This window comes from Pseudomonas sp. QL9 (genome assembly GCF_041409665.1).
Classification (GTDB): Bacteria; Pseudomonadota; Gammaproteobacteria; order Pseudomonadales; family Pseudomonadaceae; genus Pseudomonas; species Pseudomonas knackmussii.
The window spans coordinates 4,312,790-4,368,200 of the sequence record NZ_CP166971.1; the positions used below are offsets into that span (position 1 = coordinate 4,312,790).

56 protein-coding genes (2 of these 56 cut by a window edge) are annotated in these 55,411 nt (G+C 66.7%); 36 read left to right on the forward strand and 20 right to left on the reverse strand.

Features of this window, described 5'->3' with window-relative positions; all coding sequences use genetic code 11:
* Together ACA097_RS20105 and ACA097_RS20110 are read right to left on the reverse strand one after the other, a co-directional pair.
* Positions 1-991 carry the 5' portion of a type II toxin-antitoxin system HipA family toxin gene (locus ACA097_RS20105; RefSeq protein ID WP_371365531.1) on the reverse strand. It extends 281 nt beyond the left edge of the window, so only the first 991 of its 1,272 coding nucleotides appear in the window; it begins with the start codon at positions 989-991; the stop codon falls past the left edge of the window.
* Complete coding sequence (locus ACA097_RS20110; RefSeq protein ID WP_371365533.1) at positions 988-1,452, reverse strand: helix-turn-helix domain-containing protein; 465 nt, start codon at positions 1,450-1,452, stop codon at positions 988-990. Before ACA097_RS20110 ends, ACA097_RS20105 begins: the two co-directional genes overlap by 4 nt.
* A 251-nt stretch (positions 1,453-1,703) precedes the next feature.
* On the opposite strand from ACA097_RS20110, the gene ACA097_RS20115 reads away from it, so the two are divergent.
* On the forward strand, positions 1,704-2,447 hold the full coding sequence (locus ACA097_RS20115; protein WP_371365535.1) for an SDR family NAD(P)-dependent oxidoreductase: 744 nt from the start codon (positions 1,704-1,706) through the stop codon (positions 2,445-2,447).
* 63 nt (positions 2,448-2,510) lie between these two features.
* The gene (locus ACA097_RS20120) at positions 2,511-4,088 is read left to right on the forward strand and encodes a FadD3 family acyl-CoA ligase (protein WP_371365537.1); all 1,578 of its coding nucleotides are present in this window, start codon (positions 2,511-2,513) and stop codon (positions 4,086-4,088) included.
* Between the two features lie 105 nt (positions 4,089-4,193).
* Here ACA097_RS20120 and ACA097_RS20125 read toward each other — a convergent pair whose 3' ends face one another.
* On the reverse strand, positions 4,194-5,339 hold the full coding sequence (locus ACA097_RS20125; RefSeq protein WP_371365539.1) for a helix-turn-helix transcriptional regulator: 1,146 nt from the start codon (positions 5,337-5,339) through the stop codon (positions 4,194-4,196).
* 214 nt (positions 5,340-5,553) lie between these two features.
* Between ACA097_RS20125 and ACA097_RS20130 the strand changes: the two genes are divergently transcribed.
* The 8 genes from ACA097_RS20130 to ACA097_RS20165 all read left to right on the forward strand — a co-directional run bounded on the left by ACA097_RS20130 (position 5,554) and on the right by ACA097_RS20165 (position 13,546).
* The gene (locus ACA097_RS20130) at positions 5,554-6,636 is read left to right on the forward strand and encodes a Rieske 2Fe-2S domain-containing protein (protein WP_043254270.1); all 1,083 of its coding nucleotides are present in this window, start codon (positions 5,554-5,556) and stop codon (positions 6,634-6,636) included.
* A gap of 16 nt (positions 6,637-6,652) precedes the next feature.
* A complete protein-coding gene (locus ACA097_RS20135; RefSeq protein WP_371365542.1) occupies positions 6,653-7,480 on the forward strand; it encodes an SDR family NAD(P)-dependent oxidoreductase in 828 nt (275 codons plus the stop codon).
* Between the two features lie 14 nt (positions 7,481-7,494).
* On the forward strand, positions 7,495-8,316 hold the full coding sequence (locus ACA097_RS20140) for an SDR family NAD(P)-dependent oxidoreductase (RefSeq protein WP_043254266.1): 822 nt from the start codon (positions 7,495-7,497) through the stop codon (positions 8,314-8,316).
* Positions 8,317-8,320: 4 nt separating this feature from the next.
* On the forward strand, positions 8,321-9,085 hold the full coding sequence (locus ACA097_RS20145; RefSeq protein WP_043254264.1) for an SDR family NAD(P)-dependent oxidoreductase: 765 nt from the start codon (positions 8,321-8,323) through the stop codon (positions 9,083-9,085).
* A 20-nt stretch (positions 9,086-9,105) separates the two neighbouring features.
* A complete protein-coding gene (locus ACA097_RS20150; RefSeq protein WP_371365544.1) occupies positions 9,106-9,732 on the forward strand; it encodes a nuclear transport factor 2 family protein in 627 nt (208 codons plus the stop codon).
* Between the two features lie 11 nt (positions 9,733-9,743).
* Positions 9,744-10,829, forward strand: coding sequence for an alkene reductase (locus tag ACA097_RS20155; RefSeq protein WP_371370548.1), 1,086 nt, complete (start codon positions 9,744-9,746; stop codon positions 10,827-10,829).
* Positions 10,826-12,409, forward strand: a complete 1,584-nt coding sequence (locus tag ACA097_RS20160; protein WP_043254257.1) for a FadD3 family acyl-CoA ligase — start codon at positions 10,826-10,828, stop codon at positions 12,407-12,409. Before ACA097_RS20155 ends, ACA097_RS20160 begins: the two co-directional genes overlap by 4 nt.
* Positions 12,410-12,637: 228 nt before the next feature.
* Entirely contained in the window at positions 12,638-13,546 is a 909-nt protein-coding gene (locus ACA097_RS20165; protein WP_043257608.1) for a LysR substrate-binding domain-containing protein, read from the forward strand.
* A 3-nt stretch (positions 13,547-13,549) separates the two neighbouring features.
* On the opposite strand, the gene ACA097_RS20170 is transcribed toward ACA097_RS20165, so the two are convergent.
* From ACA097_RS20170 to ACA097_RS20180, 3 genes are read right to left on the reverse strand one after another with little or no spacing between them, the layout of a single operon-like run.
* Positions 13,550-14,821, reverse strand: coding sequence for an OprD family porin (locus ACA097_RS20170; protein WP_371365547.1), 1,272 nt, complete (start codon positions 14,819-14,821; stop codon positions 13,550-13,552).
* Positions 14,818-15,249 carry a DoxX family protein gene (locus ACA097_RS20175; RefSeq protein ID WP_371365549.1) on the reverse strand — a complete coding sequence of 144 codons (432 nt, stop codon included), beginning with the start codon at positions 15,247-15,249 and terminating at the stop codon, positions 14,818-14,820. The genes ACA097_RS20170 and ACA097_RS20175 overlap by 4 nt, the downstream gene beginning before the upstream one ends.
* Positions 15,250-15,307: 58 nt before the next feature.
* Entirely contained in the window at positions 15,308-15,964 is a 657-nt protein-coding gene (locus ACA097_RS20180; RefSeq protein ID WP_043254251.1) for a hydrolase, read from the reverse strand.
* Positions 15,965-16,265: 301 nt separating this feature from the next.
* Here ACA097_RS20180 and ACA097_RS20185 point away from each other — a divergent pair, with 301 nt between their 5' ends.
* The 6 genes from ACA097_RS20185 to ACA097_RS20210 all read left to right on the forward strand — a co-directional run bounded on the left by ACA097_RS20185 (position 16,266) and on the right by ACA097_RS20210 (position 23,779).
* Positions 16,266-17,222: a GlxA family transcriptional regulator gene (locus ACA097_RS20185; RefSeq protein WP_371365551.1), complete on the forward strand. Its 957-nt coding sequence runs from the start codon at positions 16,266-16,268 to the stop codon at positions 17,220-17,222.
* Positions 17,223-17,392: 170 nt separating this feature from the next.
* On the forward strand, positions 17,393-18,772 hold the full coding sequence (locus ACA097_RS20190; RefSeq protein WP_371365553.1) for a winged helix-turn-helix domain-containing protein: 1,380 nt from the start codon (positions 17,393-17,395) through the stop codon (positions 18,770-18,772).
* A gap of 106 nt (positions 18,773-18,878) precedes the next feature.
* Complete coding sequence (locus ACA097_RS20195; protein ID WP_043254247.1) at positions 18,879-19,448, forward strand: antibiotic biosynthesis monooxygenase; 570 nt, start codon at positions 18,879-18,881, stop codon at positions 19,446-19,448.
* Between the two features lie 49 nt (positions 19,449-19,497).
* Positions 19,498-20,316, forward strand: coding sequence for an alpha/beta fold hydrolase (locus tag ACA097_RS20200; RefSeq protein WP_371365555.1), 819 nt, complete (start codon positions 19,498-19,500; stop codon positions 20,314-20,316).
* A gap of 14 nt (positions 20,317-20,330) precedes the next feature.
* Positions 20,331-22,172 carry an amidohydrolase gene (locus tag ACA097_RS20205; protein ID WP_043254243.1) on the forward strand — a complete coding sequence of 614 codons (1,842 nt, stop codon included), beginning with the start codon at positions 20,331-20,333 and terminating at the stop codon, positions 22,170-22,172.
* A gap of 11 nt (positions 22,173-22,183) precedes the next feature.
* Positions 22,184-23,779 carry an MFS transporter gene (locus ACA097_RS20210; protein WP_371365558.1) on the forward strand — a complete coding sequence of 532 codons (1,596 nt, stop codon included), beginning with the start codon at positions 22,184-22,186 and terminating at the stop codon, positions 23,777-23,779.
* 18 nt (positions 23,780-23,797) lie between these two features.
* Here ACA097_RS20210 and ACA097_RS20215 read toward each other — a convergent pair whose 3' ends face one another.
* Complete coding sequence (locus tag ACA097_RS20215; RefSeq protein WP_043254241.1) at positions 23,798-24,160, reverse strand: helix-turn-helix domain-containing protein; 363 nt, start codon at positions 24,158-24,160, stop codon at positions 23,798-23,800.
* Between the two features lie 405 nt (positions 24,161-24,565).
* Between ACA097_RS20215 and ACA097_RS20220 the strand changes: the two genes are divergently transcribed.
* A complete protein-coding gene (locus tag ACA097_RS20220; protein WP_371365560.1) occupies positions 24,566-27,337 on the forward strand; it encodes a winged helix-turn-helix domain-containing protein in 2,772 nt (923 codons plus the stop codon).
* Positions 27,338-27,361: 24 nt separating this feature from the next.
* Here the strand turns inward: ACA097_RS20220 and ACA097_RS20225 are convergent, their stop codons facing one another.
* The 9 genes from ACA097_RS20225 to cynS form a co-directional block, all read right to left on the reverse strand.
* Positions 27,362-27,553 carry an alpha/beta fold hydrolase gene (locus ACA097_RS20225; protein ID WP_371365562.1) on the reverse strand — a complete coding sequence of 64 codons (192 nt, stop codon included), beginning with the start codon at positions 27,551-27,553 and terminating at the stop codon, positions 27,362-27,364.
* A gap of 37 nt (positions 27,554-27,590) precedes the next feature.
* A complete protein-coding gene (gfa, locus tag ACA097_RS20230; protein WP_371365564.1) occupies positions 27,591-28,169 on the reverse strand; it encodes an S-(hydroxymethyl)glutathione synthase in 579 nt (192 codons plus the stop codon).
* Between the two features lie 199 nt (positions 28,170-28,368).
* Entirely contained in the window at positions 28,369-29,031 is a 663-nt protein-coding gene (locus ACA097_RS20235; RefSeq protein WP_160288017.1) for a hypothetical protein, read from the reverse strand.
* Positions 29,032-29,174: 143 nt separating this feature from the next.
* A complete protein-coding gene (locus ACA097_RS20240) occupies positions 29,175-29,849 on the reverse strand; it encodes a MarC family NAAT transporter (RefSeq protein ID WP_371365566.1) in 675 nt (224 codons plus the stop codon).
* A gap of 56 nt (positions 29,850-29,905) precedes the next feature.
* Complete coding sequence (locus tag ACA097_RS20245) at positions 29,906-30,583, reverse strand: DUF3313 domain-containing protein (RefSeq protein ID WP_043254232.1); 678 nt, start codon at positions 30,581-30,583, stop codon at positions 29,906-29,908.
* 331 nt (positions 30,584-30,914) lie between these two features.
* A complete protein-coding gene (locus tag ACA097_RS20250; RefSeq protein WP_371365568.1) occupies positions 30,915-31,304 on the reverse strand; it encodes a hypothetical protein in 390 nt (129 codons plus the stop codon).
* A gap of 433 nt (positions 31,305-31,737) precedes the next feature.
* A complete protein-coding gene (locus ACA097_RS20255; RefSeq protein WP_160288013.1) occupies positions 31,738-32,397 on the reverse strand; it encodes a carbonic anhydrase in 660 nt (219 codons plus the stop codon).
* Positions 32,398-32,429: 32 nt separating this feature from the next.
* A complete protein-coding gene (locus ACA097_RS20260; RefSeq protein ID WP_043254225.1) occupies positions 32,430-32,666 on the reverse strand; it encodes a DUF2790 domain-containing protein in 237 nt (78 codons plus the stop codon).
* An 85-nt stretch (positions 32,667-32,751) separates the two neighbouring features.
* Positions 32,752-33,219, reverse strand: a complete 468-nt coding sequence (cynS, locus tag ACA097_RS20265; RefSeq protein ID WP_160288011.1) for a cyanase — start codon at positions 33,217-33,219, stop codon at positions 32,752-32,754.
* Positions 33,220-33,343: 124 nt separating this feature from the next.
* On the opposite strand from cynS, the gene cynR reads away from it, so the two are divergent.
* Positions 33,344-34,240: a transcriptional regulator CynR gene (gene cynR, locus ACA097_RS20270; protein WP_160288010.1), complete on the forward strand. Its 897-nt coding sequence runs from the start codon at positions 33,344-33,346 to the stop codon at positions 34,238-34,240.
* Between the two features lie 107 nt (positions 34,241-34,347).
* Here cynR and ACA097_RS20275 read toward each other — a convergent pair whose 3' ends face one another.
* Complete coding sequence (locus ACA097_RS20275) at positions 34,348-35,304, reverse strand: DMT family transporter (RefSeq protein WP_371365571.1); 957 nt, start codon at positions 35,302-35,304, stop codon at positions 34,348-34,350.
* Between the two features lie 105 nt (positions 35,305-35,409).
* On the opposite strand from ACA097_RS20275, the gene ACA097_RS20280 reads away from it, so the two are divergent.
* Positions 35,410-35,841, forward strand: a complete 432-nt coding sequence (locus ACA097_RS20280) for a LysR family transcriptional regulator (protein ID WP_371365573.1) — start codon at positions 35,410-35,412, stop codon at positions 35,839-35,841.
* 97 nt (positions 35,842-35,938) lie between these two features.
* On the opposite strand, the gene ACA097_RS20285 is transcribed toward ACA097_RS20280, so the two are convergent.
* The gene (locus ACA097_RS20285; protein WP_371365575.1) at positions 35,939-36,895 is read right to left on the reverse strand and encodes an AraC family transcriptional regulator; all 957 of its coding nucleotides are present in this window, start codon (positions 36,893-36,895) and stop codon (positions 35,939-35,941) included.
* A 199-nt stretch (positions 36,896-37,094) separates the two neighbouring features.
* Between ACA097_RS20285 and ACA097_RS20290 the strand changes: the two genes are divergently transcribed.
* Positions 37,095-38,048, forward strand: coding sequence for a diiron oxygenase (locus ACA097_RS20290; protein WP_371365577.1), 954 nt, complete (start codon positions 37,095-37,097; stop codon positions 38,046-38,048).
* Between the two features lie 253 nt (positions 38,049-38,301).
* Here the strand turns inward: ACA097_RS20290 and ACA097_RS20295 are convergent, their stop codons facing one another.
* The gene (locus ACA097_RS20295; protein ID WP_043254215.1) at positions 38,302-39,198 is read right to left on the reverse strand and encodes a LysR family transcriptional regulator; all 897 of its coding nucleotides are present in this window, start codon (positions 39,196-39,198) and stop codon (positions 38,302-38,304) included.
* A 143-nt stretch (positions 39,199-39,341) separates the two neighbouring features.
* On the opposite strand from ACA097_RS20295, the gene ACA097_RS20300 reads away from it, so the two are divergent.
* The 4 genes from ACA097_RS20300 to ACA097_RS20315 all read left to right on the forward strand — a co-directional run bounded on the left by ACA097_RS20300 (position 39,342) and on the right by ACA097_RS20315 (position 44,016).
* Positions 39,342-39,905 carry a hypothetical protein gene (locus ACA097_RS20300; protein ID WP_371365579.1) on the forward strand — a complete coding sequence of 188 codons (564 nt, stop codon included), beginning with the start codon at positions 39,342-39,344 and terminating at the stop codon, positions 39,903-39,905.
* On the forward strand, positions 39,902-41,320 hold the full coding sequence (locus ACA097_RS20305; protein WP_371365581.1) for an MFS transporter: 1,419 nt from the start codon (positions 39,902-39,904) through the stop codon (positions 41,318-41,320). The genes ACA097_RS20300 and ACA097_RS20305 overlap by 4 nt, the downstream gene beginning before the upstream one ends.
* Before the next feature lie 97 nt (positions 41,321-41,417).
* Positions 41,418-43,115, forward strand: a complete 1,698-nt coding sequence (locus ACA097_RS20310; protein ID WP_371365583.1) for an AMP-binding protein — start codon at positions 41,418-41,420, stop codon at positions 43,113-43,115.
* 421 nt (positions 43,116-43,536) lie between these two features.
* On the forward strand, positions 43,537-44,016 hold the full coding sequence (locus ACA097_RS20315) for a Bro-N domain-containing protein (RefSeq protein ID WP_371365585.1): 480 nt from the start codon (positions 43,537-43,539) through the stop codon (positions 44,014-44,016).
* Positions 44,017-44,095: 79 nt separating this feature from the next.
* On the opposite strand, the gene ACA097_RS20320 is transcribed toward ACA097_RS20315, so the two are convergent.
* Complete coding sequence (locus tag ACA097_RS20320) at positions 44,096-44,983, reverse strand: NAD(P)/FAD-dependent oxidoreductase (RefSeq protein WP_090265898.1); 888 nt, start codon at positions 44,981-44,983, stop codon at positions 44,096-44,098.
* 141 nt (positions 44,984-45,124) lie between these two features.
* On the opposite strand from ACA097_RS20320, the gene ACA097_RS20325 reads away from it, so the two are divergent.
* The 12 genes from ACA097_RS20325 to ACA097_RS20380 all read left to right on the forward strand — a co-directional run.
* A complete protein-coding gene (locus ACA097_RS20325) occupies positions 45,125-45,553 on the forward strand; it encodes an Rrf2 family transcriptional regulator (protein ID WP_043254360.1) in 429 nt (142 codons plus the stop codon).
* 192 nt (positions 45,554-45,745) lie between these two features.
* Positions 45,746-46,225 carry a hypothetical protein gene (locus tag ACA097_RS20330; protein WP_160287998.1) on the forward strand — a complete coding sequence of 160 codons (480 nt, stop codon included), beginning with the start codon at positions 45,746-45,748 and terminating at the stop codon, positions 46,223-46,225.
* A gap of 250 nt (positions 46,226-46,475) precedes the next feature.
* Positions 46,476-47,372 carry a VOC family protein gene (locus ACA097_RS20335; protein WP_371365588.1) on the forward strand — a complete coding sequence of 299 codons (897 nt, stop codon included), beginning with the start codon at positions 46,476-46,478 and terminating at the stop codon, positions 47,370-47,372.
* Between the two features lie 10 nt (positions 47,373-47,382).
* Positions 47,383-48,264, forward strand: a complete 882-nt coding sequence (locus ACA097_RS20340; RefSeq protein ID WP_371365590.1) for a CoA transferase subunit A — start codon at positions 47,383-47,385, stop codon at positions 48,262-48,264.
* Positions 48,265-48,276: 12 nt separating this feature from the next.
* Positions 48,277-49,086 carry a CoA-transferase subunit beta gene (locus ACA097_RS20345; RefSeq protein WP_371365592.1) on the forward strand — a complete coding sequence of 270 codons (810 nt, stop codon included), beginning with the start codon at positions 48,277-48,279 and terminating at the stop codon, positions 49,084-49,086.
* Positions 49,083-49,940: an enoyl-CoA hydratase gene (locus ACA097_RS20350; RefSeq protein ID WP_371365595.1), complete on the forward strand. Its 858-nt coding sequence runs from the start codon at positions 49,083-49,085 to the stop codon at positions 49,938-49,940. The genes ACA097_RS20345 and ACA097_RS20350 overlap by 4 nt, the downstream gene beginning before the upstream one ends.
* A complete protein-coding gene (locus tag ACA097_RS20355) occupies positions 49,937-51,049 on the forward strand; it encodes an NAD(P)H-dependent flavin oxidoreductase (protein ID WP_371365597.1) in 1,113 nt (370 codons plus the stop codon). The genes ACA097_RS20350 and ACA097_RS20355 overlap by 4 nt, the downstream gene beginning before the upstream one ends.
* On the forward strand, positions 51,030-51,782 hold the full coding sequence (locus tag ACA097_RS20360; protein ID WP_371365599.1) for an enoyl-CoA hydratase family protein: 753 nt from the start codon (positions 51,030-51,032) through the stop codon (positions 51,780-51,782). Before ACA097_RS20355 ends, ACA097_RS20360 begins: the two co-directional genes overlap by 20 nt.
* A gap of 16 nt (positions 51,783-51,798) precedes the next feature.
* Complete coding sequence (locus ACA097_RS20365) at positions 51,799-52,965, forward strand: acyl-CoA dehydrogenase (RefSeq protein ID WP_371365601.1); 1,167 nt, start codon at positions 51,799-51,801, stop codon at positions 52,963-52,965.
* 11 nt (positions 52,966-52,976) lie between these two features.
* On the forward strand, positions 52,977-54,038 hold the full coding sequence (locus ACA097_RS20370) for an acyl-CoA dehydrogenase family protein (protein ID WP_043254186.1): 1,062 nt from the start codon (positions 52,977-52,979) through the stop codon (positions 54,036-54,038).
* A gap of 10 nt (positions 54,039-54,048) precedes the next feature.
* Positions 54,049-55,197, forward strand: coding sequence for an acetyl-CoA C-acetyltransferase (locus ACA097_RS20375; protein ID WP_371365603.1), 1,149 nt, complete (start codon positions 54,049-54,051; stop codon positions 55,195-55,197).
* Positions 55,198-55,364: 167 nt separating this feature from the next.
* Positions 55,365-55,411 carry the 5' portion of an SDR family oxidoreductase gene (locus tag ACA097_RS20380; RefSeq protein ID WP_043254180.1) on the forward strand. It continues 829 nt past the right edge of the window, so the window shows 47 of its 876 coding nt (coding positions 1-47); it begins with the start codon at positions 55,365-55,367; its stop codon lies beyond the right edge, outside the window.

Sequence of the window (55,411 nt, forward strand, 5' to 3'; positions counted from 1 at the left end):
GCAACAGGAAACCGTGATTGCGCAGGTGATCGTCGCAGTTGCTCACGAGCATGTTGAACAGGATGCGTGACCACAGCTCGCGCAGGTCGGCATTGGGTTCGGCCCCCTGTTCGATCAGTACCCGCGCCAACTCCAGGTAGCTGGCACCGCTTTGCGCGTCGTCGCCGTCGATGTGCCCGGTCAGTGTCATGGCCGAGGCGAAATGCAATCGCCCTCCGCCCGCTGTGCGGTCGAAGCGCTTGACCATGAAGCAGTGGCGCGGGCTGGCATAGCGAGCGGCACGCCCCTCGGCCACGCGCAGGTCGCAATTGAGCGCCAGGGTGTTCACCAGCAGCTCCCAGGCACCGACGTCGAAGTCGTCGTACAGGCTGGGGAACTTGGCGATCCACAGGTGGCCTTCGGCATCCACGACGCTCGCCTTGGGCCGCGCACCGCCCAGCGAGCCGCCGGGGGCGATGAGCAGGCGCAGCCAGGCATCCGCGTCCGGGGCGTCGTTCTCGACGTCGCGCTCCAGGGCCAGGCTGGCCGCTTCCAGTTCGCGCAGGCGCACCATGGGCGGCGCGGCCCGGTCGTGTCGGTCGTCGAGGAACGGACCGCGGTCGCCTGCCCGAAACCGCAGTGCGCCGACGCGGTACTGGTCGTGTACGCCGAGCAGGTAATCCGATTCATACAGGCGGGTGTTGGCCGGCACCTTGCCGGCCCGCTTGTCCCGTTCGAGACGGCGTTGCATGAGCATGCGGCCCCAGCGGTCGGGGCTGGCGTCGGCGAACACGCCGAACCCCTGGCCGGCGAGCGGATACTGCGGGCCCGCGAAGAGTCCCAGGCGCGGGTCCAACGACAGGGCGCTGAGCTGCGGGTCGAGCAGTGCTTCGCCGTCGTATTCGAAGGCCAGCAGTTCACCGCCGGCGCTGCGGCGGGCGTGGAGATGACCCAGGCGCCTGGGCGCGCCCAGGCCCTGCCAATCGGCATAGACAGCAATAGGCGCGTTCATCGGGAGGGCTTCGCGGGTTTGCGCAGCAGGGCCGAGAGCTCGCTGGCGCTGATGGTCCGGGGCGCTTCAGCCTCGGCTGGGGTGGTCGGCGCAGTGGGCGGGGCCGGAGCGCGGGCTTTTTTCGCGGCCGGCGGCGCGACTGCATAGCGCGCCCTTGTCTGTCGGACGGCGGGCGTACCCAGCGCAGCATCCTGCAGTTGGCGCCCGACTTCGTCCTGCTGGGCCAGCAGCTCCAGGTCGCGCTCCAGGCCGAGTACCTGCATCACCGCCAGGTAAGCGCCGATGGTCACACCGGAGCTGCCGCGTTCCAGGGCGCGCAGGGTCATCTGCGACATGCCGGCGCGTTCGGCCACCTGCTTGGCCTGCAGCTTGCGGCGCAGGCGCGCCAGGCGCAGGCGTTCGCCCAGGCGCTCCAGCAACTGGCTCGTGGCAGGGAGCAGGGGCGCGGTCTTTCTAGCCATGATGCAAGTATTCCGTTCTTAACGACCTGATGAGGAAAGAATAATTTCATTCACTGGGTTTGCAAGGTAAGTCGTAATGTAATTATTACAGCATTAGTAGATTTATAGTGCAGGAATAATTGCATCGTTCTGTGGGACCTTTCCGCGGACTGCCTGCTCTTCAGCTAGTCCCAACGGACGATCTCCCCCCGCCAGGCCCTCGCTAGACTCCGGCGCAGAGCAAACCGACAACAACAAACAGAGGTGGGCGAATGAATCGACTGCAGGGCAAGGTCGCGGCGATCACGGGCGCGGCATCGGGTATCGGGCTGGCCTGCGCCCGCTTGTTCGCGGCCGAAGGTGCCGAGGTGGTGGGGATGGATGTCGGCGCCGCGCCGGCGGAGTTCCCCGGCCTGTTCATGACGCTGGATGTGCGCGACGAGAACAACCTGCAGCAGGTGATGGGCGAGGTGGTCTCGCGCCATGGCCGGCTCGACGTGCTGGTCAACGCCGCGGGGGTCGCCAGTTACGGCAGCGTCACCGAGACCTCGACCGGCGAGTGGCAGCGCGTGCTGGACATCAACCTCACCGGCAGCATGCTCACCAGCAAGCATGCCGTGCCGCAGATGGTCGCCCAGCGCAGCGGCTCGATCATCAACTTCGGCTCGATCTTCGGCCTGGAAGGGTGCTACGGCAACGTCGCCTACAACGTCGCCAAGGGCGCCATCAACCAGCTGACCCGCTCCATGGCCATCGACTACGGCCACGCCAACGTGCGGGTCAACGGGCTCTGTCCGGGGCTGATCGAGACGCCCATGTCGCAGATGGTCCGCGACAACGAGGAGTTCCATGCCTTCTTCGTCGCGCAGCACATGCTGTGCCGCGCCGGGCAGCCGGAGGAGGTCGCCAAGGTCGCGCTCTTCCTTGCCTCGGACGATGCCTCCTTCGTCAGCGGGCAGATGATCGCCGTGGATGGCGGGTTCTCCGCCGGCCGCCGCTTCGCCCCGCCGACCTGAGTCTGCCGCACCCGGGCCGGCGCCGCGCCGGCCCTGTCGTTCCCGTTCGCGAGTCTTCCTGCCATGACCTGCCCGCTTTCCGCCCCGACCATCCCTCACCTGCTGGCCGCCGCGGCGGCGAGCTTCGCCGACCTGCCGGCCATCGAGGACGGCACCCTGCGCCTGAGCTATCGCCAGCTCGACGCCGCACGCCGCCAGGCCGCGCGCGCCCTGCTGGCGCTGGGCCTGGAGCAGGGCGAGCGGGTCGCGCTCTGGGCGCCGAATGCCTGGGAGTGGATAGTCGCGGCCACCGCGCTGCAGAGCGTGGGCGCCGTGCTGGTGCCGCTGAACACCCGCATGAAGGGCGCCGAGGCGGGCCTGGTGCTGCGCGAGAGCGGCGCCAGCCTGCTGTTCGTGATTGGCCAATTCCTCGGCACCGATTACCCGGCGCTGCTCGATGGCGAGGCGCTGCCGGACCTGCGCCAGCGCATCATCCTGCGCGGCGAGCGCGACGGCTGCCTGGGCTGGGAAACCTTCCTAACCCTGGCCGAGGGCGTGCCCGAGTCGGAGCTGGCCGAGCGCGAGTCGGCGCTGAGCGAAGACGACCTCTGCGACCTGCTGTTCACTTCCGGCACCACCGGCAAGCCCAAGGGCGTGATGACCGCCCACGGGCAGAACCTGCGCCTGGTGCGCGACTGGAGCGAGATGGTCGGCCTGCGCGAAGGCGACCGCTACCTGATCGTCAACCCGTTCTTCCACAGCTTCGGCTACAAGGCCGGCTGGCTGGCGGCGCTGATGCGCGGCTGCTGCATCCTGCCGCAGCAGGTGTTCGACGTGCCGGTGCTGCTCGAACGCATCGCCCGCGAGCGGGTGACCGTGCTGCCCGGTCCGCCCACGCTCTACCAGTCGCTGCTCGCCCATCCGCAGCGCGACGCCCATGACCTGACCTCGCTGCGCGTGGCCGTCACCGGTGCCGCCGCGGTGCCGGTGGAGATGGTCCGGCGGATGCGCAGCGAGCTGGGCTTCCAGACCATAGTCACCGCCTACGGCCTCACCGAGACCTGCGGCTTCGTCACCATCTGCCGTCCCGGCGACGACGCGGAAACCGTCGCCACCACCAGCGGCCGCGCCTTCCCCGGCATCGAGGTGCGTTGCGCGGACGAGCAGGGGAGGGCCGTGCCGGCCGGGCAACCGGGCGAAGTGCAGGTGCGCGGCTACAACCTGATGCGCGGCTACTTCAACAACCCCGAGGCGACTGCCGAGGCCATCGACGCCGAGGGCTGGCTGCACACCGGCGATGTCGGCGTACTCGACGAGCGCGGCTACCTGCGCATCACCGACCGCCTCAAGGACATGTTCATCAACGGCGGCTTCAACGTGTACCCGGCGGAGATCGAGCAGGCCATCCTCGGCTACCCGGGCGTGGCCCAGGCGGCGGTGATCGGCATCCCCGACGAGCGCCTGGGCGAGGTGGCCATGGCCTTCCTGCTGCCGGCGCCGGGGCAGCGCATCGACCTCGACGCCTTCCTCGCCTGGTGCCGCGAGCGCATGGCCAACTACAAGGTCCCGCGCCGCGCCATGCTGCTCGATGTGCTGCCGCTGAACGCCGCCGGCAAGGTGACCAAGGACGCGCTGCGCGAAATGGCCCAAAGCCCCGCATAAAGGCCCGGCGCAAACGTAGGTACGTATAACCGTTCGCGGTTATACGCCGTCTGACCGTGGCCACCGGCCCGCTCGCGGTTGAGCTGAACGCTGCCGGCCAACCCGTCACTCGCCAGGCTTCTCCGCACAAAGGAAGGCCACGCTGCTGTGCAGGACGCAGGCCAGCTCGCTCTGCCGGTTGACCCCGGCCTTGCCGAAGATCGAGCGCAGGTGCGCCTTGGCCGTGTTGCGGCTGATGTTCAGGCGCAGGCTCGCATCCTCCAGTGACAGGCCGTTGGCCAGTTGCGCCGCCAGCGCCGCTTCGGCCGGGGTGAAGCCGAACAGCTGGCGCAGCGACTGCTGCGGCACGCTGGCGGTCTGCTCCGGATCGCGCAGGAAGACCGCTACCTGGGCCTGCTTGCCTTCGGCCGGATTGCGACCGGGCAGGCTCTGCACCACCACGCCCAGCGCGGCGCGGCCGGAAGGGCGGGCCAGGGTGATTGCCTCGGCGACCTGCGGGCCGCCGCCCTGGCGTTCCCGGCTGGCCTGCGCGATCAGCCGCTGCAGGGCCAGGTCGTCGCGCCGTACGCTGGCCTGCAGGCAACCGTCGAGCAGGAACAGGCCATCCCCGGCGGCCAGCAGTTCGCGGGCCGCCTGGTTGCTTTCGAGGACCTGCTGGCGGCTGTCCAGGATCAGGGTGCCGATGCGCATGCGTTCGACCGCCGAGGCGTACAGGCGGCGTTCCACTTCGCTGCGTTCCAGCCGGCCGTGCAGGCGCAGTGCCCGCTTGAAGTGCGGCAGCAGCCGCGCGCAGAAAGCCTTGTCGGCGGCGTCGAAGGCCGGCGCGCCATGCGGCCGGCAGATGCGCAGGCGGCAATCGCCGCCGGCATCGGCGAGGTCGGCGCCGAGGATATGGAAGATGTCGAGCGGCGCGTTGAACTGCTGGTAGAAGGCCGACTCGCGCCAGCCTGCCTCGCCGAGGATTTCCGCCACTGTGTGCACCTCGTCCACCGGCAGGTCGACGAAGGGATCGAGCGCGTAATAGGTGCTTTCGTAGGCGTCCAGGGCGCCGCTCGAGATCGCGCCGGCGTTGACCATGAAGCCCGGATCGCCCGGCGCCGCCGGGCGCAGGATCAGGGTCGCGTAGCTGGCCCGCAGCGCCCCGCGCAGGGACTCCAGGCTCTGTTGCCAGGGGACGGCCTCGGCGGCGCCTTCGTAGATCAGGTCGATCAGCCGGCTCAGGTCGTCGGGCGAGATGTCGGTGCCGTGCATGTTGCTCCTCCGCCGCGCGGGCGTCGCCGTGGGCTGTTTTTTCGCCCAAGGCTGGCGCGCCTCGCCAGCGCCGGCATCGTTCGAATGGAGGATGCGTGCATCCTCGCCGGGAACCGAAGCTGTTCTCACCCGTGTGGGCTAGTCCCCGGCGGGGATGTTGGCGGTTGGACCATGGCCAATAGTTCGGCTCGACATCCACCCCCTGGAGAACAGCATGCAATCGCCGATCATCGCCACGAACGCGACCTACCCGCAGCGCTTCGCCCGCGGCTGGCACTGCCTGGGGCTTGCCGCCGACTATGCCGACGGCAAGCCGCACCGCCTGGACATCTTCGGCACCCGCCTGGTCGCCTACCGCGGCGAGGATGGAGCCATTCGCATCCTCGACGGCTACTGCCCGCACATGGGCGCCGACCTCAGCGGCGGCCACGTGCAAGGCAACGACGTGGTCTGCCCGTTCCACCACTGGCAGTGGGGCGCCGACGGCAAGTGCACGTCCATTCCCTATTGCCAGCGCATTCCGCCGCGCGCCCGGGTCAAGGCCTGGCCGACCCTGGAAGAGAACCGCCTGCTGTTCGTCTGGCACGACGCCGAGGGCGGCGCGCCGGATCCGGAAGTGCGGATCCCGCGCATCGAGGCCTGCTTCTCGCCGGAGTGGACCGAGTGGCGCATGCGCAAGATGGTGATCAACACCAACTGCCGCGAGCTGGTGGACAACCTCGCCGACTTCGCGCACTTCGGCCCGGTGCACGGCTCGCCGGCCAGCTACTTCTGCAACACCTTCGACGGCCACATCGGCTACCAGATGTTCCAGGGCGAGGAGAGCGAGCTGCTGGGCAACGGCCTGCGCGCCGACAGCGCCTACTTCGGCCCGGCCTACCACGTCACCCGGATGAGCGCGCAAACCGCCGAGGGCAACATCGACACCCTGCTGCTCAACTGCCACGTACCCATCGACCAGAACAGCTTCGAGCTGCGCTATGCGGTCAAGGTTCGCAAGCAGCCCGGGCTGAGCGACGAGCAGAACGAGGCCATCGCCGAGGCCTATGCCAACCAGGCGCACAAGTCGTTCTTCCAGGACGTCGAGATCTGGCACGGCAAGTGCCGCGTCGAGAAGCCGCTGCTGTGCGAAGGCGACGGCCCGGTGTACCAGCTGCGCGAGTGGTACGAGCAGTTCTACACCGACGTCGCCAAGCTGCCGGCGCCGACCCTCAAGGTCTTCGAACGTCGCGACGGCGGCTGGCGCCAGCTCGACGAAGTGCCCGAGCAGGCGCGCAGCCAGCTGCACCTGATCTGAGCCGGGGGACAGCCAGATGAAGCTCAAGGGCAAGGTCGCGCTGGTCACCGGTGCAGGTTCGGGCATGGGGCGCGCCACCGCCGCCCTGTTCGCCGAGCAGGGCGCCAGCGTGGTGCTGGCGGACATCGACGGCGCCGCCGCGGAAAGCGCGCGGCAGGCGCTGCCGGGCAGCGAAGGGTGCATGGCGGCGTCTTGCGACATCGCCGATGCCGATTCCGTGGAGCGTCTGTTCGCCGCGGTGCAGGAGCGCTACGGCCGGCTCGATGTGCTGGTCAACAACGCCGGCCTCGGCCAGGTGCCCGGCGACGGCTTCGAGCACTACCAGCAGCGTCTGGGCGAACGCAACGCGCAGCTTGCCGCCGGCCAGCAGCCGGACGTGTTCACCGACATGATCGTCGACCTCACCGACGACGGCTGGCGGCGCATCCTGGCGATCAACCTCGACGGCGCCTTCTACTGCAGCCGCGCGGCGGTGCGCCTGATGATCGCCTGCGGCAGCCGTGGCTCCATCGTCAACGTCGCCAGCCTGTCGGCGCTGACCGGCGAGGGGCCGCTGGCCTACTGCGCCTCCAAGGCGGCGCTGCTCGGGCTGACCAAGTGCCTGGCGCGCGACCTCGGGCCGCGCGGCATCCGCGTCAACAGCGTATGCCCGGGGCCGACCCGCACGCCGATGATGCAATCCATTTCCCGCGAGTGGGCGCAGGCCCTGGAGCGGGCGATTCCCCTGGGACGCATGCTGGAACCCGAGGAGATCGCGCAGACCTGCCTGTTCCTCGCCAGCGACGATTCCAGCGCTTTCACCGGACAAACCCTCGCCGCCAGCGGCGGCATGTTGATGCATTGAAGAGGCAAACGCAGATGACTGGACGACTGCAAGACAAGGTGGCACTGATCAGCGGCGCCGGGACCGGCATCGGCGCGGCGGCGGCGCAGCTGTTCGCCGCCCAGGGCGCACGGGTGATGGTCTGCGGCCGCCGTCGCGAACCGCTGGAGGCGGTGGTGGCGCAAATCCGCGCGCAGGGCGGCGTGGCCGACTGGGTGCAGGCCGATGTCACCGACGAGGCCTCGGTGGACAACGCCGTGGCGGTGACCGTGGAGCGCTTCGGGCAGCTCGACGTGATGATCAACAACGCCGTGAACTACACCTGGGGCATGCTCTCCGCGTTGGAGACCTCCGAGTGGCACAAGTGCCTGCGCGGCAGCCTCGACGTGGCCTTCTTCGGCACCCGCGCGGCGTTCCGCGCCATGCAGGGCCGCGGCGGCTCCATCGTCAACCTCGGCTCGGTGGCCGGCCTGCTCGGCAGCCCGGGCCTCTCCGCCTATGGCGCGGCGAAGGCCGGGGTGCTCAATTTCAGTAGGGCGGTAGCCCTGGAAGGCGCGGCGCAGAAGATCCGCGTCAACGTGGTGATCCCCGGCATCGTCTGGAGCGAAGGCACGCGCGAGGCCATGCGCAGCCCGCAGATCGCCGAGGGCACCGCCCGCGCCGTGCCGCTGGGGCGCATCGGCGAGCCGGAGGAAGTGGCCAACGCCATCCTCTTCCTGGCCTCCGACGAAGCCTCCTACATCACCGGCCAGAGCCTGGTGGTGGACGGCGGCAAGACCTGTGAACTGAACGTGGGCGCCACCGACTACACCTCGGCGACCTCGACCGAAATCCGCGCAGCTGCCCAGGAGGCATGACCTTATGAACATTCAGCTGAACTCTCCCGCCAGCCCCGTCGTGGTCACCGGCGGCGCCTCCGGCATCGGCCTGGCCTGCGCCGAGGCGCTCGCCGCCGTCGGCCGTCCGGTGGCCATCTGGGACCTGCAGGCCGGCAAGGCCGAGGAAGTCGCCGCGCAACTGGCCCAGACCCACGGCGTGGCCTGCCTGGGCGTAGGCGTCGACCTCTGCGACGCCGCCGCCATCACGCCGGCCCTGGCCGCCACCCGCGCGGCCCTCGGTGCCCCCGGCGGCCTGGTGCACGCCGCCGGGATGGTCGACCAGAGCGGCATCGACCAGCTCACCGCCGAGCGCTGGGACCGCGTGCTCAACGTCAACCTGCGCGCCATGGCGCTGCTGGTGCAGGAGATGCTCCCGGACCTGCGCGCCAACCCCGGTTCCTCGGTGGTCGGCATCGCCTCCATCAACGCCACCCTGGGCAACGGCCTGATTCCCGCGTACAGCGCCTCCAAGGGCGGCCTGCTGTCGCTGGTGCGCTCGCTGGCCGACGCCCTGGGCGCCGACGGCATCCGCGTCAACTCGGTGTCGCCGGGGCAGATCCTCACCCCGATGGTCGCGCCGATCGCGGCGGCCAACCCTGGCGTCTTCGAGCGGCGCATCCTGCTCGGCCGCCTCGGCCAACCCGACGAGGTCGCCCGCGTGGTGCGCTTCCTGCTGTCCGACGAGGCCAGCTACATCAATGCCGCGGAGATAGTCGTCGATGGCGGCAACATCTCCTCGCAACGCTGAGACGGGCCGGGAAAACCTGCATGAATGAAATGACCGTAGAAGCGCGCCTGGATCGCCTGGAGTCGCTGGAACAGATCCGCATGCTCCCGGCCAAGTACGCCCTGGCCCTGGACATGCGCGACCTCGACGCCTGGGTCGGGCTGTTCCCGGAAGACGTGAAGGTGGGCAAGGACCAGACCGGCCGCGCCCACCTCAAGGCCTGGATGGACGACACCCTGCGCCTGCAGTTCAGCACCACCTCGCACCACATCGGCGGGCACATCATCGAGTTCCGCGACGCCGACAACGCCAGCGGCGTGGTCTATTCGAAGAACGAGCACGAGGCCGGCCCGGAGTGGGTGACCATGCAGATGCTCTACTGGGACGACTACCAGCGTATCGACGGGCGCTGGTACTTCCGCCGGCGCCTGCCCTGCTACCTCTATGCCAGCGACCAGAACCGCCCGCCGATCGGCGACAAGAAGATGCGCTGGCCGGGCCGCGAGCCCTACGACGGCTCCTGGCACGACCTCTGGCCGACCTGGAAGGCGTTCTGGAACGCCAAACCCGACGACGCCTTGCCGCAGGTCGCCGAGCCGGCGCCGCTGGGGCAGTTCCTCGACACGATGCGCCGCGGCTCCAGCGCGCCGCGGGTGAGGGTGCGCTGATGGCCGGCCCCCTGGACACGCTCTTCGAACCGCTGCAGCTCGGCGAGCTGCAGTTGGCCAACCGCATCGTCATGGCGCCGATGACGCGCAGCCGCGCCGATGCCGACGACGCCCCCGACGCCCTGCACGCGCGCTACTACGGCCAGCGCGCCGACGCCGGCCTGATCATCGCCGAAGGCACCTACCCGAGCGTGAACGGCAAGGGCTACTGCCGTACGCCGGGGATCGTCACGCCAAGGCAGGTCGCGGCCTGGGGCCGGGTCAATGCCGCCATCGCCGAGCAGGGCTCGGCCAGCCGCGTGCTGCAACTGATGCACGTCGGCCGCGCCGCCAGTTGCCACAACAAGCCGGAAGGCGCCGAGACGGTGGCGCCTTCGGCCATCGCCGCGCACGGCAGCCTGTACAGCGACAGCCACGGCATGGTGCCGATGGACGTGCCGCGCGCACTGGATACACACGAAGTCGCCGGCGTCATCGAGGAATACCGGCAGGCCGCGCTGAACGCTCGTGCCGCTGGCTTCGATGGCGTGGAGCTGCACTGCAGCAGCGGCTACCTGCCGATGCAGTTCCTGCTGGCCTGCAGCAACCAGCGCAGGGACGGCTACGGCGGCTCGCTCACGCGGCGCATCCGCTTCGTGGTGGAAACCCTCGAAGCCATGGCCGGTGCCATAGGCGCCGGGCGTGTCGGCCTGCGCATCTGCCCGGGCAATCCGTACAACGACATGCAGGACGACGACCCAGTCGCCACCTACGGGGCGCTGCTGGACGCCGTCGATCCGCTGGGCCTGGCCTACCTGCAGGTCAGCCGTTCGCCGCAACCGGACCTGGACGCCTTCGCCCTGGCGCGCCGGCACTTCCGTGGCGGGCTGATCCTCAACGACGGCTTCGACGGCGCTAGCGCTGCGCAGGCCATTGCGACAGGGCAGGGCGAGGCGGTGTCGTTCGCCCGTCACTACATTGCCAATCCCGATCTGGTGGCGCGGTTGCGCGCCGGCCTGCCCCTTGCCGGGTTCGACCGCGCCACCCTCTACTCCACCGGCGAGCGGGGCTTCACCGACTACCCCGTGTTCGCCGCTGACGCGGAGGTGCAGGCATGACGCCGGTCAGCGAGCGGGCGCGGAGCATCCCCGCCGCCCTGGCGCGCAGCGCGCGCCGGCACCCCGGGCACATCGCCGTCGACGAGGGCGACCTGCGCCTGAGCTATGCCGAGCTGGAGCACCAGTCCCGGCGGGTCGGCCGGGCGCTGCTGGCGCTCGGCCTGAAGCCGGGCGAACGGGTCGCCATCTGGGCGCCGAACGGCCACCGCTGGCTGCTCGCCGCCCTCGGCGGGCTGATGGCCGGCGCCGTGCTGGTGCCGCTGAGCACGCGGCTGAAGGCCGCCGAGGCGGCGGACATCCTGCGTCGCAGCGGCGCGCGGGTGCTGTTCAGCGTCGGCGAGTTCCTCGGCAGCTATTACCCCGAACTACTCGACGGACAGGTGCTGGTCGATCTGGCGCAAACCGTCGTCATCGAAGAGGCGCGTGACGGTGACGCCAGTTGGGAGAACCTCCTCGCCGGCGCCGAAGCGGTACCCGACGCCGCGCTCGATGCGCGCATCGATGCGCTGGACGAGAACAGCCTCAGCGACCTGATGTTCACCTCTGGCACCACCGGCTATCCCAAGGGTGTGCTCTGCGCCCACGGGCAGAACCTGCGGCTGTTCGACAACTGGAGCGAGATCGTCGGCCTCGGCGCGGACGACCGCTACCTGATCGTCAACCCGTTCTTCCATGCCTTCGGCTTCAAGGCCGGCTGGCTGGCGGCGCTGATCCGTGGCGCGACCATCCTGCCGCAACGCACCTTCGAAGCCGAAACCGTGTTGCGCCGCATCGAGCACGACCGCGTGACATTCCTGCCCGGTCCGCCGGCGCTCTACTCGGCCATGCTGGAACACCCGCGCCGCGCCGACTTCGACCTGTCGTCGCTGCGCGTGGCGGTCACCGGCGCGGCTTCTGTGCCGCCGGTGCTGGTACAGCGCATGGGCAGCGAACTGGGCTTCGCCAGCGTGCTCACCGCCTATGGCCTCACCGAGACCTGCGGCCTGGCGACCCTGTGCCGCCCGGGCGACGACGCGCAGACCGTGGCCAGCACCTGCGGCCGTCCCCTGGAGGGCATCGAGGTGCGCTGCGTGGACGCCGAGGGGCGGACAGTGCCCAGTGGCCAGGCGGGGGAAGTACTGATCCGTGGCTTCAACCTGATGCGTGGCTACTTCAACGATGCCGAGGCGACCGCCGAGGCCATCGATGCCGAGGGCTGGCTGCATACCGGTGACGTCGGCGTGCTCGACGAGCGCGGCTACCTGCGCATCACCGACCGCCTCAAGGACATGTTCATCGTCGGTGGCTTCAACTGCTACCCGGCGGAGGTGGAGCGCCTGCTGATGGAGCATCCCGGCGTGGCCCAGGCGGCGGTGATCGGCATTCCCGACGAGCGCCAGGGCGAGGTCGGCAAGGCCTTCGTGATCCCCCGTCCCGGCGCCAGTCTGGATGCCGAATCGCTGATCGCCTGGAGCCGCGAGCGCATGGCCAACTACAAGGTGCCGCGCTGCGTCGAACTGGTCGACAGCCTGCCGCTGAACGCTTCCGGCAAGGTGACCAAGGCGCTGTTGCGCGAGCGGGCGGCTGCGCCGGGCGTATAACCGTTCGCGGTTATGCGCCCTTGTGGCCTGGACCTGCAGGAGCAGGCCATGCCCGCCATTTCGCGGACAAGGTTCGCTCCTGCGCGGTGTTTTGCGCCGCTTCGCGACATAGGGGTTTGATGGCGCGGGCTACCCCAGCGCACTCCCGCTCGCCAGCGGAGCACAGTCGTGCAAGACGAAATCCCGGGCCGCTGCTGCACTGCGGGCATTTTCCTGCGAGTGCCGACCATGAACCGAAGCGACCTGCGACGCCTGGACATGAACCTGTTGGTGATGTTCGAGGCGCTGATGATCGAGCGCAACCTCACGCGGGCCGGTGAAAAGCTCTTCGTCACCCAGTCCACCGTCAGCGCCGCGCTGGGTCGGCTGCGCGATCTCTTCGACGACCCGTTGCTGGTGCGCACCGGGCGCGGCATGGAGCCGACGAGCCGGGCCTTGCAGATCTTCGACGAGCTGCGTCCGGCGATGGACGTGATCTCCGCGGCGGTCAGCCGGGCCAAGGCCTTCGAGCCGCAGAGCAGTTGCAACGTGTTCCGCCTGGGCCTGTCGGACGACGCCGAGTTCGGCCTGTTCCCGGCGCTGCTTGCCGCCTTGCAGGCCGAGGCGCCGAACATCGTCGTGGTGGTGCGCCGGGCGAACTACCTGCTGATGCCGTCGCTGCTGTCTTCCGGCGAGATCACCGTGGGCGTCAGCTACACCACCGACCTGCCGGCCAACGCCAAGCGCCGCAAGCTGCGCGACATCGGCGTGAAGGTGCTGCGTGGCGATTCGCGGCCGGGGCCGCTGAGCCTCGACGAATACTGCGCGCGGCCGCACGTGATGGTGTCCTTCTCCGGCGACCTGAGCGGCGCCATCGACCTCGACCTGGAGCGTATCGACCGCCGCCGCCGGGTGGTGCTCGCGGTGCCGCAGTTCGGCAGCCTGCGGGCGCTGCTGCGCAATACCGAGATGATCGCCACGGTGCCGGACTACGCCGCCTGCATCCTCGCCGACGACGGCAGCCTGCGCGCCGAGGACGCGCCTTTCGAGGTGCGCCCGGCGGAGCTGTCGATGGTCTGGGGCGCCGCCCAGGACAGCGACCCCGCCGAGCGCTGGCTGCGCGAGCGCATCGCGAAGTTCATGAGCACCGAGGCCTAACCGTCAGAACACGCCCTTGAGCGGGTACTCGACGATCATGTAGAGGCGGTCGATATCGCTGCCCGGCTGGTCGGCGTTGCCGCGATGGCTGACTTGCGAGAAGTGCAGCGAGAGGTCCTTGGCCGGGCCGGACTGCACCACGTAGCGCAGGTCGCTGTCGCGCTCCCAATGGCGCCCGTCGGCGCCGTATTGGCCGGCGTAGGCGCCGTCCGCCGGGGCGTGCGTGCCGTCGATTTCGCTGCCGCGCACATAGCGGGTCATGAAGCTCAGGCCGGGAACGCCGAAGGCGCCCAGGTCGAGGTCGTAGCGCAGTTGCCAGGACTGCTCGCCAGGGCCGTTGAAGTCGGCGTACTTGATCGAGTTGGCGAGGTAGATGGAGTCGCCGCCGACGAAGTCGAAGGGCTCGTCGCCGTCGATCTTCTGGTAGGCCAGGGTCAGTGCGTGGGCGCCGAAACGGTAGCACGAGGACAGGCTCCAGGCGGTGGTGTCGATTTCCCCGGCGCGTGCCTGGCCCTGGTCGCGGGTGCGATAGACATTGCCGTCGAGCAGCAGGCCGCCGTGCTCGTAGTGCAGGTTCAGGTAGGCCTGCCGCCAGGTGTCGTCGAGCTGGCCGGCGTAGAGCGAGCCGCCGAAGTCGCCGGGCGGGGCGAAGTCGGCGCCGGCGAAGCTCACCGCGCTGTGGGCGGTGGTGGCGCCGTAGCCTTCGAAGTCGCCGCGGCTGGAGCTGGAGTCCTGGTTCTTGAATGCGGTGAAGCGCCCGGCCTGGAAGTGCACGCCGTCGATCTCGTTCGAATCCAGCAGGGTGCCGGTGGCGTATTCCGGTTGCAGGCGCTTGTCGCCGGTGTCGAATACCGGGGTTTCCACGGTCATTTCGCCGAACTTCAGCGTGGTTTTCGACAGGTCGAGTTTGACCGCGCCACCGGCGTCGGAATAGTCGCTGTCGCTGGAGCCATCGGCGCTGCGCGGCAGCAGGCCGGTGCCGGCGTGGCCACGGCCGCCGTCGAGCTTCACGCCGAGGAAGGCGTGGGCGTCGAAGCCCAGCCCGAGCGTGCCCTGGGTGAAGCCCGAGCGGATGTCGGCGATGAAGCCCTGCGCCCACTCTTCGCGCAGGCTCTGGCCGCTGGGCGAGGGCTGGGTGCGGTAGTCGGTCTGCAGGAAGTAGTTGCGGCTGAGCAGCGACCAGTCGCCGCCTTCCAGCAGGCCGTCGTGCGGGGCCGCCAGGGCGCTCGCCGACACACAGGCCAGGGCGCAGGCCGTCAGTGGAGTGGGCTTCATGGCTGGATCTCCTTCGCTGGGGTCGTCGCCGGCCAGAGCCGCCGGTCGAGACGATAGGCGCCGGGCCCGGCCAGCGCCAGGCCGCCGAAGAGAATGAGCATCCACCAGGCGAACTGGCCTTCCTCGAGGGTCCACTGCGGGTGCACGAAGACCAGCGCGACCAGCAGCACGGCGAGGATCGGCAGGCAGGCCAGGCGGGCGAACACGCCGGCGATCAGCAGCAGCGGGCAGAGCACTTCGGCGAACACGGCAAGGCCCAGCGTCAGGGGCGCGCCGAGGCCGAACGGGTCTTCGATGTGCTGCAGCTCGCTCTGCCAATGCAGCAGCTTGGGCAGGCCGTGCACTTGCAGGAGCAGGAGCGCGCCGGAGACGCGCATGAACAGCAGGGCCCAGGCGATTCGCGCGGGCAGCGGGGATTCCGAACTCATCACGCGTATCTCCGGCAGGCGAAAAAAGGGAGCGGCATTGCCGCTCCCGGTTTCAGGCTCAGTGGCCTTCGCTGGCGTTGAACATGGTCTTGGCGTAGATCAGGCCCAGGCCGTAGGCGCCGCCATGCTCGATGGAGGTCTTCACGGTCTGGTCGTAGGTTTCGCCACGGGCCCAGTCGCGTTGCAGTTCGAGCAGGTATTGCAGGGAGGTCATCGGGCGCGCGCCGAGCTGGATCATGCGCTGCAGGGCCATCTCATGGGCTTCGGTGGAGACGTCGCCACAGGCGTCGGCGATCACGTAGACCTCGAAGCCCTGGTCGATGGCGGAGAGGGCCGGGCCAACGATGCACACGGAAGTCCAGAGGCCGGCGAGGACGATCTTCTGCTTGCCGAACTTGTTCACTTCCACCGCGATGCGCGGGTCTTCCCAGGTGTTCATGCTGGTGCGGTCGATCACGTTGTGATCCGGGAACACCGATTTGATCTCGGTGAAGATCGGGCCGGAGAAGCTCTTCTCGGCAACGGTGGTGAGGATGGTGGAAACTCCGAACTCCTTGGCCGCCTTGGATACCAGGGCAGCGTTGTTGCGCAGGGTGACGGCGTCGATCGACTTGGTGGCGAAGGACATCTGCGACTGGTGGTCGATCATGATCAGGGTGTGATCGGTCGGGTTCAGCAGGGTCTTGCCGGGAACAGCCTTGGCGATTGCGGTCATGGTGAGTTTCCTTTCGTCGTTGCGTGAGTGGGTTGGGTCTTGCATGTGCTTTCGTTCGGCTTCGTCGTTGTGTTGCCGAACCGTGGAGCCATCTTTGCCGACAACCGGACTGCGCGGAACAGACAGCTTTGCAGGGTCACCTTGCAGTTCTGCAAGGGCCCTGGCGGACTGCACCCGGCGCGCTCGATGAGTCGGCGAAGTGGCATGACTATCGCGCGGGCTGTACGGATAATTATTGGATTGCTGTGCTCGCTGCCGAGGCTTTCGGCGCGGGCGGATACAAGCGCGGGAGTTGCAAGTAATGAAGACCGTTGCCGTGGTGCTCTACCCGGATGTACTGATGCTCGATGTATCGGGCCCCATGGAGGTGTTCTCCGTGGCTAACCGCTATCTGCCGGCGGAACATCACTACCGCTTGCTGACCCTGGCCGAGAGCGACGCAGTGATGTGTTCGTCCTGCGGCTTGCGGGTGCAGGCGGACCTGCGCCTGGAGCAGATGCCCGATGCCGTCGACCTGCTGCTGGTGCCCGGCGGGCCGGGCGCCTACAACGACCGCCACGAGGGCCTGAGCGCCTGGCTGGGGCAGGCGGCGCGCCGCGTGCCGCGCTACGGCGCGATCTGCACCGGCACCTTCATCCTCGGCGAGGCCGGCCTGCTCGACGGCTATCGCTGCACCACCCACTGGAACTACCTCAAGCGCCTGGCCGATCGCTATCCACAGGCGCAGGTGGAGGCCGAGCGCATCTACGTGCTGGACCGTGACCTGATCACCTCCGGCGGGGTGACCGCCGGCATCGACATGGCCCTGGCGGTGGTTGCCGAGGATCACGGCCGGGACGTGGCGCTGGAGGTGGCGAAGGTGCTGCTGGTGGTCATCAAGCGGCCGGGCGGGCAGAACCCTTACTCGCCGCTGCTGGCCGCGGTATTGCGCGACGGCACGGCAATCGCCCGCGCCCAGGCGTACATCATCGACCACCTCGACGAGCCGCTGACCGTGGCGCGCCTCGCCGAACTGGTGTCCATGAGCCCGCGCAACTTCTCCCGGGCCTTCCTGCGCGAGACGAAGGTCACGCCCATGCAGTACGTGCAGAACGCGCGCATCGACCACGCGCGCAAGCTGCTGGAAAGCAGCGACCTGCCGCTCAAGCAGGTGGCTTGCCGCAGCGGCTTCGGCAGCCCGCGGCACATGCGCACGCTGTTCGGCGAGCGCATCGGCATGTCACCCAGCCAGTACCGCGAGCAGTTCGGCGGCATTTGACCGTCCTGCGCCCCCTGATTGGCCGAATCCTTCCCCCCGGATGAATTGCGCTGTCATCCAGGGCTGCCAGAATGTCCGCTACAACGATTTAAGCGGTACTGCCTGAGTGTCGAGGCTTCGCTTGGAAGCCTTGACCTAGAGCCTTTGCTCGCTCCGGAGGAAAACTGCAGATGCGCGCCGAGACGCCATTCGATACCGCGACCGTCCTGCAGTTCGGTCGCTTCCAGTTCCACCCCTACAGCCGGCAATTGCTGCAGGGCGAGCGTCCGGTGCAGGTCGGCAGCCGCGCCCTGGACATCCTCCGCGTGCTGATCGCGCGGCCCGGCGAAATCATCCCCAAGGAAACCATCATCGCCCAGGTCTGGGGCGGCACCGTGGTCGAAGAGATCAACCTGCGCGTGCACATCGCCGCGTTGCGTCGTGCCCTGGGCGAAGGGCGCACCGGCGAGCGCTACATCGCCAACGTGCCGCTGCGCGGTTATGGCTTCGTCGGCGTGGTCGAGACGCTGGGCGAGGCGCCGCCGGCGGCTGGGTCGAGCGTGGCGGGCAACCTGCCGGTGCTGCTGGTCGGCCTGGTCGGCCGCGAGCAGTGGCTGCGGCAACTGGTCGAGCGGGTGCCGCGCACGCGCATCCTGACCCTGGTCGGGCCCGGCGGCATGGGCAAGACGTCGCTGGCGATCCAGGTCGCCGAACACCTGCGCGAAGACTTCCCGCGCGTGTGCTTCGCCGACCTGTCGAACTATCCCGATGGCGTGGCGTTGTCCCACGGCCTGGCGCGCCTGCTCGGCGAGCCGGCGGGCGGCCCGCTGTTGTTGCTGCTGGACAACTGCGAGCACCTGGCGCGGGATTGCGCCGAGCAGGTCGAGCACCTGCTGCGCCTGCACCCCGCGCTGCACATCCTCGCCACCAGCCGCGAACCGCTGCGCGCCGCGGGCGAGCACGTGCTGCGCCTGTCGCCGCTGGAAGTGCCCGAGCCTGGCGTCAGCGATCCGCAGCGCATCCTCGGTTGCTCGGCCATCGAACTGTTCCTGGCCCGCGCCCGCGAGGCGTCCGAGCACTTCGCCCTGCGTCCCGCGCAGTTGCCGGTGCTGGCGAATATCTGCCGCAGCCTCGACGGCATTCCCCTGGCCATCGAGATGGCCGCGCGCCAGGTGGACGTGGTCGGACTGGAGGCGCTGGAGCAACTGCTCGGCAGCCGCATGCACCTGCTGATGCCCGGCCGCCGCACCGCCCCTGCGCGCCAGCAGAGCCTGCAGGCAACCTACGACTGGAGCTTCTGCCTGCTCGATGCCTGCCAGCAGAGCTGCCTGCGCCAGCTCGCCGAGTTCGCCGGTGCCTTCAGCCTGAACGCAGCGGCCGAGGCGCTCGACGGTGCCCTGCAGTGTCGCGACTGCATCTTCGGCGTGGTCGGGCAACTGGTGGAAAAGTCCCTGCTGCTGGCCGAGCACGGCGAGCGCGGCGTGCTCTACCGGATGCCCAACACGGTGCGCGCCTACGTGCGCCGCGATGCCGACGCCGGCTGGCCGCAACTGGCCCTGCCGGTGGCCTGACCTGTGCTGACGCCTCGCTGACGGCGGGGCAGCACATCCGTCCAATGCAAGCTTCCTGGCGGCGTCCATAGTCGTCGGCATCGACACGCGAGCCGACGGAACGCCCATGAGCAGCACAGCCATTGACCTGAACAGCGTGGTGACCCTGGTGATCTACCACAAGGTGCGCCGCGAGGCCCTGGCCCAGTACGAGGCCTGGCTGCGCCGGGCGGTGAAGGCGGCGCAGCACTGGCCGGGGCACCTGGGGGTCAACGTGATCCGTCCCGGCGGCGACGAGGCGCTTTTCACCACCCTGGTGCGCTTCGCCGAGGCAGCCCAGCTGCAGGCCTGGATCGAATCCGCCGAGCGCGCCGAACTGATCGCCGAGGCCTTGCCGATGCTCGAAGGCGGCGACCATCCGCTGGTCCACGACGACCCCGAATTCTGGTTCACCCCGCTACGCGGCGGCGCCCGCCAGCCGCCGAAGTGGAAGCAGGCGGTACTCACCTTCCTGGTGATCAGCCCGCTGAGCATGCTGGTCCCCCGGCTCTGGGCGCCGGTGTTCGAGCGCTTTCCGGCGCTGGGTGGCCTGGTCCCGAGCAATCTGCTCATCACCCTGTGCATCGTCGTACCGGTTGTCTTCCTGATCATGCCCTGGGTTACCCGCCTGTGCGCCGACTGGCTCAGGCCGGTCTAGGCTCCACGGCACTCGATTCACGTCCATTCCCCACTCTCGGAGATTCCCCATGAGCACATTCCTCACCCGTGACGGCAGCGAGATCTATTTCAAGGACTGGGGCAGCGGCAAGCCCGTGTTGTTCAGCCACGGCTGGCCGCTGGACGGCGACATGTGGGAGGTGCAGATGGAGTACCTGAGCAGCCGCGGCTACCGCACCATCGCCTTCGACCGCCGTGGCTTCGGCCGTTCCAGCCAGCCGTGGAACGGCTACGACTACGACACCTTCGCCGACGACATCGCCCAGCTGATCGAGCACCTGGACCTGCGCGAGGTGACCCTGGTCGGCTTCTCCATGGGCGGCGGCGACGTCAGCCGCTACATCGCCCGCCACGGCAGCTCGCGCGTGGCCGGCCTGGTGTTGCTCGGCGCGGTGACGCCGATCTTCGGCCGCACGGCGGACTACCCGCAGGGTGTCGACACGGCTGTGTTCGACGGCATCGTCGCCGGCCTGCGCCAGGACCGCGCGCAGTTCATCGCCGACTTCGCCAGCCCCTTCTACGGCATCAACCATGGCCAGAAGGTGTCCCAGGGCGTGCTCACCCAGACCCTGAACATCGCGCTGCTGGCTTCGATCAAGGGCACCATCGACTGCGTGACCGCCTTCGGCGGCACCGACTTCCGCGCCGACATGGCGAAGATCGACGTGCCGACCCTGGTGATCCATGGCGACGACGACCAGATCGTGCCCTTCGAAACCACCGGCAAGCTGGCCGCGCAAATGATCCCCGGTGCTCAGCTGAAGGTATACGCGGGCGCGCCGCACGGCTTCGCCGTGACCCACGCGCAACAGCTCAACGAAGACCTGCTGGCCTTCCTGGCCCGCTGATTGGGAGACGCGCCATGCACCAGGCAGACCTGATCCTGCACAACGGACGCATCCACACGGTGGATCGCGAGAACCCCAGCGCCACCGCCGTGGCGATCAAGGACGGCAAGTTCCTCGCCGTCGGCAGCGATGCCGAGGCCATGGCGCTGCGCGGCGCCGCCACCCAGGTCATCGACCTGCAGCGGCGCTGCGTGATCCCCGGCCTCAACGACTCGCACCTGCACCTGATCCGCGGCGGCCTCAACTACAACCTGGAGCTGCGCTGGGAGGGCGTGCCCTCGCTGGCCGACGCCCTCGACATGCTGCGCCTGCAGGCCCAGCGCACGCCCACGCCGCAGTGGGTGCGGGTGGTCGGCGGGTGGAACGAATTCCAGTTCGCCGAGCGGCGCATGCCGACCCTGGAGGAGCTGAACAAGGCGGCGCCGGACACCCCGGTGTTCGTCCTGCACCTGTACGACCGCGCCTTGCTCAACCGTGCTGCGCTGCGGGTCGTCGGCTACACCAAGGACACGCCAAACCCGCCCGGCGGCGAGATCGTCCGCGACAGCAACGGCGAACCCACCGGCATGCTCATCGCGCGGCCCAACGCGATGATCCTCTACGCCACCCTGGCCAAGGGGCCGAAGCTGCCGCTGGAGTACCAGGTCAACTCGACCCGGCAGTTCATGCGCGAGCTCAACCGCCTCGGCCTGACCAGCGTGATCGACGCCGGCGGCGGCTTCCAGAACTACCCCGATGACTACCAGGTGATCCAGCAACTGGCCGACGCCGACCAGCTGACCGTGCGCATCGCCTACAACCTGTTCACCCAGAAGCCCAAGGAAGAGCTCGCCGACTTCCAGAACTGGACCCGCACCGTCACCTACGGCCAGGGCACCGACTACTTCCGACACAACGGCGCTGGCGAGATGCTGGTGTTCTCCGCCGCCGACTTCGAGGACTTCCTCGAACCGCGCCCGGACCTGCCGGCGAGCATGGAAGACGAGCTGGAGCCGGTGGTCCGCCACCTGGTCGCCAATCGCTGGCCGTTCCGCCTGCACGCCACCTACAACGAATCCATCTCGCGCATGCTCGACGTGTTCGAGAAGGTCGACCGCGACATTCCGTTCAACGGCCTGCCGTGGTTCTTCGACCACGCCGAGACCATCACCCCGCACAACATCGAACGCGTGCGTGCGCTGGGCGGCGGCATCGCGATCCAGGACCGCATGGCCTTCCAGGGCGAATACTTCGTCGACCGCTACGGCGCCAAGGCCGCCGAAGCCACGCCGCCGATCAAGCGCATGCTCGCCGAGGGCGTGCCGGTAGGGGCGGGCAGCGACGCCACCCGCGTCTCCAGCTACAACCCCTGGACCTCGCTGTACTGGCTGGTCAGCGGCAAGACCGTGGGCGGCCTGAGCCTGTACCCCGAGGGCCTGTCCCGCGAGCTGGCGCTGCAGCTGTACACCCATGGAAGCGCCTGGTTCTCCAGCGAGCAGGGCAAGAAGGGGCAGATCAAGGTGGGCCAGCTGGCCGACCTCGCGGCGCTCTCGGAAGACTTCTTCAGCGTCGAGGAAGAGGCCATCAAGGGCATCGAGTCGGTGCTGACCGTGGTCGGCGGCAAGGTGGTCCACGGTGCCGGGCCATTCGACAAGCTGGCGCCGCCGGTGCTGCCGGTGGTGCCGGACTGGTCGCCGGTGGTCAAGGTGCCGGGGCACTGGCGCCCGCAGGCGCCGCTGCAGAAGGCGGTGCACCAGTGCGTCGGCTCCTGCACGGTGCATGGCCACTCCCATGAACGGGCGCGCACGAAGGACGTGCCGGTGAGCGACTTCGCCGGCTTCTGGGGCGCCTTCGGCTGCTCCTGCTTCGCCTTCTGAGCATGGCCGCGATGGACGAGGCGAAAGCGCCGGCCAGCTCGCCCTGGCAACCGCTGAAGGCGAAGGTGTTCCGCTGGCTGTGGCTGGCCAGCATCGCCTCGAACATCGGCACCTGGATGCATGAAGTGGGCGCCGGCTGGCTGATGACCAGCCTGTCGGCCAGCCCGCTGTCGGTGGCCCTGGTGCAGGTCGCCGGGGCCCTGCCGGTGTTCCTGCTGGCGCTGCCGGCGGGGGCGCTCGCCGACATCGTCGACAAGCGCCGCTACCTACTGGCGGTGCAGGTGTGGATGGCGGCGGTGGCCCTGGTGCTCGCGCTGCTGACCCTGGCCGGCTGGATGACGGTGCCGCTGTTGCTGGCGCTGACCTTCGCCATGGGCCTGGGCACCGCGCTGATGATGCCGGCCTGGACCGCCCTGGCCCCGGAGCTGGTCAGCCGCGACGAGCTGCCGGCGGCGGTGGCCTTGTCCAGCCTCGGCGTCAACGTGGCGCGGGCGCTCGGCCCGGCGCTGGCCGGGGTGCTGGTGAGCCTGAGCGGCCCCTGGCTGACCTTCGCCCTGAATGCCGTTTCCTTCCTCGCAGTGATAGGCGCGCTGTTCGCCTGGAAACGCACGCCGAGCGAGTCTGTGCTGCCCGCCGAGCGGCTGTTCGGCGCACTGCGCGCCGGCCTGCGCTATGCCCGCAGCGCGCACCCGCTGCAAGCGGTGCTGGTGCGTACAGCCGCCTTCTTCCTCGGTGCGGCGGCCGGCATGGCGCTGCTGCCGCTGCTGGTTCGTCGCGAGCTGGGCGGCACGCCGCTGGACTACGGCATCCTGCTCGGATGCGTCGGCGTGGGGGCGGTGCTCGGCGCCGTCGGCCTGCCGAAGCTACGCGCGCGCTGCAGCAACGACACCCTGGTGCTGTTGGCCAGCGTGGTTTACGCCGGGGTGCTGTTCGGCCTGGCTTATCTGCGTTCATTCCTGCTGCTGGCGCCACTGATGCTGCTCAGCGGCGCGGCCTGGATCGCCGTGCTGTCGAGCCTGCAGGTGGCGGCACAGACCTCGGTGCCGGCCTGGGTGCGGGCACGGGCGCTGTCGCTGTACATCCTGGTGTTCTTCGGTTGCTCGGCGGCGGGCGGCGTAGCCTGGGGCGCGGTGGCCAGCCACCTGTCGATGGCCGCTGCCTTCGCCGGTGGCGGCCTGGCCTTGTTGCTCGGCCTGCTGGCGCGCTGGCGCTTCCCGCTGCCGGCCAGCCGTGCCGACGACCTGGCACCTTCACTGCACTGGCCGGCGCCGCTTCTTGATGCCGCGCTGGACCGCGAGCGTGGCCCGGTGATGGTGACCCTGGAATACCGCATCGCCGCCGAGCAGCAGGACGCTTTCCGCGCCGCCATGCAGGACGTGCGCCGCATGCGCCAGCGCAACGGGGCATTCTCCTGGGGGCTGGTGCAGGACAGCGAGGACCCGACGCGCTGGCTGGAGTTCTTCTTCGACGAATCCTGGCTGGAGCACCTGCGCCACCACGGCCGCGTCACCCGCGCCGAGCAGGCCATAGAGGCCGCCGCGCGGCGCTTCCAGGAAGAGGGGGTGGCGGTGCAGATCCGCCATCTGCTTGCAGCGCCCGGGCGTTGATCTTTCAGCTGTTCGCACTCAGCGCCAGGCGCTGGGAGACAGGCCGGTCAGGCGGTTGAACACGCGGCAGAAATGCGCCTGGTCGTAGAAGCCGCATTCCAGCCCGATCTCTGCCAGCGGCAAGGTCGCCTCGGCCAGCAGGCGCTTGGCCTTTTCCACCCGCTGCAGGCGCATCCACTCCTGGGGCGAATGGCCGATACTGGCCTTGAACTTGCGCGTGAAGTCGCTGCGCGAAAGGGCGCAGGCCTCGGCCAGCAGGGTGACGCTGATGCCGCTTTCCAGGTGCGCGAGGATGAGCCTGCGGGCCCGTTCTTCCTGCCAGCAAGCGAGCTTGCGCGTGGGCGCGCTCCCGGCGCTGCGCTCGATACTCCGACTGAGCATGGCTGCTCTCACTGAAATGGACGTATCGCTATCTTTCGCGGGCCTCGGCAAGGCAGCCAGTTAATGCCGGTTAATGCTCATTAAGCGGCGGCACCGGCGAAGGCGGACGGCTTCATTTCGGTGCATGAAGGCGGGGTGTCATGCCGTGCCGGGAGGCTGGGGGCGGCCGTTCGGCGGATGATCATGGGGCTCAACGGCGCGGATTGCGCTCTAGCGTGGGTTTGAGCGAGCGGCCGTGTTAGTCGTTGTTAATTTTTATGCGGTTGCACTCGGCAGCGTCATCCTTTTTGCACTAGAACGGAATCGGCGGCTCCGCGGAGCTGCACCCGAGGCAGCCTGCCACCTTGAAGCCGGCGCCTTGCCCGCGTGCAAGAACCACCAGGAATCATGAGAAGAGAACAATCGATGCCGGCCGAACCCGCCCTGGGTTTCGGCCCTTATCTGGTCTATCCCGCGACCTGCTCCATCGTCGAGAACGGCCGGCCGCTGCGCCTCGGGCGACGCGCCTTCGCACTGCTGCTCGTGCTGCTGGAAAACGCCGGCCAGGTGGTCAGCAAGCGCGAACTGCTGGACCGCGTCTGGCCCTGCGGGAGTGGGGAAGAGGGCAACCTGCGGGTACACATGGCCGCCTTGCGCAAGGCCCTGGGCGATGGCCAGGAAGGCCGCCGCTACATAGTGACGGTGGCCCTGCGCGGCTACAGCTTCGTCGCGCCGACCCGCCGCGTCGGCGGCGCTCCGCCATTGCCGATCGCTGTATCGGGCCGGCACAACCTGCCGCCACGGCGCAGCCGCCTGCTGGGGCGGGAGGGCGAGGTGGCGCAGATCGTCGGCCTGCTGCAGAGCGGTCGCTGCATCTCGGTGGTGGGCTGCGGCGGCATCGGCAAGACCAGCGTTGCGTTGCAGGCGGCCGAACAGCTGATCGACCGCTACCGAGACGGCGTGCGCATGCTCGACCTCACGCTGCTTCAGGATGCCGGCCCGCTGTCCAGCATGCTGGCGGCGTTGCTCGGCGTTCCAGGCCAGGCCGGCAGCTCGCTGGAAGCCATCTGCGCGCAGCTCGGCGAGCGCGAAATGCTGCTGTTGATCGACAACTGCGAGCACCTGATCGAAGCGGCAGCGCACCTGGTCGAGTGCGTGCTGCGCGCCGCGCCCAAGGTTCGGGTGCTGAGCACCAGCCGCGAGGAACTGCGCGTCGCCCACGAGCAGGTCTATCGACTGTCGCCGCTGGCCAGCCCGCCCAGGCAGACCGCCGAGGTCGCCGCAGCGCTTGCCTATCCGGCGCTGGCCCTGCTGGTCGAGCGGGTACGCAACGTCGACGAGGCATTCGAGCCCCGCGCGGCGGACTTGCCGCGCCTGGTCGAGATCTGCCATCGCCTGGACGGCATGCCGCTGGCGATCGAGCTGGCCGCCGGGCAGATCGCCGCGGAGGAAAACCATGACCTGGCGCTGCTCGACGGCGACAGCTACCTCGACCGCCCCATCGAAGCCGAGCCGGCGCATCCCCGGCACCGGCATCTGCGCGCACTCTTCGATTGGAGCTACGCGCTGCTGCCGGCGGTCGAGCAGGCCAGCCTGCGCCGGTTGGGCGTGTTTCGCGGCAGCTTCACCCTGGAGTCCGCCGCGGTGATGCTCGGGCTTCCGGGCGACCCGGGGGCCGGTTGCATGCTGATTGCGCACCTGGCCAGCAAGTCGCTGATCAGCGTCGAGGCCAGCGACGACGAGTTCACCTACCGCCTGCTCGAACCCATCCGCCTCTATGCCCTGGAACAGCTCGAAGCAGCTGGCGAGCTTCACGAAACGCGGGTACGCCACCTGGGGCTGTGCCTGGCGCGCCTGGAATGCGCCCAGCGCGAGTGGGAGAGCCTGCCGACCGAGCGCTGGTTGGCGAGGCACTCCCGCTGGCTGGGCGACCTGCGTTCCGCGTTGAACTGGGGGCTGGATGACGAGGTGCGCCATCCCCTGGCGATTCGCCTGGCGGCCTGCTCGGCGCCGATCTGGCAGGAGATGTCGCTGCTGCATGAGTACGGCGCGTACGTGACGCGAGCGCTCGGGCTGCTGGGCGCAACGTCATACGCACAAACGGATGACGCCCTGCGCCTGGCGACCCAGCTGGAGCTGGCGCTGGGCAACTGCTCCTACCACGGGCAGGTGGTGTCTTCGCAGGCCATAGGCGCGTTCCAGAGTGCCCGGCTGCTCGCGCAGCGCACCGGTGACGCGGCGGCGGTGCTGCACGCCATTTCCGGGCAGGTCGCAGCCAGCCTGCGCTCCGGGCAGTACCTGCAGACGCTGGCACTGAGCGAGGAGTTCGACCAGTTGGCCCAGGGCCACGGCGACGAGCTGGCCGTCAGCTCGCAACGCCTCAGGGTCCTGGCCCTGCATTTCTCGGGGCGGCAGACGCAAGCGCAGAGCCTGGCCGAAGAAGTGCTGGCGACGCTCGAACGGGAGAACCGGGCCAACCGCTTCGCGCTGTGCATGGGCGTGCAGTACGAGCAGCGCGTGGCATCGCTCACGGTGCTGGCGCGCATTCTCTGGCTACGCGGCTATCCCGAGCAGGCCGAGCGGCGCGTGCAGCAGGCGCTGGACCTGGCCTTCCAGCTGGAACACACGCCGTCGATCTCTTACTCGCTGGCCACCGCCGGCTGCGTGATCGCCCACTACAACGGCGAATACGAAAAGGCCGCCAGCCGGCTGCGGCAGTTGTTCGAGGCTGCCTCGCGGCATTCCATCCCGCTGTTCGCCGACTGGGCGCAGCACTATGCCGGGGTGATGCGTTGCACGGGCCTGCCCTTGCCAACGACGCCGGCCAGCGGGCTGGTGAGGGACATCGTCATGACGCTCGGTGGCAGCCAGGAGCTGGCGTCGCAGCGGGCCGGCAGCAGTGCCACCGGCTGGTGTGCCCCGGAGTGGCTGCGCATCGAGGCGTGCCAGTTGCTCGAGCGAGGCAGCGAGGGTGGCGAGGCCGAGTCCCTGTTGTCGCGGGCGCTCGAGCTGGCCCGCCGAAGCGGCGCGCTCGCCTGGGAACTGCGCTGCGCGACCACCCTGGCCCGGCTCTGGCGCGACCAGGGCCTCGTTGCGCCGGCGCGGGAGATGCTGGCATCCGTCTACGCTCGCTTCGAGGAAGGCTTCGCGACGCCCGATCTCAAGGCCGCGCGCGAGTGCCTGGCGACGCTGGGCTGAGCCTGGAGAGAGGTCGGCCCGCCGTCACTTGGGCAGGAAGTCGCGAATCGCCTTGATGGTCGGCCCCGGCGCTTCTTCCATCAGCCAGTGTCCGGCGCCCGGCACCACCTCGGTGACATTGTCGGCGGCGAGCGGCGCCCACATGTCGCCGGTGTCGCCGAAGCCATGCAGCAGCACCATGGCCGGCCCCAAACGGAAAAGGGACAGAGGTGGCATGGGCCCTCTGTCCCTTTTTTCATGACGCCTGGGTGAATCAGGCCTCGCGGTAGGTGCCTTTCTGCTTGGCGGCGTGGGTCGCCAGCGCATCCATCAGCGGCGGCGACAGGCAGTCGTAGGGCTCCAGGTTCAGCTCGCGCAGGCGCTTGCGGATGGCTTCCATCTGCGACGGTGGCGTGCCGCTCTCGATCACCGAGGAAACGAAGGCGGCGAAGCCTGGCGCCGCCCAGCCTTGTTGCGGGGAGAGTTCGGTGTGGACGAAATCCAGGCCGTAGAAAGCGTGGTCCTTGTTCTCGATGCGCCCGAACAGGTGCGCCCCGCAGGCGCGGCAGGCGTGCCGCTGGATGACGGCGCTCTCGTCGACGATGTGCAGCTTCTCGCCGTGGGCCACCACGCTGACCTTGTCGCGCGGCACCACGGCGATCACCGCGAAGGTCGCCCCGGCGGGCTTCCAGCACTTGGTGCAGCCGCAGGCGTGGTTGTGCAGCGTCTGCGCCGCGACCGCGACTTCCACCTTGTCGGTCGCGCACAGGCACTGCAGGGTGCCGCCGCTGAAGCCGGGCTGTTCCGGGCGGATGCCGTTGTCCAGCGAGGGATGAAGGTGAACCGTGCTCATGGGGTTGATCCTCCTGGCGATCGATCCGGCAGGGCGGGCGCAGCGACATGCCGCGCCGGCAGGCCCTGTCCGGCGAAAGGGATGGCGGCCTTCGTGCAGCGGGACGAAGGCCGCGCTGACGCTCGACTGTTCTCATTCACGATAGGCGAGCTTGCGTCGGCCCGGCGCCCCGCCGACAGGGAGCGTGGGTGCCCCGGCGTCAGCCGCCCAGGGCGATGATGGCGAGTATCAGGGCCGTGGCCAGCAGGGCGAAGACCAGGCCGCCCAGCCAGGGCCGGCCGCCCGCATAGCGGGTCAGGGTCCAGCCGAAGAGGAAGAACATCACCAGCGCGACCATGTTCGAACTGCGCACGGCCAGGGGCACGTTGTCGGTCAGCAGGAACGGGATCACCACCGGGAAGGTGGCCAGCACCACCAGCAGGAAGGTGCCCAGCGCGCCCAGCAGGTCCTCCAGCCCCAGCCGCGCCCGCGGAGGCGGGCCGGAACGGGCCAGCAGGCCCTGGCGCAGTTGCTCCAGGCTGGCCGGTTGCGCCGCCTCGGCGAGCCGTGGCGGCAGGGCGTCGGCGATCAGCGCCTGGCCTTGCTCGGCGCCGATGCCGCTGTGCAGGCTCAGCAGCAGGGAGCGGTTGTGCGAGCGGTCCGTCCAGGTGCGCAGCAGGTACATGAACGCATCGGCCAGGCCCCACGCCAGGTTGCAGCCGAAGGCGGCGATCAGCATGGTGCGTGCCTCTTCCTGGCCCGCGGTGGCAATGCTCAGCGTCCCGGTGAAGGTCATCGCCATCAACAGGCCGAAGACCGCTTCGGTGACCCGGTCGACGGGGGCGAGTATCGGCCGGCGTTTCTCTTGTTCTTCCTGTGCCATCGAATGCCTCCAGTGGGGCGTCATGCCGAGGGGTCGGTTCTTCCTCCGTCGAGGATGCCCGGAGGCCAGCGAAACACAGTAAGCGTAGGTGCGATCGAAGCTGTTTAAAGCCACGGCCCGCTCGGCCTGGAGCTACATCGAAACTACGGCTGCGGCAGGCTGTGCAGGTTGCTGTCGATGATCCGCTGGACGATCTCCACGCCGCCGTTGATGGCGAACTGCACGCCCATGCAGACGAGCAGGAAGCCCATCAGCCGCGAGATGGCATCGATGCCCGACTGGCCCGTGGCCTTCATGATCAGGTCCGAGGCGCGCAGGCAGCCCCAGAGGATCAGCGCGGTCAGCAGGAAGATCAGCGGCGGCGCGGTCAGCAGGACCCACGGCGGAAAGTTCGTGTTGTGTTTGATGCTGGCCGAGGCGCTGATGATCATGGCAATGGTGCCGGGGCCTGCGGTGCTCGGCATGGCCAGCGGGATGAAGGCGAAGCTGGTGCGCTGTTCATCGTCTTCCCCCGAGCGGGAGGTCGGGCGCGGCTGGGGGAAAAGCATGCGCCCGCCGATAATGCAGAGGATGCCGCCGCCGGCGATGCGCAGGCCCGGGATGGAGATGCTGAACACGCCCATGACGAACTCACCGATGTAGTAGGTGAGCGTCATGATGAGAAACACGTAGAAGGCGGTCAGCCGCGCCTGGCGGTCCTTTTCTTCCCGGCTCAGCCCGCTGGACAGGGCGAGAAACAGCGCCACCGTCGTCGGCGGATTGATCAGCGGCAGCAGCGCCAGGATTCCGAGCATGAGCGCGTCGAACAAGCTACCCATGCCCGGTCTTCCTTGGTCTGTGCGCGCGGGTGGCGCGCCGAAGTGTCATGCGCCGGCTACCGGTTGAGCATGATGCTCAGGTCGCTGTTCACTTCCTTGATCGCCTGCTTGAAGTCGTCGGCGGTGATCTCCTCCTTGTTGTTTTCCAGGGTCTTGCCGAAGACCTTGCGCACCACGTAGGCCAAGGGCTTGCCCGTCGCGGCGTCATTGATGGCGGCTTCGATATAAAGCTCGGTGTTCTGATCGCGATACCCGGCGGCCGCCCCGGTGGCGCCGACCACCGCGGCGATGGGGACCACCTCGTACCATTTCATGCCTTCGTTGGAGGCGCTGACGCCGGTGATCGCCGCCCGCATTTGCATGGCGCGCTGCCCGGCGGGGATCGACTGCCGGTTGGGCACCACCTTGTAGCGCAGCGCGATGGTTTCCCTCGCGGAGTCGCTGGCGTATTGCTGCAGGTCTTGCAGGGTCTTGCGATTGACCCGCTCGTCCGGCTTGGGCGCGGGGTAGAACAGCAGCGAGTCGAACACGACAGTGCTGTAGGTACGCGGCTGGAAGCTCGGGTCGATCCAGCGCATCACCGGGTGGCCGCTGGGCGAGGTCGCCTCCTGGAGCTTCGAGTAGTCCGGCAGGAAGCCGGAATACTGTTCCTTCTCCGTCACTTGCGAGGTACAGGCGCCGAGCAGCAGGCTGCTGAAGATGACGCCGACGAGCGTTCCGTTGAATCTGCTCACGATGGGACTCCCTTTGGTCGGGGCGGGTGGCCGTTGCGCCGATGAGCACCGGCGCTTCAAGGAGTCTAGGAGCGTTTCGGCCCTCGGCCACTGGCGCTCATCTGCTGCCGAAGCGGGCCGGTCGGGCATCCACCACGCCGCCGGGGATGGGAGCGGGGAGCGGCGGCGTACCTGTAGGAGCGAGCTTGCTCGCGAACTGCCCGCCGCGAAATTGTTCGCGAGCAAGCTCGCTCCTACGAAGAGCCAAGGCGCGTCTCGGGGCCCGGCTGAGTTTCGGTCGGACTGTTGGCCACACGATCGGCGGCCGACGTTCGCACGCGTTGCCTACCGATCAGGCAACGCCGTTCTCCTGGGTGCCTTCCAACTGCTTGCCCAGCGGCGTCTGTGCCGAGCCATTCTCGGCCAGGCTCTGGTCCTGCTGCAGGCCCAGCGGGGTGCGGCTGGAGCCGTCCTCGGCCACCTTCTGTTGCTCCTGCAGTTGCTGGCCCAGCGGAGTCCGTGCCGAGCCGTTCTCGGCCAGGGATGGGTTCTGCTGCATGCCCAGCGGGGTGCGGCCGTAGCCGTCTTCGGCCAGCTGCGCAGCTCCGCTCTTGCCGGCCACAGGCGTCGACTGGAAGCAGGCATTGCCGTTCGAGCAGTTCGTCTGGGCAGCGTTGGCGTGTACGGCCACACCGGCCAGGGAGAAGGCGATGGCGGTCAGCAGGGTGTTCAGCTTGTTCATGGCGGTGATCCTCGAGCGTGGGAGTGGGCATTCATGCAAACCAATCGGACCAGGGTCGTACGCCGTCGAAGAGCACTGGGCCTTGCCGTGCGTCGATGTCCTGATGGGGCTCATTGAATGCCCGCAAGGTATCTGCGAGGTGTCGCGAAGGCGCGCGTTCAAATGCACAAGTGTTTAAGCGGGCCGAGGACACAGTGGGATACAAACGACCCGGCGTTCGCTGGCTCGCTGAACTGCAGGTTCGGACGGCGCGCCCGAGCGGTGCCGCTGGCGCAGGGCTTGAAGCTGTTCCCTCGGCAGGGCTGCGCGAGGGGCTTGGCTGCCCCGGAGGGAGGGCTGGGGGGACGGATCTTGCGGCGCCGACGGTGCCTTGGTCCTCAGGACGAGAGCGCCTGCTTGAATCCGTCCCCATTGCCGTTCGCTACGCTGGGTTTCACGCAGCTGCCACCGTGTTGCCGAAGAGCGCGCGAGTGTTCGGGTGCTCTGCCAGCGGGACGAAGGTACGGCTGCTGGTGTCGAGTGCGTCGATCGAGCCGGTCTCGATGTCGTACACCCAGCCATGCAGGTTCAGCAGGCCTTTCTCCAGGGCCAGGCGCACGCTCGGATGCGTCTGGATGTTCGCCAGTTGTGCGATCACGTTTTCACGGACCATCGAGGCGACTTTCGCCGACTCGCTGGCATGCGCGTGCGATTCGTTGATGACCTTCGCCGACTCGGCGTGCTGCAGCCAGCCGCCCACGGCGGGTAGGTGGTTCATGCATTTGCACTGGGCGACCGCCGTCATGGCGCCGCAGTCCGAGTGGCCGCAGATCACGATGTCGGTCACGCCCAGCACGGCGACGGCGTATTCGACGGTGGCCGAGACGCCACCCGGATGCGGGCTGTAGGAGGGCACGATGTTGCCCGCATTGCGGATCACGAACAGCTCGCCAGGCTCCTGCTGGGTCAGCAGTTCCGGCACTACGCGGCTGTCGGAGCAGGTGATGAACAGAGTGCCCGGGTTTTGCGTGGTGGCCAGGTGCTTGAACAGCTTGGTGCGTTGCGGGAAGGCTTCCTTGCGGAACTTCAGGAATCCATCGATGAGCGCTTTCATGGGGTTTTCCTCAGGGTGTTGAAAAGGGGCGTTCAACCGGCGCAGCCGGTGCCGAAGACCATGTAGTTCACGGTATGGGTGGTGCCTTCGGAGTCCAGGTAGGTCATCTGGGCGGGCACCACGCCGCACACGTCGGCGATAGGGGTGACGCTCACGAGATGGGCGATGTCCAGGTCCATGCCGTAGCGGTAGGGCACGGCTTCATCGGCGGCTTGGGCCTGGGCGGCGATGCCGGCGCACAAGGCGGCGGCGAACAGAATTTTTTTCATGGGGCGTCCTCCAGGGCGCATTGGTGAGGGGCAGCGGTTTCAGGGGGGTGGATAGGGCCCGCACGCGAGTGCGGGCCGGTTGTCGTCAGAAGGGACGCAGGGGCAGGAACTTGCCGTCCAGGGTGATCACGGCGCGGGAGCCGCCTTCCGGGTCCTCGACCTTCTGCAGGCCAAGCTTGAAGTTGATGGCGCTGATGATGCCGTCGCCGAACTGCTCGTGGACCAGCGCCTTCAGGGTGGTGCCGTAGATCTGGATCATCTCGTAGAAGCGGTAGATGGTCGGGTCGGTCGGCACGCCCGAGAGGCTGCCGCGCAGCGGGATGATCTGCAGGCGGGCCACGGCGTCGGCGTCCAGGTCGAGCTTGTCGCCGATGACTTCGGCGGCGCTCTGCGGCAGCGGGTGCTGGCCGAGCAGGGCGGCGGTGACATAGGCCAGGCCAAGGCCGGTGCCGTCGGCCAGGTCCTGCCAGGACAGGTTCTTGCGCGCTTTGGCATCGAGGATCTGGGTGGTCAGGGCCAGGCTTGCATCGTTGTAGGCGTGGGACTGTTGCATGGTGTTTTTCCTGTTGCTGTGGGTGTGTGTTTCGGTGTGAGGCCATCTTCCTCTCGGATGATCGATAGCGTCCAAGACCGATATACAATGCGCCGCATAAGCACTGCCTATAGATGGTGATCCCATGCTGCTGCGACATCTGCGTTACCTGCTGGCCGTTGCCGACAACGGCGGCTTTACCCGCGCCGCCGAAGCGCTGCACGTCTCCCAGCCGACGCTGTCGCAGCAGATCCGGCAGCTGGAAGAGACCCTCGGCGTCACCCTGTTCGACCGAACTTCGCGCACGGTCAAGCCGACCGATGCGGGCCAGGCGTACATCGAATGTGCGCGGCGGGTGCTGGTGGAGCTGGAGGCGGGCAGGCGCGCGCTGCATGACGTGAAGGACTTGTCCCGCGGCACCCTGCGCCTGGCCATGACCCCGACCTTCATGGCGTATCTGGTCGGGCCGCTGGTGCGCGACTACCTGGCGCGCTACCCGAACATCCACCTGGAGCTTTTCGAGCTGCCGATGTCCGAGATCGAAACCGGCCTGGCGGACGATTCGCTGGACCTGGCGATTGCCTTCGATGGGGTGAGGAGTGCCGACATCGAGTCGATCCCGGCATTCACCGAAACCCTGGGGCTGATGGTGGGCAAGGCCCACCCGCTATACGACAGCCAGGCTGTCCTGAGCGCCGAGCAGGTGGCGCAGCTGGAATTCGCGCTGCTGACGCCGGAATACATCACCCGCGCGCGCATCGACGAATACTTCGTCGAGTCGCGGATCGCGCCCAAGGTTGCGATAGAGGTGAACTCGGTGAGCACGCTGCTGGAAGTCGTCCGGCACACCGCCATGGCCACCCTGCTTCCGGAGGCCATCGCCACCGGCGAGCGGGCCCTGCGCAAGATTCCACTGGAAGTGGCGGCGCCGAAGCGCGGGGCGGCTGTGCTGCGGCGCAGGAACAACTATCACAGCGCGGCGTCGGTGGCCTTCATGGAGCTGCTGCTCGGCAGCGACCTCGCCTCATTGGCAGGGGCTTGAGTCAAGCGGCCTCCCGAGCCGATGGCGGTTTCCGCCAATCACCAAGAGAACGCCTGCGAGGCGTCGTCCAAAAGCGGGCGAGGCCCCTTGCTTGCGGCGCCGTTCCCTCAATCGGCGGGCTCGGGGCTCTGTTGTGGCGTGACCTTCGCCGGCGCGGACTTCGCCGACGACAACCGCGACACGCCGAACAGCACCAGCGCCAACCCCGCGATCTGGTACAGCGAAATCGCCTCGTTGAGCAGCGCCCAGGAGGCGAACACGGTCAGTACCGGCCCGAGGTTGCCGAACGCAGCTGCGTGGGTCGCGCCCATGCGCTGGATGGCCAGCGCCATCCAGTAGATCGGCAGCACGGTGGAGAACAGCGCCATCAGCGCGCCGTGCATCCACACCGCGTTCGGCAGCGTGGCCAACTGATGCACGTCGGCGCTCACGGCGTAGTGAATCAGCACCATCACCGCCGAGGCGGCGCCGGCCAGCCCCGACAGCCGCATCGAGCCGATGCGCCCCACCACCGCCGACGTGCCCACGTAATACAGCGCGTAGGTCACGGCGCTGGCGAATACCCAGAGGGCGCCCAGCAGGATCTGCCCGTCGCTGCTCTGCACCTTGATGTCGTGCACCAGGGCAACGCCCAGGCCGAGGTAGCACAGGCCCATGGCAGCCAGGGTGCGCAGGCTCGGCCGCTTGCGCGTCACGGCCATCTGCAGCAGCAGGACCAGCGTCGGGTAAGTGAAGAGGATCAGCCGCTCCAGGCCGGCGCTGATGTACTGCAGGCCAAAGAAGTCGAACAGGCTGGAGAGGTAATAGCCGACCAGCCCGAGCAGCAGGATGCGCAGGCCATCGGCCCCCGACAGCCGCGGCCCCTTGCTCAGCCAAACCAGCCAGAGGAACAGCGGCAGCGCCAGGCCCATGCGGATGGCCAGGACGGTAACGGCGTCCACCGGGGCGGCGGCATAGCACAGCTTCACGAACACCGCCTTGAGGCTGAAACCGGTGGCGGACAGCACGGCGAACAGCACGCCGTTCTGCAGGCTGCGTTGGTAGAGAGAAGTCAGTTTGTTCATCGCGGCGGGGAGGGGCGGCAGGAGAGGGCCTTTATTCTAGAAAGAAGGCCGGGCCGCTAGAATCTCAATTTCGCGAAGATGGCTTTCGTTTTTGGAGAACGCGCCATGCACTTCGACCTCGCCGACCTGCGGTTGATCGCGGCCATCGCCAACACCGGCAGCCTGAGCAAGGCGGCGGCCTCGGTTCCGGTGGCGATCTCGGCGGCGAGCAATCGACTGCGCCTGTTCGAAGAGCGCTGCGGCGTTGCACTGTTTGCGCGCCGGAGCGACGGCATGACCCTGACCCCGACCGGGCGCCTGGTGCTGGAGGCCAGCCAACGGGTCTTGCGCGAGGCGCAGCAACTCGACGACACCCTGCGCGACCAAGCACTAACGACCACCGGAAGTCCGCGCCGGCTGCTGGCAAAAGGCGAGGGCAAGCCGGTAGCGCTGCTGGATTGGCAAGGGCAACTGTGGATGGCGCTGATGCAGATGCCGCAGTTGATGCGGGAGGAAGGGCGGGGCAGGCGGAGGTGGTGGAAAGGAAGTAGTGGCTGATATCGAACCGAAGCTGCCGGTCGGAACCGGCAGAAGTCGCCAAGAGAAGACCGTTACTGCTTGGCTTGATCGGAGTGTCCATCGGCACCGGAACTTCTCAAGCCGATTGTCTGCGCCAAGTGCCGGGTGATGTGCCGAATTGGCGTTTGAATGCGCGACTGAACGCGGCTTCGGATTCGTAGCCCACCGCAAAGCCAATTTGCGCCACATTGCCACGGCCTTCGCGCAGGAGTTGAGCCGCCACGTGCATACGCCATAGCGTCAGGTATTGCATCGGTGGCTGTCCGACCACTGCCGTGAATCGCTCTGCGAATACCGAACGTGACATGCCCACTTCCAGAGCCAGGGCCTCTGCAGTCCAACTCTCGGTCGGACGAGCATGGAGCAGCGCCAGTGCGCGCCCGATATGCGGATCTCGCAACGCTGCCAGCCACCCGCGGCGTTCAGCGGGGAGGCTGGCGACATACTGGCCGACGGCTTCGACAAACAGCAGTTCGGATAGCTTGGCGATGACCGTTGTCGAGCCGACGCGTCCCGCCGCAATCTCACTGACGGCGAAACGGAACGAGCTCTCAATCCAGGCCCCGGAAGCCGTCGCGCGTACGTCCAGCTTCAATACCGACGGCAGTGACGAAAGCAATGGACTGAAGGGTGTTTCAGAAGCGAGGAATCCGCACAGTAGCTGTGTTGCCTCGCCGCCGCCGCCGTACTTGATTCGTGAGATATCGCCGACTTCCGGCGGCTGGATGACTTCGCTCGCCGGCATGGGCGCAATGTCCAGGTCGCTGCCGAAGGAGTGGGCGTCATTGCGGGGAAGCAGAACGAGTTCACCTGCCTGCACCTCGATGATGGCCCCCTCTCCGATTCGCAATTGCATGCGCCCCGCTGCGACGAAATGCGATGCGATGACATGGCGGGGCACCGCCAGGAACGGTTTGCAATCGTCCGCGGAGATGCGTCCGCTGATGCACCAGGGCGCAGTGAATTCCGCCTCGAGGAAGACCCCTCCAGACAGACGAATCACTCGCAAGACATCAGAAAGCGCATCCAACAATTGCCAGCCCCCCTTTCCGGAGTCTGGAGCAGGTAATCAGGCGCACCGGTCATTCAGCGCCTGAACCGCGAAGCCTAGATTAGCACCAGCGCGGACCCAGCGATCGCGGCTATCCCCAGCGGCTTCACCAGTGGTCATCGGTTCCGACGTCACCCGTAGCAGCCCCACTCCATCTCAATTCGGGAAGCAGGAGATCGACATGAACACCATCGCGACCATGCCACGCTCAGGTTCGGGCAACGCCGCCCGTTATGCTCAGATCGTCAGGTCATCGAAGAAAGCGGAATGGCAGATTGATCGCGATTTGCTGCAGGGCCGGAGTTTCGACTTCTCGCGCAAGTTCTTGCCCGACGGACTGTCGCAGATCGACCGCCTCACCTTTCTCGCCGCGGACGAGGCGCGCTTGCTCAGTCAGATTCAGGGCCGAACCTATGCGTATGTCTTTGGCCTGGTCGAGCGCTTCATCAGTGCCAAAATGCTTGATCAAGGTCGCGCCCATGTATTTGACGATCAATTCGCCCTTGAAGCGCTGGTGCGCTTTTCCAACGACGAGATCAAGCACCAGGAGCTGTTCCGGCGCATGGATACGATGATTGGTTCGCAATTGCCTGCGGGATATCGCCAAGTTGCCGATCCAAACGATGTAGCGCGCGCGGTACTGGCGGCCAGCACCTGGTCGGTGCTGGCGCTGACTTGTCATATAGAGCTGTTTGTTCAAGCGCACTACGTGCAAAGCATCGCCCCGCACGAGGAGTTGTGCCCGCTGTTCAAGGATGTTTTCAAGTTTCACTGGAAGGATGAAAGCCGGCACGTCGTACTCGATGAGCTGGAGTGGAAGGCAGAGCACGCGAAACTCTCGCCCGACGAGCACGACCAGGCAGTCAACGATCTGATCGCGCTGGTGGCGGCCGTCGACGGAATCCTGCAGGCACAATCGGCATCCGATGCCGACTACTTTCTTCGAAACGTCTCACGATCGCTCAGTGTCGACGAGTCAGCGCAAATCAAAGCCTCCGTGCTGAGCGCCTACCGCTGGCAATACATTGTCTCGGGCGTGCAGCATCCACACTTTGGCCGGCTGCTTGCGTCCATGACAACGCCAGCACAGTTGTCCAGGATTCAGGCCGCACTGGCACCCATCATGGGCAACTGATCGACAGCGCGCGGCCGATCACGCGTCGGCCGCGCGGCTGTGGGATGAAGGGCTGAGCTGATTTATCGAGTACGGCGACCATGACGGTACTGATGGGGATGTTGCTTGGCTTGGCTGCAAGCGGTCATTCGTTCAATGCGGGTTCTGCCCGGCATCGATCTCGAGCGTCAGGCAACTCCCGCTCCCGGAAGGCTTGAGTCCTATCAATTTGAAGGGCTCCCTTTGGGCGTAAGTGCCTCCCAAGGAGTCGGGGCTATTCGCTCTTTCCACAGACATCGAGAATGAGGCTTCGAAGCCATCGATGAGCCGGATCAGCGCTGAATCGCGGATGCCAAAGCAGTGAAACGGTGAACTCCGGAGTCCGAAAAGGAAGCGCAAAGCTATACATCCCCTCGCGCAAACTCGCGGTATGGCGCTCGGGAACGCTGGCGATCATGTCCGATCCCCGGGCCAGCCCCAGCGCGGTCGAGAAGCCACCGACGATCGTGGCTATTTTTCGCTCCAATCCAAGTGGCAGCAGCGCGTCATCTATGGGGCCTTTTTCTATCCCTTCACGCGACACGGAGATATGCGTGCCCGCAGCATACTTTTCCGGCGTGATTTGGCCGCGACTTAATGGATGCCCGGATCGTACGACGCCGACGTAATTATCCCTGAACAAAGACTGACCCCTCAGTTCTGGCGCCGAGGTCAGATCTATAACTCCGGTTTCGAGATCGACGACTCCATCGCGCAATGGCTTGCTGTCTTTGTCTGGCTTCTGCATGAAGAACAGCCGTACTCCAGGGGCCTGCTCCCCAATACGGGCTATAAGCGCGGGGCCAAAACTCTCGGCAAATCCCTCGCTGGTCCTGATCGCGAACGTCCTGTCGAGTTTTGACAGATCCAGAAACTCGGCTGGGCGCAAAACCTCCTGCGCGTCCCGAACCAGCTGACCAACGCGATCACGAAGTTCGATAGCCCTGGGAGTAGGAACGAGCCCCCGCCCCGCCCTGACCAAAAGCGGATCTCCCGTGGTTTCTCTGAGCCGAGCAAGCGCCCGGCTCATCGCCGAGGGACTGAGCCGCAAGCGCTTGGCCGCACGCGTAACACTTCCTTCGGCGAGCACCGCGTCGAGGGTAATGAGCAGATTCAGGTCCAGATTCGACATGACCTGATGCTAGCTCATCTCGTTGTCATATGGCGTCAGACGCAAGAATAAAGTGCGAACGGTGCGTCTTCCGCCATGTCGGCGCGCTACATACAGTTCTCTGCATCGGCACATTCGTACCGAAGTGGATGAGGAGATGATGTATGAACTCGTTGGACAGATTTGTTGAGCGTGTCCAATCAATCTGGGGGCCGCTCAGTTCTGAAGTGGTCGCAGGCTGCCAGCAGCAGTTGGATGCACTGCTGAAGACTCCTGTCACCGAGCCTTGGCTGGCCGACCTGCACCAGCAAGCATCGGCCCAGCAAGAGATGTACCGAGACCCGGTAAACGGATTTGTCCTGCTGGCGCATACCGAGCCTGAAGGGCTCTACCGACCACCTCATGATCACGGTCGGGGATGGGTCATTTACGCCGTGCAGCACGGTGAAATAGAAATGGGCACCTATGCCAGGGTTCAGGACCCGGATGGCAAGGTGAAACTCGTCAAGCGCGGGTCCTCAAGGGTTCGCGCCGGTCAGACGCAGGTCTACCTGCCGGGCGATATTCACGACACCCACTGCATTTCCGGGCCTGCTTTGCTCTTCCGCTTCACCGAGCGGGATTTGAAGAAGGAGGACAAAGAGGCCCGCAAGCTCACGCGATATGTGAAGCAGGACGGTGATTGGGTTCCCGCGAGCCAGTGCGCTCCGGAATGGTTGAAGTCATGAAGCCCCGCGCTGCCCCCAACGCCGTCCGCCTCGGCGTACAGCCTGAACGGGCGGCGTCTTCGGGGCTTGTCGTTGATGCGCCATCGGTTCGGACAAAACTGAGGCGCCTGACCGCCGTCAGCTCAGTGTTGGCCGCCATGGTGCTGGTGGTGCTCAACACGGCGATAGCCAACATGGCACTGCCAACGATCGCTCAGTCGCTGCAAGTGTCGCCTGCGCTGTCCATCTGGATAATCACGGCCAACCAGGCGGCGCTCCTGATGGCTTTGCTGCCTTGTGCGGCGCTGGGTGAAAGCCTTGGCTACCGTCGGGTATTCAGTTGGGGGGTGGCGCTCTTCTTGGTCGCCACTGCGATGTGCGCAATGGCCCCGACGCTGCCGTGGCTCATCGCCGCGCGATTGCTTCAGGGGCTGGGAGGCGCGGCAGTCATGGCGCTCGGAATCGCACTGCTTCGCCAAGTGGTGCCTAGCCAACAACTGGGCGCCGCGATCGGCTGGAATGCACTTGCGGTTGCACTGTCATCGGCAGCCGGACCCGCAATGGGGGCAGCGATTCTCGACGTGGCAGACTGGCCATGGCTCTTTGCTGTGCTGTTCCCCTTCGGCCTCTGGGCGATGCTGGCCGCCCTTGCGTTACCTGCTGTGGCCGGCACCGCGCGCAAAGTGGATCTGTCGAGCATTGCATTGAATGCAGGGACCTTTGCGCCGCTGGTCATCGCCGCTGGAATCATCACTGAGCACCCATTGCTGGCTGCAGCGCTGCTGGCCATCTCTGCCATTCAACTGACGCTGCTGGTCAAGCGGGAAAAGCAAAGGAAAGCGCCGCTGATTCCGCTTGACCTGCTCAGGTCCTACTCATTCCGCATTTCAGTTATTGCTTCGGTGCTCTGCTTTGCTGGGCAGACCGCAGGCTTGGTGGCGCTGCCTTTCTACCTCCAGCACAGCCTTGGCCAAGACGTGCTGGTGACAGGCCTCTACATGATTCCCTGGCCTTTAACCGTCGCGTTAGCAGCTCCGCTAGCTGGTCGTCTTTCAAACCGATGGTCTACTGCCCGGTTTTGTTTCGTAGGTGGCATTTGTCTTTCGATAGGGCTGGGCGGGGCCGCGCTTTGGCCTTTGCAGGAAAACCTCATGATGCTGGTGCCGCTCACCATGCTCTGCGGTTTCGGCTTCGGCCTTTTCAACGTCGCCAATAATCGCAATATGTTCCTCGCTGCGCCTGTAAGCCGGAGTGGCGCTGCAGGGGGTATGCAGGGCACCGCTCGCTTGCTCGGGCAAACTGCTGGCGCGGTCACCATGACGCTGCTCTTCAATCTGTTCCCCGCCGACTCTGTGCCTCAGATCGCCCTGGGTGCTGGAGCTCTTTTGAACTTGTTCGCTGCTCTGATGAGTAGGTTGCAAGGCACGCGGACCTAAGGCGCCAAATCGTAAGCCCGATAAGGTCATCCATTATCGATTCGCCCTCAACGCAAGATGACTCTTACACATACCTAATAAGAAAGAGCACGACAGAATGCAGCTGAAAGATTTCGCCAAGGACAAGTCCCCTATCGAAATGCTCTACCACTGGGAGGAGCAAAGCCCCGATGCCATCTATCTCCGTCAACCTGTAATGGGAAAGTGGCGTGAGTACAGTTGGGCCGAGACTGGTGATCATGTTCGGCGCATGGCGAATGCACTGAAAACGCTGGGACTGGAGCGCGGCGACAAGATCGCGATCCTGTCGAAGAACTGTGCTGAATGGGTGATAACCGACCTCGCGCTGCAGTTTGCCGGTCTGATAAGCGTGCCGTTGTATGTCGATCAATCGGCTGAATCGCTTGGCTATGTGTTGCAGCACTCGGAGGCGAAGGCGATCTTCGTCGGCAAGTTGGATGAACCCGTCTGGAAACGCCTGAAATCCAGCATCCCCCAATCGGTTTTGAAGATTGGTTTCTCTTTCCACGGCGCCGACTGCGACTTCCAGCGCGGCGGCGAGGTGGACTACCTGCTACCGGACTTGATAACCAATCATGAACCGCTGCCGGGTCGACCGGTGCCGCACGACGACGACATCTGGACCATCATCTACACCTCCGGCACAACAGGCCTCCCAAAGGGCGCGGTGCACTGTTACCGCGCACCACGGCATGTAGGCCACCATGCCCTCGCGGTATTTGGTTTCTCGGCCCGCGACCGAACCCTTTCCTTTCTGCCACTTGCGCATGTCGCAGAGCGTCTACTTGTGGCTAGCAACAGCCTGTATGCGGGTATGCAGATCAACTTCACCCAGTCCTTGAAGACATTTCAAGCCGACCTCTGCGCCGTGCGCCCGACCTTCTTCTTCTCAGTGCCTCGTTTATGGAAAAAATTCCAGGACAATATCCTTGAGCGCATGCCGCAATCCCGCCTGGACAAGATGCTGGCTGTACCGATACTCCGCACACTGGTCGCACGCCAGGTGCGCAAGGCGCTTGGGCTTGATTGTGCGCGGATCATCGTTTCCGGCGCCGCCTCGCTGTCACCCGCACTGCAGCAGTGGTATGGCCGTATTGGCCTTCATATCGCGGAGGGCTATGGCATGACTGAGAACTTTGCCTATGGCTTCATCGGACGCCCGGGAGAACATCGTCCCGGCACCGTCGGTAGGGCCATGCCGGAAAGTGGTGCCAAGCTTAGCGAAGAAGGCGAGATATTGTTCAAGTGCCCCACGTTGATGCAGTGCTATTACAAGGAACCAGAAAAGAGTCGTGAAGCCCTCGATGACGAGGGCTATTACCGCACCGGCGACCTCGGTCAACTCGATGAAGACGGCTACCTGCGAATCACTGGACGGATCAAGGAACTGTTCAAGACAGAGAAAGGCGAATATGTCGCCCCCGCGCCAATTGAGGCCAAACTTGCCTCCTTCAAGGGGTTTGAGCAGATATGTCTGATTGGTTCCGGGCTCAGCCAGCCGGTAGCAATAGTTACGCTGTCACAGCCTTTTCTACGCGCCAAGCGTTGCGAACTGAGCAGTGAAATAGGTGCCTTCGTTGAGCAGATCAACCTGCAGTTGCTCAACCACGAAAAAATCTCCGGGGTAGTAGTTTCGATTCGCGACTGGTCTCCAGATTCAGGGCTGGTAACACCGACACTCAAAGTCAAACGCAACATTATCGAAGCTCAGTACGCTGAATTGGCACAGCGATTTGCCGACTCGCACGAGCGTGTTCTTTGGGAAAGCATCTGAGGCACTTAAAAAAAGAGAAATGAAAGGCGGACACCCATTAGCCGGCCTCATATGAAAATCCAAAGCCCCACGTCGAGGTCGCCAGGCTAACCTCGGCGCCGGCGATAAGCGCCGCGAACGGTTATATGCCCTGCGACCGGTGCGGCATTTCGTGGCTTGACCCTAATCGCGCATCTCCATACCCTCGCGTCGCCCTTGTGAAAACGACAGGGGACGGGTTTGGCGACCCGACACTATTGCGCGACTGCGCCTGAACTCTGTTCCGTATTTTTTGCGGGGCAGAGTTTTTCTATGGCGGGCCGCGCAGGGAGACCTTCGGGTCTGCCGGTTAATAGTGCCGGTTCGCCAACCTTGCGCGGCTTGCCACCCTTCCGTCCTGCGACGAAGGCGTGGCCTCTGGATCAATGCTCAGAGGTTCACCATGGAAGAAGTCTTCGAACCCACCGTATTCCTGCGCTACAACCGCTCCCTGCGCGGCATCCTGATAGACAACCAACCCTGGCTGGTCGCCCGCGACCTGGGCTGCCTGATCCACCAACGCGTCGACCACTACGTCACCCACCGCCTCGACGACGACCTCCGCCGCCAGGTCCGCCTCCTCACCAGCACTGGCGAAGAAACGGTCTGGGTGATCAACGACTACGGCACCTTCCACGTCCTCCAACGCCACCGCTGCCCCGAGTTCCGCGAACTGCGCCAATGGCTCACCGGCGAAGTCCTCCCGGCGCTGCGCGATCAAGCGCTGATGGCGGCCGATAGCCCTCGCCGATTGCTAGCCAAGGGGGAGGGCAAGCCGGTAACGCTGCTGGATTGGCAAGGGCAACTGTGGATAGCGCTGACGCAGATGCCGCAGTTGATGCGGGAGGAGCGGCGTAGTGCTCGGGGGTGGTGGCGGGGGTAGGGCGCTTAACCGCGTGGCGGTTATGCGCCGTTTTGGTTTTTGGGCTAATTGCTTAGGGGCTGTTATCGACCGCCCGTATTCAGCGAGACATCAGCGACTGGTGTGCCGCGCAGCCCGTGCGTGCGCCGTCCCCCACGGCGATTGCGACATTGCCTGCGCCTATCGCTGCATCCCCGCAGGCAAAAACTCCGGACACGTTGGTTTCGCGCATCGCATCGACCTTGATGAATTCGCCCGTCGGCCCTGCTTCAAACTCACAACCCAGTTGCGCAGCCAATGGGCTGCCCATACGGGTCCGAGGCTGGGTGAACAATCCGGCAAGTTTGATCACTCGACCGCTGGCGAGGGTCACATCGGCTTGTTCTCCGCCGACCGACAAGACTGGCTCTGCCACTACCGTAACCCCGCGCCTGGTCAGATTGGCCAACTGATCGGCATCCGGCTCGAATACCTCGTTGAGGAATAATGTGGTTGGCCCCCAGTCCGGTAGCATCAGTGCATGGTGAATCGCCAGTGGCGATGCCGCCAATACACCAATTTGTCCGCCGTGAAGTTCATATCCGTGGCAATACGGACAATGAAACACTCGCTGCCCCCATCGTTCTGACAGCCCGGGAACCTCAGGCAGCTCATCCACCACCCCTGTGGCAAGGATCAAACGCCGCGTCGCGAATTGTTGCCCGTTCTCGATGGTTACCACAAAGCCACCGTCGCCCGTTTTCGCCTGGACGGCGGGTTGAGAAAGCCACTCCACCGTTGGGTAAGCCAGTAACTGGGCTCGTGCCTCACTGGCTATCGCACCGGGATCGCGGCCGTCCTGACCAAGAAATCCATATGAGTGGTTAGCAAACCGATTGCGGCGCTGACCTGCGTCGAGCACCAGTATTTTTCGGCGCGCCCGTGCCAGTTGCAAGCCTGCGGAAATTCCGGAATAGCTACCGCCGACGATGATCACATCATGAACCATGGATCAATTCCTCTGGATGTTTGACCGGTCGAAAGAAATCTAGATACAACGTAAGTTACATGACATTGGGGTGTCAACAGTCTCGTAACTTTTGGTGTATCGAGCGATACTCCCCGACAGTAATTCAGGAAACCGTCCTACATGAGAAATGACACGCGTCTGTCCCGCATGCTGCACGTATTGATCCATATGGCTCGCCATGATCAGCCCGCCACGTCCGATACCATCGCGCAGATGCTCGGTACCAACCCGGTGGTGGTCCGGCGGACCATGGCGCTGCTCAAGGACAAGGGTTATGTGCGCTCAGAAAAGGGGCACCGGGGAGGGTGGACGCTGGCGAAACCGCTGGCGGATATGACCCTGCTGGATATTCATCAGGCCTTGGGCTCGTCTTCGCTCTTCGCCATCGGTTTGTCGACCGACCATCCACAATGCCTGGTCGAACAAGCGGTGAACGCAGCGCTGACAGACGCGTTTGACGCGGCACAGGCGTTGCTTCTAAACCGCTTGGGAAGCATCACACTTGAACAGTTAGCCAGTGATTTCGAGCGGCGCTATCAGGGTCTTTGAACCAGTGTGATCTGCAAACCTGCGTTTCGATGGGACTGGCCGAAAGGCATGCGAATGTCTGCTCTTGGCCGGCTCCTAACGGTTGGCGCCGGCAATGACCAGCCAGACATGACGTTCGTAGAACGACTGAGCTCTTATCCTTTATCTTTCCAGGCCATGAACATGGCTGCCTCGAACAAGGAACTTGCCTTCATGGCCTCCTCAGACAAACAGAAGAAGCGCGCCCAGCGGGCGAAAGCCAAAGCCAAGCAAAACCGCATGGGCAAGTCGAAAGCCCATGTCGTCCATCCGCTCCTGGCCAACCCGCTGATCAACGATCCGTTCGCCGATTTCGCGCTTGACTTGAGCACCTTCGACTACAAGGACATCGAGGAGAACGGCTTCGACCCGGCGGATTTCGGCGATCTGTTCCAGGCCATGTACCTCAGCGAGGACATAAGTCTGCTCGCCCTTTGCCTGGTGTTCCTGCAGTACCCGGTGTTGCAGCTGGTGGTGGCCGAGGAATCGGACGAGGCCGCGGCCGACTTCATCATGAGCCTGCTGATTACCTATCGCGCGATCTTCTACGAAGAAGACGAGGACATGGCCATGATCTGGCTGGAAAGCGACGACTTCCAGATGGCCTATAACCAAGCCTCGCTGATCTTGCAGAAGAGGGACTCCCGCACCTGAGGTGCTGCGGTACTGGTCGGCAATTAGCTCAACAGCTTCGCGCCGCTGGTTGCATTGACGGCGGCGTCCGGCTCGGCGAGCTGTGCTCGGTGCTACCCGGCAACGGGCCGACCCGCCCCTCGTAACGCCTCGCTCCCCGCCGCCCTGGCGCTAGTCCCATTGGACGATGTTGCGCCCAGCCCGCGCTGTTTGAATCCCCATCACCAGCCAACCCCTCGCGGCTTGGCGACGATGATGAGGAGTTTCCCCGATGGATATCCGTGGACTGGGCTACGTGACCGTCCTGGCCAGCGACCTGGAACGCTGGCGTGCCTATGCCAGCGAAGTGCTGGGGCTGATGGTGGATGCGGCGGCTCCCGAGGGCGCGCTGTACCTGAAGATGGACGAGCGCCACTTCCGCCTGCTGGTTTTGCGCGATGCGCGCGACGGCTATGGCGCCAGTGGTTGGGAAGTGGCCGGCCAGGCTGCCTTCGAGCAGGCCATCGCCGAGCTGCGGCAGGCCGATGTCGAGGTGGTTCGCGGCGGCGCCGCCGACTGCGCGCTGCGCAAGGTCCAGGAAGTCGCCTTCTTCCATGACCCGGACGGCAACCGCCATGAGCTGTTCTGGGGCCCCTGCCAGGACTTCCGCCCCTTCGTTTCCCCGGCCGGCGTCAGCGGTTTCGTCACCGGTGCCATGGGCATGGGCCACGTCGTTCTGCCGGCGCCGAGCTTCGAGCGCTGCCGTGCCTTCTATGAAGAGGTGCTGGGCTTCGGCCTCTCCGACCTGATGAAGGTGCGCTTCACGCCCGACCCGCAAGAGCCGGAAAAGCGCATCCACTTCATGCATTGCGGCAACGCCCGCCACCACTCGCTGGCGATCTTCGAGTGCCCGATCCCCAGCGGTTGCGTGCACCTGATGCTGGAGACCGCCGCCCTCGACGACGTCGGCCGCGCGCTGGACCGCATGCACGCCCACGGCGTGAAGCTCTCGGCGACCCTCGGCAAGCACACCAACGACCACATGGTTTCGTTCTACATGCAGAGCCCCGGCGGCTTCGACATCGAGTACGGGCATGGCGGGCTGGAGGTGGACTGGGAGCGCCATTGCCCCTTCGAGAGCACCGTCGTCAGCCATTGGGGCCACGACTTCAGCGTCGGCCGGCAGTGAGGAACGCACCATGAACAAATGCATGACTGCGGCCGACGTGGTCGCCCAGCTGCGCGACGGCATGACCCTCGGCATCGGCGGCTGGGGCCCGCGCCGCAAGCCGATGGCGCTGATCCGCGAGATCCTCCGCTCCGACCTCAAGGACCTCACCCTGGTCGCCTATGGCGGCGCCGACGTCGGCATGCTCTGCGCCGCCGGAAAGGTGAAGAAGCTGGTGTTCGCCTTCGTCTCGCTGGATTTCATTCCGCTCGAACCCTACTTCCGCAAGGCGCGCCAGGCCGGCGAGCTGGAGGTCATGGAGATCGACGAGGGCATGATGCTGCTCGGCCTGCGCGCCGCCGCCATGAACGTGCCCTTCATCCCGACCGCCGTGGGCCTGGGCACCGACGTGCTGACCCACAGCCCGGACATCAAGCTGGTCGCCTCGCCCTACGCAGATGGCCGCGACTGGGTCGCCATGCCGGCGCTGAAGCTGGACGCCGCGCTGATCCACGTCGACCGCGCCGATGCCCGTGGCGTCTGCCAGATCGAGGGGCCGGACCACTACATGGACGACCTCTTCGTGCGCGCCGCCGAGCAGACCTTCGTCAGCTGCGACGAGCTGGTCGATTCCGCGCACTTCCACGCCAACCCGCAGGCCGCGCGCCAGGTGTTCTGGGAGCGCAACCTCACCAGCGGCGTGGTGCACATCCCCGGCGGGGCGCACCCGAGTTCCTGCGCGCCGCTGTACGGCTTCGACGTGCCGCACTTCCAGCGCTACAACGCCTCGGCCTCGGAAGAGGGCGGCTGGCAGCGCTACTACGACGAATTCATTCGCGACGGCGAAGCCGCCTACCTGGACAAGGTCGGCGGGCTCGACGCCCTGCGCAAACTGCCCCTGCCGGTGTTCTGACGAGGCCAAGCCATGACCGATACAACCTACAGCCTCGCCGAACTGCTGATCTGCGCCGCCAGCGAATGCTGGCGCGACGACGGCGAAGTGCTCGCCACCGGCATCGGCGTGATCCCGCGCCTGGCCGCTTCCCTGGCCATGCTCAGCAGTAACCGCGAGCTGCTGATGACCGACTCCGAGGCCTTCATGGTCGCCGAGCCGGTGCCGCTGGGCGCGCGCAACGGCTACGAGCCGAAGTGCGACAGCTGGATGGGCTTCTCGCGCATCTTCGACAACGTCTGGGGCGGGCGCCGCCACGCGCTGGTCGGTCCGACCCAGATCGACCGCTTCGGCCAGGCGAACATCTCCTGCGTCGGCGACTACGCCAAGCCCAAGGCGCAGATGCTCGGCGTGCGCGGCTTCCCCGGCAACTCCATCAGCCATGCCAACTCCTTCTTCGTGCCGGCGCACAACCGCCGCGTGTTCGTCGAAGGCGAGGTGGATATGGTCGCCTCGGTCGGCTACAACCCGGCGCGCCTGGCCCGTGGCTGGTCGCTGGACGACATCGACATCCGCCTGGTGGTCACCGACCTCTGCGTGCTCGACTTCCAGGGCCCGCAACGGCAGATGCGCGTGCGCTCGCTGCACCCCGGCGTGGAGCTGGCACAGGTGCTGGACAACACCGGTTTCGACCTGGCGCTGCCGGCCGACATTCCGACCACCGCCGCGCCGAGCGCCGAGCAGCTGGCGCTGATCGCCCGCCTCGACCCGCACAACCTGCGTGCCCGCCAGCTCAAGGACAACCCGCCGGGCGACCGCCGCACCGCAGGGGCGCGGCCATGAGCGAAGAGGTCGTCCTCTACGAGGTGCTGGGCCCAGTGGCCCTGGTCACCATGAATCGCCCCGAGTTCCACAACGCGCAGAACTCGCAGATGACCTACGCGCTGGACGCGGCCTTCCGCCGCGCCTGCGACGACGACGCGATCAAGGTCATCGTCCTGCGCGGCGCCGGCAAGCACTTCTCCGCCGGCCACGACATCGGCACGCCGGGCCGCGACGTGGACAAGAGCTTCGACCGCGCGAGCCTCTGGTACGACCACGTGAACAAGCCCGGCGGCGAGTTCCTCTATGCCCGCGAGCAGGAGGTCTACCTGGGCATGTGCCGGCGCTGGCGCGAGATGCCCAAGCCGACCGTGGCTATGGTCCAGGGCGCCTGCATCGCCGGTGGACTGATGCTGGCCTGGGTCTGCGACCTGATCGTCGCCAGCGACGATGCGTACTTCCGCGACCCGGTGGTGCGCATGGGCATCCCCGGCGTCGAGTACTTCGCCCACGCCCACGAACTCAACCCGCGCATCGCCAAGGAATTCCTCTTCCTCGGCGAGCGCATGCCGGCCGAGCGCGCCTGGCAAATGGGCATGGTCAACAAGGTGGTGCCGCGCGACGTGCTGCTCGACGTGACCCTCGACATGGCCCGGCGAATCGCCGAGATGCCGCGCCTGGGCCTGCAGCTGACCAAGCAGGCGTTGAACAACGCCGAGGACCTGATGGGCAAGCGCGCCACCATGGACATGGTGTTCGGCCTGCACCACTTCGCCCACGCCCACAACGAGCTGGTCAGCGGCGACCGCCTGGGCGGCTACGACGCCCGCAGCATGGCCAGCTCGCAGCGCGAAGCGGCGAAGGAGGGCCAATGAGCCTGGACCTGAGCACCCGCGTCACCGAGCTGCTCGGTTGCCGTTACCCGATCATCCAGACCGCCATGGGCTGGGTCGCCGACCCGCGCCTGGTGGCGGCCACCTGCAATGCCGGCGGCTTCGGCTTTCTCGCCGGGGCGACCATCGAGCCGCACCTGATGGAAGCGGCGATTCTCAAGACCAAGGCGCTGACCGACCGGCCGTTCGGGGTCAACTTCCACATGTACCAGCCCAACGCCGGCGAGATCGTCGAGTTGGTGCTGCGCCACGGCGTGAAGGCGGTGAGCTACAGCCGTTCGCCGGGCAAGCAGATGGTCGCCCGGCTGAAAGACGCCGGGGTGATCTGCATGCCCACCGTCGGTGCCTTGAAGCACGCGCAGAAGGCCGTGGAGATGGGCGCCGATATCGTCACGGTGCAAGGCGGGGAGGGCGGCGGCCATACCGGCTCGGTGCCGACCGCGCTGCTGCTGGCTCAGGTTCGCGAAGTGGTGAATGTGCCGGTCGTGGCGGCTGGCGGTTTCCACGACGGCGCCGGCCTGGTTGCCGCGCTGGCGCTGGGCGCCGAAGGCGTGGCCATGGGCACGCGCTTCCTGATGAGCCGCGAAAGCCCGGTGCCGGACGCCACGCTGAATCGCTACCTCGGTGTGAAGGACCCGGCGAAGGTGATCGTCAGCCGCGCCCTCGACGGCCTGCCGCAACGCATGATCCGCAACGAACTGCTCGACCAACTCGAAGCCGCCGGCCCGTTGCGCCGCCTGCGCTTGGCCGTGGGCTGCGCGCTGGCTTACCGACGCCTTTCCGGCATCGGCTTCGGGCAGATGCTCCAGGCCCTGCGCCATCGCGGCGAGCTGACGCTGGCCCAGGCGCTGCTGGCGGCCAACGCGCCCATGGTGATCCAGAAGGCCATGGTCGATGGCGAACCCGAGGCCGGCGTGCTGCCGGCCGGGCAGGTCGCCGCGCTGCTCGATGCCCGGCCGTCCTGCGCCGAACTCATCCAGACCATGGTCGCCCAGGCCGAGACGCGGCTCGCCGCACTGGCCTTGCGCGTCGCCGTGCAAACCCCTTCCGACAACGCCCAGGAGAGCCGCAATGCAGCCGTTTCGGGTTGAGATCAACGAGCACATCGCCGAGCTGGTGTTCGACCGCCCGCCGGTGAACGCCTTCGACTGCGCCGGCTGGGCGGCCATCGCCGCCGAGCTGGAAAGCCTGGGCCGCGATCCGCAGGTGCGGGTCATCGTCATCCGCGCCGAGGGCCGCGGCTTCTGCGCCGGCGTCGACATCAAGGAACTGGCCGCCAACGGCAACCTGATCGTTGCGGTGAACAAGGGCAACTACGACAGCTTCAAGGCGGTGCATCGCAATCCCAAGCCGGTGATCGCCGCCGTGCACGGCTTCGTCCTCGGCGGCGGCATCGGCCTGTGCGGCGCGGCGGACATCGTCGTCGCCAGCGAGTGCGCGACCTTCGGCGTGCCCGAGGTGGACCGTGGCGCCATGGGCGGCGGCGCCCATCTGCAGCGCCTGTTCCCGGTGCAGAAGGTGCGCCACATGTACTTCACCGGCGAGCCCATCGACGCCTACGAGGCCTTCCGCCTGGGCGCCGTGGAGCGCGTGGTGCCGCGCGCCAAGCTGCGCGACGCGGCCCTCGACATCGCCCGCAAGATCGCCGCCAAGAGCCCGGCCATGATCGCCCTGGCCAAGGAGGCGCTGACCGGCATCGAGGACGGCAACCTCGAAGACAAATACCGCTGGGAGCAGGGCTTCACCCTCGAAGCCTACCGCTCGCTCGATTCGCAGGAAGCGCGCGATTCCTTCGTGGAAAAACGCGACGCGCAATTCAACTGACCGCAGGCAACCGCCCATGGACCTGAACTACAACGACGAACAACGCGCCTTCCGCGAGGAAGTCCGCGCCTGGCTGGCGGCCAATGTGCCCAAGACTCCCTTGCCCTCCTTCGACACCGAGGAGGGCTTCCGCCTGCACCGTGACTGGGAAGCGCGCCTGCACGAAGGCCACTGGGGCATGGTGACCTGGCCCGAGGCCTACGGCGGTCGCGGCTGCGACCTGATCCAGTGGCTGATCTTCGAGGAGGAGTACTACCGCGCGGGGGCCCCGGCGCGGGTCAACCAGAACGGCATTTTCCTCCTCGGCCCGACCCTCATGGAGTTCGGCACCGAGGAGCAGAAGGCCCGCTTCCTGCCGTCCATGGCGCGCGGCGAAGAGGTGTGGGCGCAAGGCTGGTCCGAACCGGGCGCCGGTTCCGACATGGCGGCGATCCGCTCGCGCGCCGAGCGCGTCGGCGACCACTACGTGATCAACGGCCAGAAGACCTGGTCGACCCGCGCCGTGTGGGCCGACTGGCTGTTCGGCATGTTCCGCACCGACCCCCAGTCCAGCCGCCACCACGGCCTGACCTTCATCCTGGTGCCGCTCGACGCGCCGGGCATCACCATCCGCCCGATCGCCCAGCTCGACGGCCTGCCGGGCTTCGCCGAGATCTTCTTCGACGACGTGAAGGTGCCGGTGGAGAACGTCCTCGGCGGCGAGGGCCAGGGCTGGCACGTGGCGATGTCCACCGCCGGCTTCGAGCGCGGGCTGATGCTGCGCTCGCCGGCGCGCTTCCAGGAAACCGCGCGGCGCCTGCTGCAGCTGTACCTGGAGAACCGCGAGGCGGCGGACCGCGACCCGGCCATCGGCGAGGCGGTGATGCGCGCCTGGCTCGACGCCGAGGCCTACACCCTGAGCACCTACATGACTGCCTCGCGCCTGCAGCAGGGCGGGCGCATCGGCCCGGAATCCTCGACCAACAAGATCTTCTGGTCTGAGCTGGACCAGCGCATGCACGACACCGCGCTGAGCATCCTCGGCGCCCGCGCCGAACTGCTGCCCGGCGCGCCGCTGGCCGGCGACGTGGGGCGCTGGCTGGACGGTTTCCTGTTCTCCCTGGCCGGGCCGATCTACGCCGGCACCAACGAAATCCAGCGCAACATCATCGCCGAACGCATGCTCGGCATGCCGCGCGCCTGAGGAGATTGGCCATGGACTTCACCTTCAACGACGACCAGCTGAGCTTCCAGGACAGCGTGCGCGCCTTCCTCACCAACCAGGTGACCCCCGAGCGCCTGCGCGAGCTGTGGGACAGCGAAAGCGGCCGCTGCGACGCCCTCTGGGCGCAACTGGCCGAGCTCGGCTTGACCGTGCTCAATGTGCCCGAGGCCTATGGCGGCCTGGGCCTGGACGAGACCGACTGGGTCCTGCCGGCGCAGGAGTGCGGCTATGCCGCGCTGCCCGAACCGCTGCTCGACACCTTGCTGGTCGGCGTGCCGCTACTGGCAGCGCTAGGCGCCGAACACGAGGCGCTGAAGAGCGACTGGCTCGGGCGCATCGCCGAGGGCCGCGCGCGCCTGGCGGTGGGCCACCCGGACAACCTGCTGGTGGCCGACGCGCACGTCGCCGACCTGCTGATCCTCGGCAGCCGCGATGAAGTACACGCCGTACCGCGAGCTGCCGTCGAACTCACCCGCAGCCCGGCGCTGGACCCCGGCCGCCAGCTGTTCAGCGTGCAGTGGACGCCGAGCGCGCAAACCCTGGTCGCCAGCGGTGAGCAAGCTTGCACGCTGTGGGCCGCTGCTTTCGAGCGCGGCGCCCTGGCCTGCGCCGCGCAGCAGTTGGGCCTGGCCCGGCGCATGGTCGACCTGGCGGTGGACTACAGCTTCGAGCGCAAGCAGTTCGGCAAGCCGATCGGCAGCTTCCAGGCGGTCAAGCACCTGATGGCCGACGTCGCGGTGCTCATCGAGTTCGCCAAGGCGCCGCTGTACCGCGCCGCGCAGTCGATTGCCGAAGGCCACTCGCAGGCCGCGCTGCACGTCTCGCAAGCGCGCCTGGCGTGCGCCGAGGCTTCGCAGCTCGCCGCCAAGCACGCGATCCAGGTGCACGGCGCCATGGGTTACACCTGGGAAGTCGACCTGCAGATCTACATGAAGCGCGCCTGGGCCCTGGACAAGGTCTGGGGCGACCGCAGCCTGCACAAGGCGCGGCTGTGCCAGGCGCTGTTCGCCGGCGAACTGAACGCCGGCGCCGGCCACACCTTCGGCAGTTGAGGAAAGGACCATGGCAGAAGCCTACATAGTCGACGCCCTGCGCACGCCCACCGGCAAGCGCAAGGGCGGCCTGGCGCAGATCCACGCCGCCGACCTCGGTGCCCACGTGCTGCGCGAACTGGTGCAGCGCAACGGCATTCCGGACGCGGACTACGACGACGTCATCTTCGGTTGCGTCGACACCATCGGCCCGCTGGCCGGCGACATCGCCCGCACCTGCTGGCTGGCCGCCGGCCTCGACCAGGGCGTGCCCGGCACCACAGTCGACCGCCAGTGCGGCTCCTCGCAGCAGGCCGTGCATTTCGCCGCGCAAGCTGTGATGAGCGGCACCCAGGACGTGGTGATCGCCGGCGGCGTGCAGACCATGACGCAGATCCCGATCTCCTCGGCCATGACCGCCGCCGAGCCGCTGGGCTTCAGCGACCCCTTCAGCGGCTCCGAAGGCTGGGTGAAGCGTTACGGCGCGACGCCGCCGAGCCAATTCCGCTCGGCGCAGATGATCGCCGAGAAGTGGGGCATCAGCCGCGAGGCGCTGGAAGCCTATTCGCTGGAGTCGCACCGCCGCGCGCTGCGCGCCATCGAGGAAGGCCGCTTCAAGCGCGAAATAGCCCCGCTGGCCGGCATCGAGCACGACGAGACGCCCCGGCAGACCAGCCTGGCGAAGATGGCCGAGCTGGAAAGCCTGTTCGGCTGCGACCGCGTCACCGCCGGCGTATCGAGCCAGACCTGCGACGCGGCCAGCGCCCTGCTGATCGTTTCCGAGCAGGCGCTCAAGCGCTACGGCCTGACTCCGCGAGCCCGCATCCACCACCTCAGCGTGCGCGCCGACGACCCGGTGTGGATGCTCACCGCGCCCATCCCGGCCACCGAGTACGCGCTGAAGAAGGCCGGCATGCGCCTGGAAGACATCGACCGGGTGGAGATCAACGAAGCCTTCGCCTCGGTGGTCATGGCCTGGCTGCAGGAAACCGGCTACCCCCACGAACGCACCAACGTCAACGGCGGCGCCATCGCCCTCGGCCATCCGTTGGGCGCAACGGGCGCAAGGCTGATGACCACGCTGCTCCACGAGCTGGAACGCACGGGCGGCCGTTATGGCCTGCAGACCATGTGCGAAGGCGGTGGGCAGGCGAACGTGACGATTATCGAAAGGCTTTGAGGTTGTTCATTGGGTTCCCGCGTTCGCGGGAATGACGCAGAAAATTCCGCCGTTTCCTGTACCCGCAGATGCGGAGATGACGGGGAATGCGCGAGCCCTTTTTCGTCTTCCCCGCGAACGCGGGGACCCAGAAAACAGCCAGCAACCGAACAATTCCGGAGTACCCCATGCCCATTTGCAAAGACCGCGTCGTCATCATCACCGGCGCCGGAGG

Bases quoted from the DNA above. Each gene is read 5' to 3' on its own strand.
- ACA097_RS20350 (WP_371365595.1), top strand. From the start codon at position 49,083: ATGAGCGAAGAGGTCGTCCTCTACGAGGTGCTGGGCCCAGTGGCCCTG.
- ACA097_RS20135 (WP_371365542.1), top strand. From the start codon at position 6,653: ATGAAGCTCAAGGGCAAGGTCGCGCTGGTCACCGGTGCAGGTTCGGGC.
- ACA097_RS20315 (WP_371365585.1), top strand. From the start codon at position 43,537: ATGGAAGAAGTCTTCGAACCCACCGTATTCCTGCGCTACAACCGCTCC.
- ACA097_RS20340 (WP_371365590.1), top strand. From the start codon at position 47,383: ATGAACAAATGCATGACTGCGGCCGACGTGGTCGCCCAGCTGCGCGAC.
- ACA097_RS20140 (WP_043254266.1), top strand. From the start codon at position 7,495: ATGACTGGACGACTGCAAGACAAGGTGGCACTGATCAGCGGCGCCGGG.
- ACA097_RS20195 (WP_043254247.1), top strand. From the start codon at position 18,879: ATGAGCAGCACAGCCATTGACCTGAACAGCGTGGTGACCCTGGTGATC.
- ACA097_RS20175 (WP_371365549.1), bottom strand. From the start codon at position 15,249: ATGAGTTCGGAATCCCCGCTGCCCGCGCGAATCGCCTGGGCCCTGCTG.
- ACA097_RS20220 (WP_371365560.1), top strand. From the start codon at position 24,566: ATGCCGGCCGAACCCGCCCTGGGTTTCGGCCCTTATCTGGTCTATCCC.
- ACA097_RS20355 (WP_371365597.1), top strand. From the start codon at position 49,937: ATGAGCCTGGACCTGAGCACCCGCGTCACCGAGCTGCTCGGTTGCCGT.
- ACA097_RS20365 (WP_371365601.1), top strand. From the start codon at position 51,799: ATGGACCTGAACTACAACGACGAACAACGCGCCTTCCGCGAGGAAGTC.
- ACA097_RS20225 (WP_371365562.1), bottom strand. From the start codon at position 27,553: ATGCCACCTCTGTCCCTTTTCCGTTTGGGGCCGGCCATGGTGCTGCTG.
- ACA097_RS20345 (WP_371365592.1), top strand. From the start codon at position 48,277: ATGACCGATACAACCTACAGCCTCGCCGAACTGCTGATCTGCGCCGCC.
- ACA097_RS20325 (WP_043254360.1), top strand. From the start codon at position 45,125: ATGAGAAATGACACGCGTCTGTCCCGCATGCTGCACGTATTGATCCAT.
- ACA097_RS20110 (WP_371365533.1), bottom strand. From the start codon at position 1,452: ATGGCTAGAAAGACCGCGCCCCTGCTCCCTGCCACGAGCCAGTTGCTG.
- ACA097_RS20320 (WP_090265898.1), bottom strand. From the start codon at position 44,983: ATGGTTCATGATGTGATCATCGTCGGCGGTAGCTATTCCGGAATTTCC.
- ACA097_RS20240 (WP_371365566.1), bottom strand. From the start codon at position 29,849: ATGGGTAGCTTGTTCGACGCGCTCATGCTCGGAATCCTGGCGCTGCTG.
- ACA097_RS20185 (WP_371365551.1), top strand. From the start codon at position 16,266: ATGAAGACCGTTGCCGTGGTGCTCTACCCGGATGTACTGATGCTCGAT.
- ACA097_RS20290 (WP_371365577.1), top strand. From the start codon at position 37,095: ATGAACACCATCGCGACCATGCCACGCTCAGGTTCGGGCAACGCCGCC.
- ACA097_RS20255 (WP_160288013.1), bottom strand. From the start codon at position 32,397: ATGAAAGCGCTCATCGATGGATTCCTGAAGTTCCGCAAGGAAGCCTTC.
- ACA097_RS20250 (WP_371365568.1), bottom strand. From the start codon at position 31,304: ATGAACAAGCTGAACACCCTGCTGACCGCCATCGCCTTCTCCCTGGCC.
- ACA097_RS20310 (WP_371365583.1), top strand. From the start codon at position 41,418: ATGCAGCTGAAAGATTTCGCCAAGGACAAGTCCCCTATCGAAATGCTC.
- ACA097_RS20330 (WP_160287998.1), top strand. From the start codon at position 45,746: ATGGCCTCCTCAGACAAACAGAAGAAGCGCGCCCAGCGGGCGAAAGCC.
- ACA097_RS20150 (WP_371365544.1), top strand. From the start codon at position 9,106: ATGAATGAAATGACCGTAGAAGCGCGCCTGGATCGCCTGGAGTCGCTG.
- ACA097_RS20275 (WP_371365571.1), bottom strand. From the start codon at position 35,304: ATGAACAAACTGACTTCTCTCTACCAACGCAGCCTGCAGAACGGCGTG.
- ACA097_RS20180 (WP_043254251.1), bottom strand. From the start codon at position 15,964: ATGACCGCAATCGCCAAGGCTGTTCCCGGCAAGACCCTGCTGAACCCG.
- ACA097_RS20295 (WP_043254215.1), bottom strand. From the start codon at position 39,198: ATGTCGAATCTGGACCTGAATCTGCTCATTACCCTCGACGCGGTGCTC.
- ACA097_RS20200 (WP_371365555.1), top strand. From the start codon at position 19,498: ATGAGCACATTCCTCACCCGTGACGGCAGCGAGATCTATTTCAAGGAC.
- ACA097_RS20335 (WP_371365588.1), top strand. From the start codon at position 46,476: ATGGATATCCGTGGACTGGGCTACGTGACCGTCCTGGCCAGCGACCTG.
- ACA097_RS20120 (WP_371365537.1), top strand. From the start codon at position 2,511: ATGACCTGCCCGCTTTCCGCCCCGACCATCCCTCACCTGCTGGCCGCC.
- ACA097_RS20370 (WP_043254186.1), top strand. From the start codon at position 52,977: ATGGACTTCACCTTCAACGACGACCAGCTGAGCTTCCAGGACAGCGTG.
- ACA097_RS20165 (WP_043257608.1), top strand. From the start codon at position 12,638: ATGAACCGAAGCGACCTGCGACGCCTGGACATGAACCTGTTGGTGATG.
- gfa (WP_371365564.1), bottom strand. From the start codon at position 28,169: ATGAGCACGGTTCACCTTCATCCCTCGCTGGACAACGGCATCCGCCCG.
- ACA097_RS20210 (WP_371365558.1), top strand. From the start codon at position 22,184: ATGGACGAGGCGAAAGCGCCGGCCAGCTCGCCCTGGCAACCGCTGAAG.
- ACA097_RS20260 (WP_043254225.1), bottom strand. From the start codon at position 32,666: ATGAAAAAAATTCTGTTCGCCGCCGCCTTGTGCGCCGGCATCGCCGCC.
- ACA097_RS20115 (WP_371365535.1), top strand. From the start codon at position 1,704: ATGAATCGACTGCAGGGCAAGGTCGCGGCGATCACGGGCGCGGCATCG.
- ACA097_RS20280 (WP_371365573.1), top strand. From the start codon at position 35,410: ATGCACTTCGACCTCGCCGACCTGCGGTTGATCGCGGCCATCGCCAAC.
- ACA097_RS20125 (WP_371365539.1), bottom strand. From the start codon at position 5,339: ATGCACGGCACCGACATCTCGCCCGACGACCTGAGCCGGCTGATCGAC.
- cynS (WP_160288011.1), bottom strand. From the start codon at position 33,219: ATGCAACAGTCCCACGCCTACAACGATGCAAGCCTGGCCCTGACCACC.
- ACA097_RS20160 (WP_043254257.1), top strand. From the start codon at position 10,826: ATGACGCCGGTCAGCGAGCGGGCGCGGAGCATCCCCGCCGCCCTGGCG.
- ACA097_RS20300 (WP_371365579.1), top strand. From the start codon at position 39,342: ATGAACTCGTTGGACAGATTTGTTGAGCGTGTCCAATCAATCTGGGGG.
- ACA097_RS20215 (WP_043254241.1), bottom strand. From the start codon at position 24,160: ATGCTCAGTCGGAGTATCGAGCGCAGCGCCGGGAGCGCGCCCACGCGC.
- ACA097_RS20145 (WP_043254264.1), top strand. From the start codon at position 8,321: ATGAACATTCAGCTGAACTCTCCCGCCAGCCCCGTCGTGGTCACCGGC.
- ACA097_RS20375 (WP_371365603.1), top strand. From the start codon at position 54,049: ATGGCAGAAGCCTACATAGTCGACGCCCTGCGCACGCCCACCGGCAAG.
- ACA097_RS20305 (WP_371365581.1), top strand. From the start codon at position 39,902: ATGAAGCCCCGCGCTGCCCCCAACGCCGTCCGCCTCGGCGTACAGCCT.
- ACA097_RS20235 (WP_160288017.1), bottom strand. From the start codon at position 29,031: ATGGCACAGGAAGAACAAGAGAAACGCCGGCCGATACTCGCCCCCGTC.
- ACA097_RS20170 (WP_371365547.1), bottom strand. From the start codon at position 14,821: ATGAAGCCCACTCCACTGACGGCCTGCGCCCTGGCCTGTGTGTCGGCG.
- ACA097_RS20190 (WP_371365553.1), top strand. From the start codon at position 17,393: ATGCGCGCCGAGACGCCATTCGATACCGCGACCGTCCTGCAGTTCGGT.
- cynR (WP_160288010.1), top strand. From the start codon at position 33,344: ATGCTGCTGCGACATCTGCGTTACCTGCTGGCCGTTGCCGACAACGGC.
- ACA097_RS20205 (WP_043254243.1), top strand. From the start codon at position 20,331: ATGCACCAGGCAGACCTGATCCTGCACAACGGACGCATCCACACGGTG.
- ACA097_RS20360 (WP_371365599.1), top strand. From the start codon at position 51,030: ATGCAGCCGTTTCGGGTTGAGATCAACGAGCACATCGCCGAGCTGGTG.
- ACA097_RS20130 (WP_043254270.1), top strand. From the start codon at position 5,554: ATGCAATCGCCGATCATCGCCACGAACGCGACCTACCCGCAGCGCTTC.